This is a genomic window from Actinocatenispora comari (genome assembly GCF_017312725.1).
Taxonomy (GTDB): Bacteria; Actinomycetota; Actinomycetes; order Mycobacteriales; family Micromonosporaceae; genus Actinocatenispora; species Actinocatenispora comari.
Genome location: NZ_BOPO01000124.1, coordinates 1 through 57,128, shown reverse-complemented (window position 1 = coordinate 57,128; position 57,128 = coordinate 1). Strand labels below are relative to the sequence as shown.

The window sequence follows — 57,128 nt, the reverse complement described above, 5'->3', positions numbered from 1 at the left end:
ACCCGGTACCAGCGGGAAGTGCCTGGGTGCCCTCATTGTGTGCCGCTCGACGGCGCCGCCGGGGGCGATTCGCGCAAGCTCAGCTCCGGAAACGCCAGAACTCGAACTTGCCGTCGCCCGAACAGGCGAGGTATGCGTCGCTGAACTCGCAGGCGGACAGGTCGACGGCGAGCGGACCGAGCGTGGTGGTGCTGCCCGACTGCACGCCGTAGCCGGTCATCGTCCAGTTCGGATCGGTCTCGTCGGTCTCCACGACGCCGTTGGCGAGCAGCATGGTGGCGTCGTCGACCCGGGCCGCGTCCATCCCGGCCTGGGTGTCCTGCACCGCGCCGTCCTCGTCGTACACGGTGGTGGTGGCCTTGTCGTCGTGCGCGGTGACGACGACCCGGTCGCCCACCCCGATCACGCCGTCGAGGCCCTTGACGTCCTGGTGCCAGGCTTCCTTGCTGCCGTCGTCGAGCTTCAGCGCGACCAGCCGGACACCCTTCTCGGCGGAGCCGTCGCTGCTGTCGCCCCGGTGCTCCTTGATGCACAGCAGCGACTCGCCGCACGGCTGGATCCAGTCGGGGGTGTAGCCGCTACCCGCGTGGTACACCCACTGCTGCTCCAGCTTGTCGAGCGAGTACGCCCGGATCTGGAAGCCGGCCGTCGGGGTCATGTCCATCAGCATGCCGTTGTAGACCAGCCGGGTCGGGCCGGTGGTGACGCCGGTGGTGGTGCCGGAAAGCCGCTGGCTGCTCCCGTCGGCGAGCTCGTCGCCGGTCTTGAGGTCGACGAGCGTGGCGTTGTTGTCGGTGTCGACGAACACCGCGCGGGTGCCCTTCTCGGCGCCGTGCATCGGCCACGAGTCGTCGAACCGGGCCGGCCGGGCCAGGTCGTCGGGCGTGTTCTCGACGTACGCGATGCCGGTGCGGTGCCACTTCTGCTTCCCGTCGGACAGGCCGAGGGCGGTGGTCCGGGAGCCGTCGCTGGGCTGCCGCAGCACCACGCCGGCGGCGACCGACACGCCGAACGCGTCGTCGTTGGCGGCGTCGCTGTGCCAGTTGTGGCCGTCGTCGAGGTTGAGCAGGTAGTACCGACCGGGCGTGTCGCCGTCGGAGTCGTAGCGGATCGCGATGCCGCCACCGTCGTACACCTGCATGCCCCAGTCCGTGTCCCAGTCGGCGCCGCCGGAGTCGATCCGCTTCGTCCACTTCGCCGTGGGTGACTTGTCGCCGAGCGGGATCGCCCGCACGATCGCCGTCCCGGAGCTGCTGTAGGAGTCGCCCGAGTCGATCTCCATCGTGTATGCGGTGTCCCCGACGACCTGCACCCACGTCTTGTCGTCGGCGTGGGCGTACTTCATCGACCCGATCGAATCGAGCTTCTCGAAGCCGCGCTCCTGGTACGGGTTGCGGAGCAGGAGGTAGCCGCCGATGACGAGTAGTAGCACGACGGCCGCGGCGGCGGGCACGATGATCTTGGGCCGCCTGTACCAGGTGGGCTGCCCCGGCGGTGGGACCGGGATCGGCGAGTGCGGCTGGTTGCCGTACTGCGCCTGCGGGTAACCGCCCGGCCCGCCCGGCGGCGGGCCGCCCGGCAGGTACGGCCCGGGCGGCGGCCCACCGAGCACCGGACCCGGCGACATCGGCGCGCCCGACGGCTGTCCCGGGGCACCGGAGGCCAAGCCCGGCTGTCCCGGCGCACCCGAGACGGGGCCGGCCTGGCCGGGCATCGCGCTGACCGGCATGCCGCCCGCGGGACTCGCCGGCATCGCCGACATCGGGTACGGCATGGACTCGGTCGGCGCGTCCACCGGCACCAGCTCGGCCAGTGCGCCCTCGGCAACCGGGAGCTCCGGCTGCTCCAGCACGGTCGGCGCGATGCCGAGCTTGGCGTGCAGCAGCCGGGCCACCATCGGCACCCGGCTCGACCCGCCGACCAGGAACAGCCCGGAAAGCTGGTCGGGGCGCAGCCCCGCCTGGCCGATCGTGGCCTCGGTCGCGGCGACCGCGCGGTCCAGCAGCGGCGTGGCCAGCCGCTCCAGCTCGTCGCGGGTCAGGTGGATCGCCGCCTCCGCCCCCGGCACGGGCACCGGCGCGTTCGCCGATCGGGACAGCATCTCCTTCGCGCCGCCCACGTCCGCCCAGAACAACCGCCGGTACCGCCGGTCGGCGGTCGAGGTGGGCTGCGACAGGTGCTGCCAGATCTGCGGGTACCGCTGGCCGATCTGATCACCGACGTGCGTCACCAGCGCCTCGTCCAGATCCAGCCCGCCGAGCCGCTCGTCGCCGCCCGAGCCGATCACCGCGAACCCGTCGCCCTCGTTGCGCACCACCGCCACGTCCAGGGTGCCGCCGCCGAAGTCGAACACCGCCAGCGCCGAGCCGACCGGCACCGGCCGGCGCATCACCTGCGCGAAGTAGCGGGCCGCGGCGATCGGCTCCGGCACCAGCTTCACCGGCGGCCAGCCCGCCTGCCGTACGGCTTCCAGCAGCACCCCCCGCCGGGTCGGCCCCCACGCCGCCGGGTGCGTCAACGCCGCGGGCGGCAGGAACCCGACCGCCTCGACCGCCTTGGCCGCGATCTCCTTCAACAGCGCGGCGAGCAGCGCCACCACCGGAAGCTCGCGGTCGCCCAGCAACACCGAACGCTCGTCGATCCGCCGCTTCGGGTTCGGCTCACACCGCGCCGGGTCCAGCTGCGCCATCCGCTGCGCGTCCCGGCCCACGTGAACGTGCCCGGACTCGTCCACGAACACCGTCGACGGCAGGATCGGCTGCCCGTCGAACAGCAGCGGGCGGGTCCGGCCGTCCGGCGAACGCACCACCGCGACCGTGTTCGACGTACCGAGATCAACCCCGATCGCGAAGCCCGGCTGGAGCGGCGTGGTCACGGCGGATCCCTCCGATCATCGACGGGGTCGCCGCCTGGGCACGGCGACCGGACCCGATCGTACGAACGCTGCCCAAGCGCGGATGCCGGGTCACCGCCGACGACCGCAGCGTGCCGAACTGGTCACCCAGCGCGGTCGGACGACCGACGCGGCCGACGTCCGGGGAGGCGGCGCGATCACCCGGCTGCGGCCGAGCCCGCGCGCTCGGCGACCGCGAGCCGCAGGTTCCGGTCAGGTACTGCGGATGCGGGCGATCTCAGCGAGCGCGACCGCCATCGCGACCGATGCGTTGAGCGACTCGACCTCGGAGGCGATCGGGATCGACACCCGCAGGTCACAGGTCTCGCCCACCAGCCGGGACAGCCCGCGCCCCTCGGAGCCGGCCACCACCACGATCGGGTCGACCGACGCCTCCAGCTGGTACAGCGGGACGTCGCCGTCGGCGGCCAGCCCGGCCACCACGAACCCGGCCTGCTGGCACTGCTTGAGCGCCCGGGTCAGGTTGGTGACCTGGGCGACCGGCAGCCGGGCCGCGGCACCCGCGGAGGTGCGCCACGCGGTCGCGGTCATCCCGGCCGCCCGCCGGGCCGGCAGGAACACGCCCTGCGCGCCGAACGCCGCGGCGGACCGGATCACCGCACCCAGGTTGCGCGGGTCGGTCACCCCGTCCAGCGCCACCAGCAGCGGCGCCGGCGTCTCGCCGGACGCGGCCAGCATGTCCTCGAACGACTCGTACTCGTACGACGGGACCTGGATGCCGATGCCCTGGTGCAGCACGCCCCCGGTGAGCCGGTCGAGCTCGGCCCGGGACACCTCCATGATCGCGATGCCCCGGTCGCCGGCGGTACGCACCGCCTCGGTGGTCCGGGCGTCCAGCTCGATGCCCTGCGCCACGTACAGCGCGGTCACCGGCACGTGCGCGCGCAGCGCCTCGACCACCGGGTTGCGCCCGACGAGCAGCTCCGGCGCGTCCTTCGGCGTGGCGCTGCGCCGGCCCGGGGACACCCGTGGGCCACGCCGGGTGGCCGGCGAGGCGTCGCGCCGGCCACCGGCCTTCGGCGCGCGCCCCTCGGCGGCTGCCTTCCGGCGTTCCTTCTCCTGCTTCCACTTGGTCCGCTTCGGCAGTTCCTCGTTCTCGCCGGGCCGGTACTGCTTGTGCCACGGCCGCTCGTCCGCGGGCAGGGTCCGGCCCTTGCCGGCGAGCGAGTGCTTGTGGTGGCCGCCGGAGCCGGTCGAGCTCCCCTTCTTCGACGAGGTACGACGATTGCGGCGCTGCGAGTTGCCGGGCATCAGGGTCCGTCCGTTGCGTTGGCCGCGAGTGTCCACCGTGGACCGTGCGGGGTGTCTTCGATCAGTACGCCGGCCTGTTTGAGCTGGTCACGCACGGCGTCGGCGGCCGGCCAGTCGCGCCGCGCGCGGGCCGCCTCGCGCTGTTGCAGGGCGAGCGCGACGAGCGAGTCGACGGTGTCGGCGAGGCCGCTGCGGGCGGCCGGGGTGTCGGTCAGCGGGTCGAGACCGAGGACGCCGAGCATCGTCAGCACCTCGCCGAGCGCCTGCCGGACCGCCTCGTCGTCGCCGGCCGCGAGTGCGGTGTTGCCGGCCCGCACCGTCTCGTGCACCAGCGCGAACGCCTGCGGCGTGTTCAGGTCGTCGTCCATCACCAGCTCGAACCCGGCCGGCACCACGCCGTCGGTCTCGACCACGCCGACGCGCTCGACGGCCCGCTGCACGAACCCCTCGATCCGTCGGTACGCGGCGGCGGCCTCGTCCAGCGCGGCCTCCGAGTAGTCGATGACCGAGCGGTAGTGCGGCGCGGAGAGGTAGTAGCGCACCTCCGCCGGGCGCAGCCCGCGCGCAGCCAGCGAGGGCAGGTCGACCACGTTGCCGAGCGACTTGCTCATCTTCTCGCCGCCGAGGTTGAGCGGCCCGTTGTGCACCCAGTACCGGGCGAAGCCGAAACCGGCCGCGCGGGACTGGGCGATCTCGTTCTCGTGGTGCGGGAACCGGATGTCCAGCCCGCCGCCGTGGATGTCGAATTCCTCGCCCAGGTAGCGCCAGGTCATCGCGGAGCACTCGATGTGCCAGCCGGGCCGGCCGCGGCCCCACGGGGACGGCCAGTACGCATCCGCCGGCTCGGTCGGCTTGACGCCCTTCCACAGCGCGAAGTCGAGCGGGCTGCGCTTGCCGGGCGCCGTCTCCTCGCCGGAGCGCATCTCGTCCGGCCGCTGCCCGGACAGCGCACCGTAGTCGGCATACGACGAGACGTCGAAGTAGACCTCGCCGGTGTCGGTGGCGTACGCGTGGTCGCGGTCGATCAGCCGCTGGATCAGCGCCTGGATCTCCGGGATGTGCCCGGTGGCGCGCGGCTCGTAGGTGGGCAGCCGCACCCCGACCGCGTCGTACGCGTCGTCGAGCAGCCGCTCGTTGCGGTACGCGATCGACCAGTACGGCACCGCCTCGGCCACGGCGCGGGCCAGCACCTTGTCGTCGATGTCGGTGATGTTCCGAATGAACCGGACCTCCAGCCCGCGGTACTCCAGCCAGCGGCGCAGCACGTCGTAGTTGACCCCGGAGCGCAGGTGACCGATGTGCGGCGGGCTCTGCACGGTGACACCACACAGGTAGATCCCGACCTTGCCGGCTTCCCGCGGGACGAAGTCCCGCACCGAACGGGTCGCGGTGTCGTACAGCTGCAGGCTCACCCTGAAAGCGTAACGGCCCGCCCACGCTCTCCGAAGCCCGCGCCACCCCCACCCGGTCGATCATGGCGTGACACACGGAGAAAGCGCTTACCCGCAGAGACCACATCAAGATCAACGAAGGGTGGCAGGGGTTACGGCCGGTAGGGTCTGGCTGTGGAGAGGGCGACCGAGACCGCGCAGACGCTCGATCGTGGGTTGCGGCTGCTCACCCTCGTCGCCGAACATCCCGGCGGCGTCTCGATCAGCGCCGCCGCGCAGCACCTGTCCGTCGGCCGTACCGTCGTCTACCGGCTGGCCGCCACCCTCGCCGCGCACGGCCTGCTGCACCACGACCCCGGCGGGCCGCTGCGGCTCGGCATCGGCGTACTCGCGCTCGCCCGGCGGGCACAGCCGCTGCTCGCCGAGGCGGCGTCGCCGATCCTGCGGGCCCTCGCCGAGGACCTCGGCGCCACCGCGCACCTCACCGTCGAGGACGGCGGCGAAGCGCTCGCCCTGCTGGTCGTCGAACCGTCCTGGACCGCGCTGCACGTCGCGTACCGCACCGGGTCCCGGCACCCGCTGTCCGCCGCCGCCGGTGGCCAGGCCATCCTCGCCGGCCGCCGCGGTGAACGCGGCTGGACCAGTTCGGCCGGCGGCTTCCAGTCCGGCGCCTACGGCGTCGCCGCCCCGATCCTCGGCATCGACGGCCTCGAGGCCAGCGTCGGCGTCGTCGCCCTCGGCACCCTCGACGACACCACCACCGGCCCCCGCGTCCTCGCCGCCGCCACCGCCCTGGCCACCTCTATGCGCTGAGGTGCTGCCCGAAGCGCTCGTGTCGCGGCGGCGTTCGCTGTTGCTGGCGGTGTAAAGGCCACCTCTGTTCGCCTCTTTCACCCCCCGTGGGGGAACGTGGGGAGCGGGCTTCGCCCCTCCCCACACCCCTCCCCATCAAGGGGGCAGTCGCCCCCTTGACATCCCCTGCCCGGGAATCAGTGTTCAGGCAGGACACCGCCTGGCTCGCTTCGGAACGACGGGGCCCGGTGCGGCCTGCCCATCGACGCCCAGCCCGCCACGACACCAACCCAACCCCGCCCGCAACACGACACGACACGAAGCGAAGCGGGCGTGGCCGTGATGGGTAGGCCGAGCCGGTGCCCGTTCTTCTTCGACGCCTGCTCAGCGTCGATGGGCAGCATCACCGGGGGCTGGGCGGGGATGGCCAAGGGGGCGGCCCCCTTGGCGGGGAAGGAGCGCGAGGAGGGGGCGAAGCCCTCTCCTCGCATTCCCCCACGCGGGTCAAAGCGATGAGCAGAGGTGGTCTTTACACCGCCGCTTGGGGCGCACCTCAGCGGACAGAGGTGGCCTTTGCACCGTCGGCAACGAGCGCATCCCGCGGTGACACGAGCGCTTCGGGAGCACCTCAGCGCGCAGAGGTGCCGCGGTGCGTCAGCGGGTGAGGAGGAGTTTGCCGAGGTGGGAGTTGGACTCCATGACTCGGTGGGCTTCGGCGGCGTCCGGGAGCGGGAACGTGTCGGCGATGACGGGGCGGATCGCGCCGGCCGTGACGAGCGGCCAGACGTGGGTGCGCACCTCGCCGACGATGGCGGCCTTCTCCGGCAGCGGCCGGGCACGCAATCCGGTGACGGTGAGCGAGGCGTTGCGGGCCATCAGCAGGCCGAGGTCGAGCTCGGCGGTACGGCCGCCCTGGAAACCGATGACGACCAGCCGGCCGTTGCGGGCCAGCGCGGTGACGTTGCGGGTCAGGTACTTGGCACCGATGTGGTCCAGGATGACGTCGGCGCCGCGGCCGCCGGTGGCGTCGGCGAGCGCCGCGACGAAGTCGGTGGTGGTGTAGTCGAAGACCTCTTCGACGCCGAGGGCGCGCAACGCCTCGTGCTTGACCGTCCGGGCGGTCGCGTACGGGACGGCGCCGAGGGCGCGGGCGAGCTGGATGGCGAAGGTACCGATGCCGCTGCCGCCGCCGTGCACGAGCAGCGTCTCGTCGGCGCTCAGGCGGCCGACCTGGACCAGGTTGGACCAGACGGTACAGGCGATCTCGGGTAGCCCGGCCGCGTCCCGCAGCGAGACCCCGGCGGGGACAGGCAGCACCGTGTCGGCGGAGACCGCGACACGCTCGGCGTACCCGCCGCCGGGCAGCAGCGCGCACACCTCGTCGCCGAGCTGCCAGTCGGTCACGTCCGCGCCGACGGCGAAGATCCGGCCGGAGCACTCCAGGCCGAGATAGTCGGGCGCGCCGGGCGGCGGCGGGTAGAGCCCGCGCCGCTGCTGGACGTCGGCGCGGTTGACACCGGCCGCGACCACCTCGATGACGACCTCACCGGGCCCGGGAGCCGAGTCCGGCACCTCGGCCCACTCGAACACCTCGGGGCCACCGTCCGCGTTCCTGATCACCGCATGCACGTCGCCACCGTACCGCCGGGGGCCGGTCGTTTCGCGTCGACCGGGTCCGCGCCGCGTTGTCCACAGGGGTACCCGTCGTCCACAGATTTCCCGCGACCCGCGCCGGCCCCCACTCACCCCGATAGGCTGGTCAGCGGGGAGCCCCCGGTGAGGGTGGGGGCTGCCATAGCGCTACAGGTGATCCGGCCTTCCCGCATCCGGCCGGAGGCGGCCGGCACCGAGCGGCACGCGGCCGCCGTCGGCACCTAGGCTCGACGTCCGTGGAGACCATCGAACGTCGGGACACGCCGCGCGGCGAGCTGGTGTTGCGCCGTGACGAGCAGACCGACCGGTACGAGATCATCAGCAACGGCACGTTTCTGATGGACACGTCGGACGGTCGGTCCGAGCGGCTGCTGGTGACGGAAGCGTTGGCGGCGGTGGACGGGCCGCGCCGGCTGCTGATCGGCGGGCTGGGGGTCGGGTTCTCGTTGGCGCAGGCGGTGGCCGACGGGCGGTTGACGGAGATCACCGTGCTGGAGCGGGAGCCGGTGGTGTTGGAGTGGCAGCACGCGCACCTGTCCCGGTTCTCCGACGGCGCGTTGGCCGACCCGCGTGTCACGGTGCTGGTCGACGATCTGGTGCGGTGGCTGCACGCCGATGCGCCGGCCGGCCGGTACGACGCGATCTGCCTCGACATCGATAACGGTCCACAGTGGACGGTGGTGCCGGGCAACGCCGAGCTGTACGACGTCGCCGGCCTCACCGCGGTACGGTCGGCGCTCGCGCCCGGTGGCGCCCTTGCCGTGTGGAGCGCCGCCGCCGTGCCGGCGTTCGAGGCGACGCTCGGCGAGCTGTTCTTCGACGTACGGGTGTTGCCGGTCGAGGTGGCCCGCGGCGAACCGGACGTCGTCTACCTCGCCCGCCGCGCCACCTGACCGCGCCGTTTCGGCCCGGCCGGGTGTGACGAACCCGGCTGTCCGGTTCGCCGCGAACGGTGAACGTCGGACGGTTGATCGGCCCGGGACCGGGTAGTTCGGCCAGCGGACCGGTAGCGGTCCGCCGCCGAGCGAGCCGGGAGGGGCGCCATGGCACGGTCCGAACGCGCCGCGCGGCGGCTCGGCCCGCGCCGCCGTACCGACCGTGGCCGCCGGAAGCTCACCGTCGACGACGTGACCGTGGTCAACCCGGACACGCTGCGTCGGGCGGTCGCCGCGGCGGCCATCGGCAACACGATGGAATGGTTCGACTTCGGCGTCTACAGCTACCTCGCGGTGACGTTGGGGAAGGTGTTCTTCCCGAGCGGGAATCCGGCGGCGCAGCTGATCTCGACGTTCGCCACCTTCACCGCGGCGTTCCTGGTCCGGCCGATCGGCGGGTTGTTCTTCGGCCCGCTCGGTGACCGGATCGGCCGCAAACGGGTCCTCGCGACCACGATGATCACGATGGCCGCCGGCACGTTCAGCATCGCGTTCATCCCCTCCTACGCGACGATCGGGCTGTTCGCGCCGGCGTTGCTGCTGGTGGCGCGGCTGGTACAGGGGTTCTCGACGGGCGGCGAGTACGGCGGGGCGACCACGTTCATCGCCGAGTACTCGCCGGACCGTCGTCGCGGGTTCATGGGCAGCTGGCTGGAGTTCGGCACCCTCACCGGCTACTCGATGGGTGCCGGCCTGGTCACCGTGCTCACCGCCGTACTGTCCGAGCACACGCTGCTGACCTGGGGTTGGCGGCTGCCGTTCCTGGTGGCTGGGCCGCTCGGCCTGATCGGCCTGTACCTGCGGCTGCGGCTGGAGGAGACCCCGGCGTACGAGAAGATCACCGCGGACAAGAAGCAGAGCGACGAGCAGAAACCGAAGCGGCACGAGTACCGGGAGATCCTCGTCGGCGAGTGGCGCGCGATGCTGCTGTGCCTCGGGCTGGTGCTCGTCTTCAACGTCACCGACTACATGCTGCTGTCGTACCTGCCGAGCTACCTGCACGCGGCGCTCGGCTTCGGCGAGACGCCGGGCCTGCTGATCGTGTTGGTGTGCATGGTGATCATGATGGCGGTGATCACCTTCGCCGGCCGGATCTCCGACCACCTCGGCCGGCGGCCGGTGTTGATGGCCGGCTGCATCGGCTTCTTCGTACTGTCGGTGCCGGCATTCCTGCTCATGCAGCTCGCGACGGTCGCGACGATCTTCGCCGGCGTGCTGGTGCTGTGCCTGTTGCTGGTCTGCTTCACCTCGACGATGCCGGCGGCGCTGCCGGCACTGTTCCCGACGAAGGTGCGCTACGGCGCGATGTCGATCGGGTTCAACGTGTCGGTATCGCTGTTCGGCGGGACCACCCCGCTGGTCAACGAGGCGCTGATCAGCGCCACCGGCAGCACCATGGTGCCGGCCTTCTACCTGATGGCGGCCGCGGTGATCGGCGGTGTCGCGGTGTTCTTCATGCGCGAGACGGCCCGCCGCCCGCTCCGCGGTTCGCCGCCGGCGGTCGGTTCCCGCCGCGAGGCCCAGGAACTGGTCGCCGCTCAACGCCCCTGACGGCACCAGCGGCCCGACGACGCCCGGGGTCAGTCGGCCAGCAGGGCCTGGCCCCAGTACTCGTGGTCGGCGACACCGGGTGGGCAGGCGTACAGGCCGGAGCCGACGTGCGTGATGTACTCGTTCAGCGCGTCGTGCGCGCTCAACTTCCGTTGCAGCGCAACGAACTGCGACCGCGGGTCGCGCTGGTAGCAGAGGAAGAACAGGCCCGCGTCGAGCTCGCCGGAGGCGGCGATCATCCCGTCGGTGTAGTTGTACGCGCGGCGCAGGATCTGCACGCCACCGTTGTTCTCCCGGGCGGCCAGCCGCATGTGCGCGCCGACCGGGATCGTCGGCGAGCCGTCCGGGTTCTTCGCCGCGAAGTTCGGTTTGTCGAACTCGCTGCCCCCGGTCAGCGGCGCCCCGGTGTACTTGTGCCGGCCGAACACGTTCTGCTGGTCGGTCAGGAAGTCGCGGTCCCACGCCTCGATCCGCATCCGGATCTTGCGCGCCACCAGGTAGCTGCCGTCCCGCATCCACTTCTGGTCGGTGTCGGACCCGACGAACACCCAGCGGTCCATGGTCTTCGCGTCGTGGATGTTGCGGGTGCCGTCCTTGAACCCGAACAGGTTCCGCGGCGTCTCCTGCTTCGTGCTGGTCGAGGCGGCCCGCCCGAAACCCAGCTGCGACCAGCGCATCACCACGGTGCCGCGGCCCAGCCGGGCCAGGTTGCGGACCGCGTGGAACGCCACCATCGGGTCGTCCGAGCAGGCCTGGATCGCGAGGTCGCCGTTGCTGTTCTGCGCGTCCAGGTTCTCCCCGGCGAACTTCGGCAGGTCGGCGAGTGCCGCCGGCCGCCGGTCCGCCAGCCCGAACCGCTTGTCGAACAGCGACGGGCCGAACCCGATCGTGACGGTCAGGTTCGCCGGCTTGCTGCCGAACGCCTCGCCGGTGTCGGCCGGCGGCGCGGTGCCGAGCTTGTTCTCGCCCGGGACGGGCTTGCCGGCGCACATCGCGCGGGCCGCCGCGGTCCAGGTCTTCAGCAACTCGCGCAACGCTTCCCGGTTCTGCGCCGGGGTCCCGTCGATGGTCAGGTCGTACGCGGCGAACGCCAGCCGGTCCTGCTGGGCGGTGGCGATGCCGGCCTGCCGGTCGCCGCCGAACGCCACCATCGCCGGCGCCGCGGCCGGCTGGTCGGCGTCCGAGCCGCACCCGGTCAGCGTGCCCGCCGCGGTACCGGCCACCGCCGCGGTGCCGAGCGTCAGCAGCCCGCGGCGCGAGGTACGAAGCCGTTCCGCCATCGGCGATCCCTCCTCAGAGCGTCCACTGTGGACGGTCAGCCGGTCACCTTCGCGGCGACCTGGGACAGCGGCTCGGCGAGCGCGTCCACCTGCTGCGTCAGGGTACGGCGCTGCGCCTGCGTCACCGTCGAGTAGTCCACGTACTTCGTCCCGGCGTAGTCGCCCGCGAACGGCTTCAGCGAGTCGAAGACCTGCGCGTACGCCGAGTCGACCTTCTTCGCCAGGGCCGGGTCGATCTTGTCCAGCGCCGGCTTGAGCAGCTGGAACGCCTTCTGCCCGCCGGTCAGGTTCGCCTCGAAGTCGGTCAGGTCGGTGTGCGAGTACCGGTCCTCCTCGCCGGTGATCTTGCTGGACGCCACCTCGTTGAGCAGTTCGGTGGCGCCGTTGGCGAGCTGCGCCGGCTGGTACTTCGCGGTCGCCACCAGTTTCTTCAGCTTGGCGACGTCGGCGTCCAGCTTGTCCGCGACCGGCTTCATGCCCTTGGCCGACTTGTCCTGCCAGAGCGCCTTCTCGATCCGGTGGAACCCGGTCCACTTGCTCGGGTCGGTCACGTCGTTGGCGCGCGCGTCCACGTCCGGGTCGAGGTTGCCGAAGCTCTCCGCGACCGGCTCGACCTCCTCGTAGTAGTACCGCGCCGAGGCGTACAGCTGCTTCGCCTTCTCGACGTCGCCGGCCCGGACCGCGTCGGTGAACTTCCTCGTCGCCGGGATCAGCTTGTCCACCTCGGCGACCACGTAGTCGTGGTACCCGGTCGTCGCCGACGCGAGCGCCTTGCGTACCGCCGGGTCCTGGCTGGCGCCCGCCGCCGTCCCGGTGACCTGGAGGTTCCAGTGCTCGGTCTTCGCGTTCGGGCAGTAGAGCTGGTACTTGCCGGCCTTGAGCTTGAGCGAGAACGTGCCGGACAGGCCCGGCGTCAGGTTCTCCTTCTCGCCGACGATCACCCCGTGCTGCAGCAGCTCGGCCTCGCTGACCTTGCTCGCGTTGGCGTTCTTCACCTCGAACGTGACCGCGCCGGCCTTGATCTTCGCCGGGGACGGCTTGCAGCCGTCGTCGGTCAGCGACACCTTGACCGTCGTCGCGCCCTTCGCGGCGGCGTCGTCGCCACCCTGCTGGCAGCCGGTGGCGAGCAGGCCGACGGCGACCAGCCCGGCCGGTACGCCGACGCTCAGCGCGCGCAGCGATCGGGGTCGAGGCATGACGGGGTACTCCTTGCGATGTCGTGTTCGAGGGGTGTGGTGCTCAGGCGGCGTCGACGGGTGCCGGTGCCGGCTCGGTGGACTTCTTCGCGGCGGGCGCCTTCCGGCGTCGCGGCCAGGCGACGTAGCAGAGCATCGGTACCGCGTACACCAGCCAGCCGATCGCCTCGATCACGGCCGGCCGGGACTGCCAGCCCAGTACGCCGGTGAACAGCGACTCCAGCACGGTGCCGGGGCGTACCAGCCAGGTGAGGTCGACGGCGGTAGCCTGCCCGACGTTGAGCCAGCCGGCCTCGTGCGCGGTGCGCAGCGCGGTCATCACCAGCCCGGCGGCGACCAGTACCAGGACCAGACCGGTGATCTTGAAGAACCGCGCCATGTTGAGCTTCACGCCGCCGCGGTAGATGCCGTACCCGATGGCGACCGCGATCAGGATGCCGAGCACGGCTCCGATCGCGCCGGTCGCGACGCTGCCGGAGTTCTGCAGCACGGAGACGAGGAAGACGGAGGTCTCGAAGCCCTCCCGGAGCACGGCGAGGAACGCCATCGCCACCAGCGCACCGGCGGAGCCGCGGGCCAGCGCGTCCGACGCGGCGCCCTCCAGGTCCCGCTTCATGTACCGGGAGTGCTTGGACATCCACACGATCATGAACGTGACCATCACGACCGCGAACAGCCCGATCACGGTCTCCAGGCCCTCCTGGGCCTGTTGCGGCAGTTCCTGTGACAGGGTGACCAACCCGACACCGATCAGCAGGCAGAGCACCACCGCGGCGGCCACGCCGATCCACATCTGCCGTAGCGCGTCGCGCCGACCGTTGCGGCCGAGGAACGCGGCGATGATGCCGACGATCAGCGCCGCCTCGAGCCCTTCGCGCAGACCGATCACCAGCGTCGGAATCACCGCTGTCGCGCCTCCTTGCGCCGACCTGTGTGGTTCGCCCGTCCGGTATCGACCGGCGGCGATGGCGGGCAGCGCCCGCTCAAACGAGGTCAGGCTAGCCTAACTATCCCGACAGTACAACGTGGGGGCGCTGTGACGGCGCACTCCGTCACCTCCGGCCGCTCGCGACGCGCGCCGCGACGCTGCAAGACTCGTACCCAGGCGGGACGATCTGGGGGGTACGCATGGGCGGGCACGAGCCGGTCGCCGAGGTCTGGCGCGGCGACTTTCTGGAATCCGGGCACCACGGCTCGGTGGTGGCACTCGACGCCGACAACCGGCCGGTACTGACCGTCGGCGCGCCGGACGTCCCGGTCTACCCGCGCTCGTCGAACAAGCCGATCCAGGCCACCGCGATGCTGCGCGCCGGCCTCGACCTGGACGGCGAACTGCTCGCCCTGGCCAGCGCCAGCCACTCCGGCGAGCCGTACCACCTGGACGGGGTGCGGCGCATCCTCGCCGGCGCCGGCCTCACCCCCGACGACCTGCAGAACACCCCCGGGCTACCGCTGTCCACCGAGGCGCTCGCCGCGCACTACGCCGCCGGCCGCGGCCCGGAACGCATCACCATGAACTGCTCCGGCAAGCACGCCGCGATGCTCGCCACCTGCGTCACCGCCGGCTGGCCCATCGAGAACTACCTCGACCCCGGCCACCCGCTGCAGCGCGCCGTCCGCCGCACCCTGGAGGACCTGGCCGGCGAGCCCGTCGCCGCGGTCGGCGTCGACGGCTGCGGCGCGCCGCTGTTCGCGGTGTCGCTGACCGGGCTGGCCCGCGCGTTCGGCCGGATCGCCACCGCACACTCCGGCATCCCGGAGGGCCGGGTCGCCGCCGCCATGCGCGCGCACCCCGAGTACGTCGGCGGGACCGGGCGCGACGTCACCGACCTGATGCGCCTCGTCCCCGGGCTGATCGCCAAGGACGGCGCCGAAGGCGTCTACGCCGCCGCGCTGCCGGACGGCCGCGCCGCCGCCCTCAAGATCGCCGACGGCTCCGGCCGCGCCCGCCCGCCGGTACTGGTCGCGGCGCTGCGCGCGCTCGGCGCCGACCTCACCGCCGTGGACGCCCTGCCCGTGGACGGCTCGCTCGCGACCCCGCCGGTACTGGGGCATGGGGCACCGGTCGGCGAGATCCGCCCCACCGCCGCCCTCGCACCGCACAGCATCGCCCGGCCCTGACCGCAGAAACGGCCCGCACGGCGGCACGGGCAGCACGGGCAGCACGGCCCGCACGGCGGCGCCGCCCGCACGGCAGGACGGTCGCGGTCTCGTTTCCGCTGGCGTGCGCCCGTTTTTGACCCGGTCGGTACGACCAATGTGAGGAACTTCGCCGGCTCGTTCCGGTCCAACCCGGTGTGTCGCTCTTCGTGGTGCTTAGTGTCCCCCGCGTAGTCAATACGCCAGGGGAGAAGTGCATGCCGTACATGACCGACGGATGAGCCGCACACTGACCAGGTTCGGCCGTACCCGCGTCGCCGCGCTGGGTTGTGCCCTGCTGACGGCGGCGGTCGCTTGCGTGGCAAGCCATCCGGCCCCCGCGTCGGCCGCCCCGGCCGTCGCGTCGCCGGAGACGGCGCCGGGCTCGCCCGGTACCCCGCAGCCGCCGACCCCCGTGTTCACCGAGGACTTCGAGAACCGCCAGTCGGCGCTGCCGATCCGGCTCGACGACTACACCGGGACCGCCGGCACGACCTACACCGCGGACCCCGCCTGGCTGGTCAACTGCAACGGCTGGATCGCCGCGTTCGACGACCCGCCGGGCAGCGACCCGTCGGTGGCCCCGCAGGTACGCGACTGCACGCCCGCCACGGGTGGACCGGGGACGCCGGGAGTGACGGCGTGGAACCGGGTGCGCCAGCTGTCCCGGGCGATCGGCGACCTGAACGGGTCGGCCGTGCCGAGCGCGAACCACGCGGTCAGCGCCTACACCAACGGGTCGGTGAACAGCGGCAACCCCGGGCCGGACAAGGTCGAGTTCCAGACCGAGAACCCGGTGCCGGTCACCGCCAACGGCCGGTTCCTGACGTTCTCCGTGAACGCCGCGGAGACCAGCTGCGACGCCAACCACAACCACGCCCTGCTGAACTACTACCTCGTCGACGGGACGACGTCGATCCCGGTCACCAACCGGCCGATCGACCCGTGCACCAGCGGAACCGAGGTCGAGCCCGGGTACTTCGCGGGTACCTTCACCGGCGACGCCCCGCTGCTGTTCACCGGCACCGAGGTCGGCATCAAGATGATCAACGGCCAGGGCAGCGGGAACGGCAACGACCACTCCTTCGACGACATCCGGCTGCTGGACGTGACACCGCAGCTGGACAAGTCGTTCGACCCCGACCGCACCGGAGTGGGCGGCAGTTCGCTGCTGACGTTCACCATCACGAACACCGACGACCTGCTCGCCAAGGACGGCTGGTCGTTCACCGACACGCTGCCGCCTGGGCTGACGCTCACCACGCCGGCCGATGCCAGCACCGACTGCCCCGCCGGTACCGTCAGCGCCGACGACGGCGGTTCCACCATCTCCCTGACCGGTGGCGCGCTGAGCGCCGGCCAGGCGTCCTGCACGGTGACCGCGCGGGTGACCTCGTCGACCGCCGGCACCTACACCAACGACGGGTCGAACATCACCGACTCGACCGGCGTCAACCCGCCGGGCAGCGCGGACGTCACGTTCGTGCCGCCGGCGCAGGGTGGGATCGGCCTCACCAAGAGCGCCACACCGAGCTCGTTCTCGGCCGCCGGCCAGGTGATCCGCTACACCTACCACGTCACCAACACCGGCGATGTACCGCTGACCAGCGTCGACGTGGTGGACGAACTGGCCGGCGTGTCCGACGTGAGCTGCCCCCGGTCGACGCTGGAGCCCGGGGAGAGCCAGGACTGCACGGCCACGTACACGATCACCCAGGACGACGTGGACCGCGGTTCGGTCACCAACGTGGCCACCGCGCAGGGCGTTCCGCCGGGCGCGACCGAACCGCTGGTGTCGGCGCCCGCCGAGGTCACCGTCCGGGCGGTGGCGAAGCCGGCGATCACCATCCGCAAGTCGGTCGACCCGACCACGTACGGCGAGGTCGGCCAGCTGCTGCACTACCGGTACCAGGTGACGAACACCGGCAACGTCCGGCTCGACCGGATCACCGTGCCGGACCACCGTCCCGGCATGTCGACGGTCCGCTGCCCGCAGACCACGCTGGCCCCGGGGAAGGCGATGACCTGCACCGCCACCTACCGGATCACCGCCGCCGACCTGCGCGCGCAGTACGTCCGAAACAGCGCGCGGGCGCAGGGGTACCCGCCGGGATCGCGGACACCGGTGCGCTCCGCACCCTCGGCCGCCACGGCCTACGCCCAGGTACCGGTGACCGGGTAGCCACCCGGCATGGATCCGCGGCGCGGCGCCGTGCCGCGGATCCATGCCGGCGCACCGGAGTCCTCGAAGCGCGGCCCGCCGGCTCCGGAGCGGGCGCCCGGACGGACCCACGCAAAGGATGGGAATCGTGCAGTTGCTCTCCTCGTTCCATCGCGGGCGTCGCCGCGGGCTCGCGATCGCCGTCGGCGTCGCGGTCCTGGCGGTTGCCGTCGCCCTGGTATTGGTCTCCCGGGGTGTGCCGGACCCGCGGGCCGGCGCCACCGTACGGCGCCCGACCGGCTCGCCGGCGCCGTCGTCCGCAGGCAGCACGGTGGTCGCCACGTTGCACCACGACGTACCCCGGTACCCGCGTCCCGGCGCCGGGTCGGACGGCGTGGCGCCGGGACGCTGGTACGGGCGGCCGTCGATGCTGCCGGTCATCGCCAGAAAGCCCGGCTGGGTCCGGGTGCGGCTGGCGCAGCGGCCGAACGGTTCGACGACCTGGCTGCGGGCCAGGGACGTGTCGCTCGGCAGCACGCCGTACCGGCTGGTCGTCGACCTCGGCGACACCCACCTCCGGCTGTACGAGCGGGGCCGGTTGGCGCTGTCCGTGCCCGCCGGCGTCGGCGCGCCCGACGACCCCACCCCCGCCGGCCACTTCTTCGTCGCGTTCGACCAGGCGCCGCCGCCCGGCGAGCCCGGGTACGGCCCGTTCATCGTGGTCACGTCCGCGCATTCGGAGGTGATCTCGGACTGGGCCGGCTCCGGTGACGCCGTGGTCGGCATCCACGGGCCGCTCGGCGAGGACGGTCGGATCGGTACCGGCGGGGCCAGGATCTCGCACGGCTGCATCCGGCTGCACGACCGGTCGCTGCGCCGGTTGCGGCAGGTACCGCCGGGCACCCCGATCGACGTGGTGCGCTGACCGGCGCGACCCTCGCATCACCCGGCGTCGCCCGGCCATGACAAACTGGGCCTCGGCGCCGCCGGGCGGCGCTCCGGAGGGCTCGCCTAGTGGCCGATGGCGGCGGTCTTGAAAACCGCTAGGGCGGTATCCCCGTCCTCGTGGGTTCGAATCCCACGCCCTCCGCCGCACCGGTCGCGAGTCCCGTCGAGGGAGCGATCCGGGGCCGCCGAGTTGGTGCATACCCGGCCGTTCGGGACGGTCGGGTAAGGGGACGACAGATCGTGGTGGGGTTCGTATCATCCGCCGGCATGGAGACCGTCACACACGTGGTTCCGGGCGCCGACGGTGAGCTGATCAGCGTCGAGGAGTTCGGCGCGCCGGACGGGAAGCCGGTCCTGGTGCACCCGGGAAGTCCCGGCTCCCGGCGGTTGTTCCGGCCGGATGCGGAGCTCGCCGCACGCCGGTACGGGCTGCGGCTGCTCAGCTACGACCGGCCCGGCTACCGGGGCCGGCCGCGTCGGGAGGGCCGGCGGATCGCCGATGCGGCCGCCGACGTCCGCAGTCTCGCCGCGGCACTGGGGATCGAGCGGCTCGGCATGTGGGGGTTCTCCGGCGGCGGCTCGTACGCGCTGGCCTGCGCCGCGGTGTTGCCCGAGCTGGTCACCGGCGCGGCGGTCTTCGCCGGCTTCGCGCCCTACGGGGCGCCGGGGTTGGACTTCTGCGCGGGGACGACCCCGGAGTTCGCGCACGAGGTCGAGCTGTTCTTCACCGACCGCGAGACCGCCCGCGAGCACTGGAAGCAGGACGCGGACCGGCTGCTCGCCACCCTCGGTACGCCGGAGGGGTGGGTGGCGCGGTGGGGCGACGCCGCCGGTACCGACGACGCGCGGAGCTGGCCGGTGGCCCGGCACCTGGCCGCGATCATGCGGGACTCGCTGTCCGACGGCGACGACGCCTGGTGGGACGACTGGGCGGCGACCCTGACCCCGTGGGGCTGCGACCCGACGAGCATCCGCGTCCCGGTACGGCTCTGGCACGGGGTCCACGACCGGGCCGTCCCCATCGTCAACGGCCGGTGGCTCGCCGCCCACGTACCGGGCATCGTGGCGCACCTGATCGACTCGGCGGACCACACCAACGTCGAGCACGACAACAGAGAAGCGGCCTACGCCTGGCTCAGCGAACTGTCGTGACCCACCGGGTTTGCGTGCCCGCCGGAGTGCGGTTGCCGTGCTGCCGGGTGGTGAGGTGGCGGGTCAGGACCCGGGTACCGTGGCCGGCTGCGGCGAGGTGACGATCCGGTGGGTCGGGCGGCGGGTGTGCCAGGTGAGGGCGGCGAGGGCGGCGATCGCCAGCCACAGCAGGGTTTCCAGGGCGGCGCCGCCGGTACCGACGGGTGGCATGATCGCGTCGCTGAAGTTCCAGGCGGCGTGCAGCACGATCGCGGCCCAGACGCCGCCGCGCAGGTGCTCGGAGACGAACAGCGCCAGGTACGTGACCGGATAGATCATCACGAAGAACAGCGCGCCCTGCACCGAGAACAGGCCGGTGTCGTGCTGCCCCGTGCCGACCAGGAAGTACAGCGGCAGGTGCCACAGCCCCCAGGCGGTGCCGAGCAGCGCGACGGTGCCGCCGCGGCCGAAGCGGTCGCGCAGCCGCGGCTGGGCGTACCCGCGCCAGCCGAACTCCTCGGACAGCGGCCCGGACACGAGGGTGTACGCCAGCGCACCGAGCGGTCCGCCGACCCCGGCGACGACGACTCCGGCGTGCCGGACGAGCTGCGGCACGTCACCGCCGTGCAGCAGGAGGGCGGCGAGCACCGGCGCCGCAGCGCCCAGCAGCAGCGCCGCGATCGGCCACAGTCCGAGTCGCACGCCGGAGGGCCGGCGGCGCCGACCACCGGCCAGCCACAACACCAGTGCGGCCAGCGAAGGACCGCTCGCCGCGAGGCCGAACACCAGCTGCGCGGGGCCGTGGTCGACGTCCACCCGCAGCATCGCGAGCACCAGCCACGGCACCCAGGACAGCCCCAGGCACACCAGCGCGAACGGCAACAGCCGCCGCAGACCCGTTGCTTGCACGGTGACCCTCCTCGCCTCGGCGTACGAGGATCACTCTGCTGGCTGCCGCCACGCGGAGCCATGGCGGTAACCGGACGAACGATGCGGGGGTAGCCGGCCGAACGAGACGGGGCTGTCCCCCGAGACCGGTGGATCGGTTACTGGGCCGAGTCTTCGGTACCGATGTCGACGAGCCAGGCGATGCCGAAGCGGTCGACGCAGGCGCCCATCTCGTCGCCCCAGGGCTGCTTCTCCAGCGGCACGTTGATGGTGCCGCCGGCGGACAGCGCCTCCCAGTAGCGGTGCAGGTTGGCGGCGTCCGCGGCCGGGCCGGTGATGCTGATCGAGATGTTCTGCCCCGGCCGGTACTCCATGCCGGGTGGGGTGTCCGCGGCCATCAGCTGGAAGCCGGCCGGGGTCTCCAGGCGGCTGTGCATCACCTTGTCCGCGGCCGGGCCGGTGTCGCCCATGTCGCCGAACGTGCTCACGGTCAGGTCGCCGCCGAGCGCGTCGCGGTAGAACTCCATCGCTTCGCGGGCGTTCCCGTCGAAGCTGATGTACGGGTTGAGGTTCGAGGTCATCGCGAGATCTCCCTCGCTGTCGAGTGACGTCTGCGTGCCCGTGTCGAGGTCGGCACGCCGGCCCCGCTGGCGGGCCGCGAGGGCAGGTGGGCCCCGGCGCCGATCCTGCCAGTACGGTCCGGCACCGGGGGCCGGATCGGGCGATCGTCCGCACTATCGTCGACCCATGTGGTTGACGGTGGTGGGTTGTTCCGGCTCGGCCCCGTCGGCCGATTCGGGCTGTTCGTGCTATCTGGTCGAGGCGGACGGCTACCGGCTGGTGCTGGACACCGGTTCCGGCTCGGCCGGCCCGCTGCAGCGCTACGTGACGCCCGCGGACGTCGACCTGGTGTTGCTGTCGCACGCCCACTCGGACCACTGGGTCGACCTGACCCAGCTCTGGTACCTGCGGGAACGGTCCAGTGACCGACCGCTGGAGGTGGTCGGGCCGAGCGACCTGCCGGAGTTCGTGTACGCCGAGGCCGAGACGATGCACGCGCGCCGCGCCACCGCCGAGCCGTTCCGCGCCGGCCCGCTGACGATCCGGCAGGCGGCGGTACCGCACGGCGAGTGCTGGGCGACCCGGGTCGGCGATGCGTTGTGCTACACCGCGGACAGCGAGCCGGCTGCGGCGCTGGACGAGCTGGCGCGGGGCTGCCGGGTGCTGCTGGCCGAGGCGAGCGGGTTCGACGCGGAGGGGCCGCTGCGCGGGCACCTGACCGCCGGCGACGCCGGCCGGCTCGCCCGCCGATCCGGCGCGGAACTGCTGGTCCTCACCCACCTGCGGGCCTGGCAGGACGCCCCGGCGCTGCTCGCCGAGGCGGCCGCGATCGCCGACTGCCCGGTCGTTCTCGCCACCCCGGGCCTGCGCGTCGCCCTCTGACGGCCGCCCGCCCGGGCGGGGAGGAGTGTCCGGGGTGCCGGCTAGGCTGCCGGCCTCGGCGCGGAGCGGAGGTCGTGGCGTGGTGGTGCATCCGAGCGGGATCAGGCAGGATCTCGTCGACAAGGTGGTGGCGCGGCGCGGCCGGCTGCACGCGTTCGAGCGGCTCGATCCGGGTCGCACCGCGCTGGTGGTGATCGACCTCGACACCGGTACGGTGCGGCGCTGCCTGCCGGACACCGTGATGGCGACGGTCATCGCGCCGGTGAACGCGGTGGCGGCGGTGCGGGCACACGGCGGTGTGGTCGCCTGGGTGCGTACCCCGATCCAGCGGGCCAGCGAGCGGTTCGTGGCGATCTTCGGCCCGTCGACCGCCCGGATGTACGAGGAGGAGGGCGCCGGCGTGGCCCGCACGCTGTGGCACGAGCTCGACGTGCGCGACGAGGACCTGCAGGCGGTCAAGACCGGCAGCAGCGCGTTCTTTCCCGGCAAGTGCGACGTGCCCGAGCGGCTGGCCGAGCGCGGCGTCGACACGGTGCTGATCGCCGGCGCGGTGACGAACGTGTGTTGCGGTTCGTCCGCACGGGACGCGTCCGAGCTGGGCTACCGCATCGTGATGGTGTCCGATGCGCTGGTGGGCCAGTCGTTCGGCGTGGGCGAGGCCGAGCTCGCCACCATCTTCCGGTGCTTCGGCGACGTACGGCCGAGCTCCGAGGTCACCGCGCTGCTCGCGGCCGGGGCTGGCTGAGCCGGCGTGGTGCGGCGGCTGCGGGCGGTGGTGTCCACCCGCAGCCGCCGGGTCGGGAACCGGCGGGGCCGGTGCGGTTCAGTGGTTGGCCTTGAACCAGGGCTGGGTCCAGCCGAGGTAGGGCTTGCCCCACTTCTGCTTGATCTCCTTGATGGTGGTCGTGGTGTAGGTGCCGTTGCCGTGGATGTCGTTGGAGACGAACTTGCCGCCGCCGATCGAGATCATCACGTGCCCGGAGCCGCCGCCGAAGAACGCCAGCCCGCCGGCCGGTACGGTCGTCGACCCGGCGTGCTTGTACTTCTTGGGCACCTGGGTCCAGTGCACGTACGCGGTGGTCGAGCCGGAGTGCGAGAAGCCGTACGCGAGGCCGACGAGGTGGTCGCACATCCGGTAGTAGCCGCTGTGGTAGGTGGTGGTGCGGTGGTTCTTGGCCCAGGTGACCGCCTTCGCGCAGCTGCGCGGGTCGCCGGTACCGCTGGTGGAGCACTTCGTCGTCGGGGTCGACGAGCCGCACAGCTTCGCGACCCGGCCGTCCGAGCCGGTGTAGACGTAGGTGTCGCTGACGTAGCCGCCGGAGACCTTGTCCCACAGATCGCTCGTGCCGTACTTGCCGGTGACCTTGTCGCCGTGGGCCTGGCAGCTGATGCTCACCGTGGCGCCGTCGCGCACCGAGCCGACGATCTTCGAGCTGGTGTGCGGCCCGGACCGGACGTTGAGCGACTTGCCGCTGCTGGTGTGCACGGTCGCGGCCGACGCCTGCCCGGCGACGAGTACCGCGGCCAGCGCTGCCGCGCCGATCAGGCCGGCCCGCGAGACGAGTCGGCGCATCGACCGGGGGTGACTGGATCTGCTCATGGGTTCCTCCACATCGCAGCCGAAGCACGACGACCCGCCCGTACCGCCACATGTCGGAAGGGCGGGCCGTGTCGGCAGCGTAGAAGAAGGATCTACATGATTTCTCCAGAGTCGGTGCCCGGCACACCACCGCGAGGTCAGCGCGGCGTCACCGTCAGTCGAGCATCAGGTTGTAGAGGGCGGTGACGACGCAGAAGGCGACGGCGGCGACGGTGACCACGGTGTAGCCGATCCGTCCCGGCAGCCGCCACCAGCGACGTACCCAGGCCAGTACCGAGCCGGCGAGCAGCAGGGCGGTGAACCCGAACGTGACGCGCAGCAGGACCGGCGCGGCGTGCAGGGCGGTGGAGTCGTTCAGCGTGATGTGCTCGTTCAGGGCCGCCGAGTCGCTCATCACCATGGCGAACAGTGCCAGGAAGGCGAACGCCGACACGGCGGCGCCCCAGCCGCCCCAGCGGGCCAGGTTCGGCAGCAGTCCGGCGCGGCGCTGCGCGATCGCCGCGATCGGCCAGGCGACCAGCGCGTACAGCAGGACCAGGGTCGCGGCGACGAGCAGCTCCAGGTGCCGCATCGGCGCCTGGTACCAGGGCAGCCGCTGGTAGGCGGCACTCGGGCTCGCGGAGTCGAACAGCACGTCGCCGTCGAACGCGAGCCGCGCGTCCCCGCCGCGTTCGGCGAACAGCCCGTGCCCCAACGGAATCCAGTGCTGCTCGGACACGGCCGGGTTCTCCGACAGGCCGGTGGTGGTGAGCTCGTCGTCGGACGCGGTGACGGTCACCGGCGACACCAGCTGGGTCACCTTGGTCAGATCCTGGTGGTTGTAGCGGGTGGTGCGGTAGCTGCCGGCGTAGCGGGACAGGTCGCCGTCGTCGTGCCGGGTCGGTGTCGCGGGGTGCCGGTCGGGGTGCAGCGCCTCGACGATCCGGTCGACCAGTTCGCGCCGCGCGTAGCTGCCGCTGCCGTCCACCCCGTCGCCGTTGTACGCCACGTAGACGCCGAGGTCGTCGTCCGGCAGCAGCGCGACGTAGTCGTGGTAGCCGGGCACGTCGCCGTCCTTGGCGAACACCCGGGTGCCGTCGTGCGGGTGCTCCTCGAAGATCAGCCCCATCCCGGGCAGCCGCTTGTCCGGCGTGAACTGCCGGTGCAGCAACGGGTTCCCGGGCCGCAGCTGCGCGATCAGGTACCGGCCGAGGTCGGTGGGCACCGCGGTCACGTTGGGGCCGGCCGGGGTCAACGGGCCGCGCTGCCCACCGGTGGCGACGGTGCCGTCGCTGCGGTACCCGGTGGCGAGGTGCTCGGTGTCGTTGTCCAGGCTGGTGTGCCGCATCCCGAGCGGCGCCAGCACGTGCTGCCGCACGTACCGTTCGTACGGCTCGCCGGACACCCGCTGCACGATGTAGCCGGCGAGCGCGACGCCGTAGTTGTCGTACGAGGCAAGGGTTCCCGGCGGTCGCACCCGCGCGGGCTGGTGCGCGGCGAGCCACGGCCCGAGTTTCGGCACGGGCGTACCGGTCGGGGTCGCGACGCCGAGCACCCGGTCCTCGAAGCCGGAGGTGTGCGTCAGCAGGTCGCGCAGCCGGATCGGCCGCCCCGGGTAGCTGTCCCGGATCCGGAAGTCGAGGTACGAGTTGACGTCCGCGTCCAGGTCGAGCTTCCCGGCGTCGACCAGCTGCTGCACCGCCGACGCGGTGAGCAGCTTCGTCACCGAGCCCAGGTAGAAGCGGGTACGGGCCGGGTCGACCGGGGTACGCCGGCCCGTGTCGGCGACGCCGTAACCCTTCGCGTACACCTGCTTGCCGCCGGCGACGACGACCACGGCGGCGCCGGGGATGTGGTCCTTGGCCAGCTGCGCCGTGATCACCCGGTCGGCGGTGTGCGCGACGGTCGCGGTGGTGTCGTCGGCGCGCGCGGGGGTCGCGAGGCACAGGCAGGCCGCCACCGCCGCGACGGTACCGCCGAGCGCGGTCAGGATCGCCTTCATGCCCACCGAACCTAGGGGCGCGACCATTCCGGACACAGCCAGCGATCCCGCCACTGTCGGGTGGGGCCACCCCCACCCGACAAGGTACGGCGAGGCGGACGGGGAGGCTCGACCGACCGTGACCGAACCCCGACGACGAGACCTCTTGTGCGGCGACCGCATATCTCCATAAGGTGCGAATCACCGGATACGCGGGTGGTCGGGAGACGGAGGCCGCGATGCTGGTGTTGATCGGTGTGCTGCTGGTCGTGGTCGGGTTCGCGTTACGGCTCAACCCGCTCGTGGTGGTGACCGTCGCCGGCATCGTGACCGGCCTGCTCGGCGGGCTGTCGCCGATGAAGATCCTGGACGCGTTCGGCAACGGGTTCGCCGGCAGCCGCTCGGTGACGCTGTTCATCATCGTGCTGCCGGTGATCGGCCTGATCGAACGGTTCGGCCTGCAGGAACAGGCACGCCGGCTGATCGCCAAGCTCGGCGTGCTGACCACCGGCCGGCTGCTCACCCTGTACCAGCTGATCCGGCAGGTCACGGCGGCGCTGGGGCTCAACTCGATCGGCGGCCCGGCGCAGGCGGTGCGGCCGCTCATCTACCCGATGGCCGAGGGCGCGGCGGCCCGCCGGTACGGCTCGGTGCCGCCGACGATGGCCGAGAAGATCAAGGGGTACGCGGCGAGCGCCGACACCGTGGGCGTCTTCTTCGGCGAGGACATCTTCGTCGCGATCGGTTCGATCCTGCTCATCACCGGCTTCGTCGACTCCACGTACGGGCTGAAGCTCGACGCGCTGCACGTGGCGCTGTGGGCGATCCCGACGGCGATCTGCGCGTTCGTCATCCACGGCGCGCGGCTGCTGTGGCTGGACCGCCAGCTCGACCGGATGGCGCGCGAGCTCGCGCCGAAGCAGGCCGACGCGGAGGTGCCGCAGCCGTGATCAAGGTCGAGTGGTTCTACTGGCTGTGCGGGCTCATCTTCCTCGGCGTCGCTGCGCTGACCGTCGGCGACCGCAGCAACCCGAAGCGGTACGGCAGCGCCGCGTTCTGGGGCCTGCTCGGGGTGTCCTTCGGGTACGGCACGTTCGTGGTGCACAAGACCGCACCCGCCTGGCCGCTGGGCATCGGCGTACTGGTGATGGCCGCGCTGGTGGGCACCCGGCAGCTGTCCCGCGGTACCGCCGGCGGGCCGGACGACGCGCAGCGCAGGGCCGGCGCGGACCGGTTCGGCAGCCTGCTGTTCGTCCCCGCGCTGGTGATCCCGGCGGTCGCCGTGCTGTTCGCCGCGGTACTGGTGAAGGTACGGATCGGCGCGACCCCGCTGCTGGAGGCCGGTTCGGAGACGCTGATCGGGCTCGGCGTGGCGGCGATCGTCGCGGTCGCGGTCGGCCTGGTGATGCTGCGCCCGACCGCCGCCGCCGGTGGCGTGCTCGCCCCGATGCGGGAGGGCCGCCGGCTGCTGGAGGCGATCGGCTGGGCCGCGGTGCTGCCGCAGATGCTCGCCACGCTCGGCCAGCTGTTCACCGCCGCCGGCGTCGGCACCGCGGTCGGCACGGTGACCAACCACGTGCTGCCACACGGTTCGCTGATCGGCGGCGTCGTCGTGTACTGCCTGGGCATGGCGCTGTTCACCATCATCATGGGCAACGCGTTCGCGGCGTTCCCGATCATGACCGCGGCGATCGGCTGGCCGATCCTGATCCAGCAGTTCCACGGCAACCCGGCCGCGGTGTTCGCGATCGGGATGCTCGCCGGCTTCTGCGGCACGCTGTGCACCCCGATGGCCGCGAACTTCAACCTGGTCCCGGCCGCCCTGCTGGAGATGCGCAGCAAGTACGGTCCGATCAAGGCGCAGATCCCGACCGCGATCCCGCTGCTGCTCTGCAACATGGCCCTGATGTACGTGTTCGCCTTCGGGGTCGTCGGGTGAACGACCGTTCCTCGTGGTCCGGCGAGCGCGGCGGAGGCGTGGCATGAGCGAGCGTGAACGAGCGAGTCACGGGTGGTGCGCGTGCGCGCGCCGGGTCGTGGCGGAGTGCCGTGGAGGTGCGGTGTGAGCGTGTTGGTGACCGGGTTCGAGCCGTTCGGTGGGGCGAGCATCAACCCGTCCTGGGCCGCGGTGTCCACGATGGACGGTGTGCACGCGGTGGAGCTGCCGTGCACGTTCGCCGGCTCGATTCCCGCGCTGCGCGCCGCGATCGACCGGTACGAGCCGGAGCTGGTGGTGTGCGCCGGGCTCGCCGGCGGCCGCGCCGGGCTGTCGGTCGAGCGGGTGGCGATCAACGTCGACGACGCGCGCATCCCGGACAACGCGGGCGCCCAACCGATCGACGAGCCGGTCGTGCCGGACGGGCCCGCGGCGTACTTCTCGTCGCTGCCGATCAAGGCGTGCGTCGCGGCACTGCGCGCGGCGGGCATCCCGGCGGCGGTGTCGCAGACCGCCGGTACGTTCGTCTGCAACCACGTGTTCTACGGCCTGGCGCACCTGATCGACACCGAGTTCCCGGCGGTGCGCGGCGGGTTCGTGCACGTCCCGTACGCGCCGGAGCAGGTCACCGACGGCTCGGCGCCGAGCATGTCGGTCCCCGACATCGCCCGCGGCCTGCGCATCGTGGTCGACACCGCGCTGTCGTCCACTGTGGACATCACGGTCTCCGGCGGGGCCGAGCAGTGAGTGAGCGGTTGGCGGAGCTCGCCGGAACCCTCGCGGAGACCGCGATCCGCAACATCCGCACCGAGTTCCCGTACGCGAGCCAGCACGTCACGGCCGGCCCGGACGACACCTGGCGACCCCGCCGGCTGCATCCGGCGTTCGGTGGCGCGTACGACTGGCATTCCTGCGTGCACATGCACTGGCTGCTGATCCGGCTGCGCACCGACTATCCACAGTGGATCGACGTGGCTGCGGTGGAGGCGGCGCTCGGGGAGACGCTCACCCCGGCGGCGATCCGGGTCGAGGCCGACTACCTGCGCTCGCACCCGGAGTTCGAGCGACCGTACGGGTGGGCCTGGGCGTACGTGCTGGCCGGCGTCGCCGACCGCTGCCCCGCCGGGGCCCGCTGGTCGGCCGCGCTCGGCCCGCTCGCCGACGCGGTGTCGTCGCTCGCCCTCCGCTGGCTCGACCGCACCCCGGCGCCGGTCCGGCACGGTACCCACGCCAACACCGCGTTCGCGCTGTCGCTGCTGCTCGACGGCGCGCAGGCGCGCGGCGACGAGACGCTGGCCGCCCGCCTCCGGGATCGCGCGAACGACTGGTACCGCGGCGATCGCGACTACCCGATCGGCTGGGAACCGAGCGGCCAGGACTTCCTGTCCGCCGGCCTGTCCGAAGCCGACCTGATGCGCCGGGTCCTCCCCGCCGGCGAGTTCCCGGCCTGGCTCACGAACTTCCTCCCGCCGGCGGCCGGTCCTCACCCGCCGGAAGCCGGTGCGGCCGAGCTGAGTGCCGCCGGTCGGAACGCGCCGGAAGCCGGTGGTGCCGAGGCGAGTGCAGCCGGTCCGGGTGCGGGCCTCGATGCCGGCCAGTCGCTGGGACTGCGACCGGTCGCGCCGCTCGACCCCGGCGACAGCCAGCAGTCCCACCTGTACGGGCTGGGCCTGTCCCGCGCCTGGCAGCTGCGCGCACTCGCCGCCGCGCTGCCGGCGGACGACCCGCGGGTGGCGCCGTTTCGTACCCTCGCCGAGACCGAGACGCAGCGCTGCCTCGGCGCGCTCACCAGCGGCAGCTTCCTCACCGCGCACTGGCTCGCCACCTTCGCCTGTCTCGCCCTGGCAGACGACCCGGGTACCGTGGGGGCGAACCAGGAGGGGACGCGATGAAGCTCAAGCTCGACCTGCACGACATCTTCAACCGCGGTCAGGACATCGATCGCGCCCTCAACGACATCATCCAGGAGGCCCTGGCCAAGAAGGCCACCCTGGTCGAAATCATCCCCGGCAAGGGCTCCGGCCAGCTCAAGAAGCGGGTGCTGCGCTTTCTCGACCGCCGCGACATCAAGCCGCTCTACCACCGGGTCGAAAAGGACTCCCGCAACTTCGGCCGCCTCTTCGTCCACTTCCGCCACAAGTAGCCGCGGGCCCGTTCACCCGGGCGACTGCAGGTGCAGCAGCACGACGGACGGGACGCTCAGCGCCACCGCCGCGGCCTCGGGTACCTGGTCGAGCAGTGCCCAGCCGACCTCGGTCGGCATCGGCGGCGCTACCGTGGGCCGTTCCGGCCGCTCCGCCTGGGGCTCGGCACAGTGCCGGAGCTGGAAACCGTACCGGAGTGCCGCGGTGAGGTAGGCGCTCAGCGGCCGGTGGTACTCGACGAGGATCGATCGCCGCCCGTCCGGCCCCGGCGCGCGCGGCAGCGTGGGGCGCAGGTACGACAACACCTGGTGCGGGTCCGAGACGACCAGGTGCCCGCCGGGTCGGAGCACCCGCGCGAACTCGGCGAACACCGGGGCGAGGTCCGGCGTGTGGCACAGGGCCAGGCCGCACACCACCAGATCGACCGAGTCGTCGCCCAGCGGGAGTGCGTCGAGCATGCCCCGGCGCAGGTCCAGCTCGGGCAGTTTCGCTGCGGCGACCGCGAGCATCCGCGGGTTGGCGTCGACCCCGATAACGCGGTGACCGAGCCCGGCGAGGTACTCGGCGTGCCGGCCGGTGCCGCAGGCGGCGTCGAGAGCGGTACCGACCGGCAACCCGGCGAGGATCTCGCGCACCAGCGGCTGTTCGAGGTCGATCATCGAGTTCGGGCCGTCGTAGTGCGCGGCCCACTCGTCGTACACCTGGTCGGTACCGATCCCGCCCGGCACCGCGTCCAGGCCACCGGCGGCCCGCAACGTCGGATCGGCGAGCAGCTCGCGGATCTCGGCCAGCCGGGCCTCGACGAACGTCCGGTCGCCGGTACCTTCCCGCATCCCGCGCAGCAGCGCGACACCTTCCACACCCAGCAGGTACCCCAGCGGGCTCAGATACGTCACCCGGGCAAGCTAACGACCCGGCTCCTCCCCAACAACCACAATTCAGGGCGCCGCCCGCGTGACCCGGTCGAGCGCCCGAGACCACGGGAACTCGTGCAGACGATCCGAGCCGGCGCCGGGCGGATGTGGCTGCCATTCGCCGGGGCCGAGCATGATGCGGACCCCCTCGGTGCGCAACGCCGCCACGCTACGCCGGAAAGTCGCGCGTTCGGCGAGGTTGGTGTTCACGAACGGGAGGACCACGATCGGGATCCGGTAGCCGATCGCCTCGGCCAGCAGGTCCAGCGCGTAGTTGCGCGGCGCCGTCGTTCTCACGACCGCGCGGCAGCTTTCCAGGCGGCGGTGATGCACCCTTCTTCCCAGTGCCACCACTCCTCCGTCGCGCCGTGCTCCAACAGCTGCCGGATTTTCGGCAGGTCTGCCTGCGGGGGAACCTCCAGGGCGACCATCCGGAACTGCTCGATGCCTTCGCCCGTCGTGCCGAGGCGATGGAAAAGCTCCAGCACGCTCTGTAGCGCGGCAGCAGATCCACCGTCCTTCAGCACGATGAGCCGGATGGTGCAGTTCTGCGAGGGCTGGACTGTCTCCCCGGCCCAGAGAACACCGTCCTCGTCCGGGTGCACCCGGACGATGTCCTGGCTGGCGACTCCGCGGGCAAACCAGGGCGTGTTGTCCAACCGCACCGTGCGGTCGCCGAGGTCCACCGCCCATAGACTCTCGACGCTGGCCGGTGGCCAACCGTCCTCATCCACGTCCATGCGGAAGTGGACCTTCACGTGGTCGTCATCGATCTTCGTCACTGAGCCATCATCCACTTCGCACCACCACACCGGGCTCCGCGATGCGGGTACTTCGAACCCGGATCGCAGCCTGTCACGAACCGATCGGCCTTATGGGTGCCGCGGTCGCTGGGGGCCTAGCCGTCGGCGCGGGCGAGTTCGTCGTATGAGCGGCGGGCGGCGATCAGTTTGGGGATCGCGTCCTGCAGTTCCCAGATCATTGAGATCGTCACGCTGTCCCACGCCGGCGGCTGCGGCATCGACGGCGGCCAACCGAGCGGTACGCCGTACTCGTGGAGCAGCGCGAGCGCCCAATGCTCGCGGCCTTGCGCAATTGACCGAAGGTCAGCCGAGTCAGCGGCATGGCGACCCGGGACGTTTGAGCCCGAGCCGGCGATCGTCTTCGAACTCCGGCGGGACGTCGTCCTCCCATGGGTCGATGCCGTGGCGCTCGAGCTCGTCGAACCAGCGGTCCCGTTGTGACTCGGGTAGCCGATGCCCACACCAGGGGCAGAAGGCGATGATGCTGCTCGAGCTGCCGCCGTCGTGGATGATGAGCCCGTACTCCTGGAATCTCGGGTCGAACCTGATCACTGCGTCCGGGCAGTCGAACGGATCCTCGTGCTCGTCGCAGGTCGCGTTGGCGTGCCGGCTCATCGCATCGCAGCAGTGCATGCCCCACCTTTCCGTACGGCGACCGCTCCGCACCTCGTGGTACCCGCCCAATGCCGGCTCGTTTTTCGCTGGCCGCAGTTCATGCAGCGGGAGCTTGCCCGCTTCGCGTGCCCTGGCCGGTCGTCAGGGGTTGGTGGTCAGGCGGGACAGGATGGTGGTGAGGTGGCGCTGGCGGGTGGTGGGGGTGCGGGCCTTGAGGAGCGGGAGGACCAGCAGGTAGCGGGCGGTGCGATCGAGGGCGTCGAAGCGGGCCGACGCGGCCGGGTCGGCGGCGAGCGCCGCGGCGAGTTCGGGCGGTACCGGTGCCTCGCGCTGCGGGGCGTACGCGGCGTCCCAGCGGCCGTCGGCGCGGGCCGCCTGGATCGCGGCGAACCCCGGCTCGCGCATCCGGCCGGCCTCGATCAGCGCCTCCGCCCGCTCGACGTTCACCCGCGACCAGGGGCTGCCGCGCCGCCGGCGGGAGTACCGCTGCCGGAACGAGTCGGCGTCGTGGGCGCGGCGGTGGCCGTCGATCCAGCCGTAGCAGAGCGCCACCTCGGCGGCCTCGTCGATGGTGAGCAGCGGTACGGCCGCGTTCTTGCGCCGGATCAGCAGCCAGGCACCGCCGTCCTCGGCGTGGTGTTCGGCCAGCCAGGACTCCCACGCCGCGGCGTCGGCGAACCGCATCGCCTCCGCCGCTCCGGCCGTACCGTGCCCGCCCTGCATGGCGCCCCTCCCGCGAGTCCTGTCGAAGACCGGTGCACCAAGGTACGGGGCCGGGGCGTGCACCGCGCGGAGTACGGCCGACGGGACAGGGTGGATGGGCCGTTCGGGGGAGGGGCGGATGATGGGGTTTCGATAGGTTCGGCCGCCGTGACGACCGAGATGTCCGCTGCCTGCCCGAACTGCGCCGCCCCGCTGGTGGCCGACGAGCGGTACCCGTCGTGGTGCCCCGGGTGCGAGTGGGGCGTCGACCCCAGCCCGCCGAAGCCGCCGCGCGGCCGGGTGAACCGGTGGATCCGGAAGGTCGGCGACCGGACCATGGCCTCGGTGCACGAACGCCTCTGCCGCGCCGAGGTGTCCCGTCCGAGCCGCGACGTGGCCTGGGTGCTCACCTACGTACTGGCCGCGGGCGTGCACGCGGTGACCGTCGCCGTCGCGGTACTGGGAATCTGGCTCTGCCTCACCGGCCGGCTGGTGCTCGTCCCGCTCGGGCTGCTCGCGCTGGCGATCGTGGTGTTGTTGCGGCCCCGGCTGGGGAAGCTGGACCCGGAGGTCGAGCTGCTCGACCGTGACGAGGCGCCGCAGCTGTACGCGCTGTGCGACGCCGTGGCCGACGCGATCGGTGCCCGGCACATCGACCAGATCGGCCTGGATCCGGACTTCAACGCGTACTACACCGTCGTCGGCATCCGGCAGCGCCGGACCATGGTGCTGGGCGCTCCACTGTGGACAGTGTTGGACCGGCAGGGCCGGGTCGCGCTGCTCGGCCACGAGCTCGGCCACGGTGCGAACGGCGACAACCGGCAGGGCGTGTTCGTCGGCGGTGCGCTGCGCGCGCTGGTCCGCTGGTACGAGCTGGTGCGGCCCGGCCGGGACAGCGCCTTCGCGGCCCGCGGAAACCCGTTCGCGATGGTCGCGGGTCTGCTGTTGCTGATCCCGCAGGCGGTCATCGGTGGCGCACTGTACTGCGTGATCGTGGCGTTCGGCTTGGCGTTGCTGAGGGTCGGCCAGCGGGCCGAGTACCTGGCCGACGCGATGGCCGTCCGCGCCGGCGGACGGTCGGCGGCCCGGTCGCTACTGGAGACGTTCCTGGTGACCGACACCCTGCTGCGGGCCGGCCGGCTGGTGCCCCGGAACGCGCCGGCGGGTGAGTCGTACGCGGCGATCGTCGCGCATGCCGCGGAACTGCCGGCCACCGAGAAGGACCGGCTGTTCCGGCGGGGTCGGATGCGTCGGCACCGGGTCGACTCGTCGCACCCGCCGACCGCGATGCGGCTGGACCACGCCGCCAGCCGGCCGGACGAGCCGGCCCGGGTGGTACTCGACGCCGGACGGGCCGCTGCCATCGACGCCGAGCTGGCGGTACCGCTGGCCCGGCTGGAACGGCGGTTCCGCGACCTGGTCCGCGAGTACGAGGTCTGAGGGACGACGGTCGAGCGGTGGTCAGGTCGTCGAGGGGTAGACGTAGATCTCCGTTCGGGCTTCGTCGACGTCGTCGGGCGGGCCGTACTTGACCCGGAGGGACTGGTCGGACCAGCCCGGCGGGAGCGAGACGTCGAGGCCGAGATCGGTCATCGACGAGCCGCCGACGATGTGTCCCTTGGCGTTGCGGAACACGGCCGTCACGCCCGCCCGGGACAGCACCGTCCGGTACGACGAGTCGACCCGGAACGTGACGTAGAGAGTGCCGCGGTCGTTCCGGAACGCGCCGATCTTGCCGGCTCCCCAGTACGGCACGGGCTCGCCCTTGCCTCGCCAGTCGGTCCGGATCCGGCCGATGGACAGGGTCGGCGGCTTGCCGGGGTCGACCCACCAGCGCGTCGTGCCGACCCGGATCCGGACGGCGGCGACGGCGGGGTCGTCGAGGTAGGTGACGCCGCCGACGCCGGTGCGCCGGCCGGGCAGCACGGCGGGGACCGTGGCCTGCTCGTAGAACCCCTCGACCTTGATCTTCTTGCCGGCCCGGTCCAGGTAGGTGATGCGCAGCTCCACCGCGGCGGTCGCCGCACCGCTGGTGTTCTCGATGACGGCGCCCCAGGTGACCTGCGGCTCGCCGGCCACGTCCTTGATGTTCTCGAAGCCGGTCTCGTCGATCTTCACCGTGCCGTGGTCCGGCGGGGTCTCCAGCGGCGCGTACCGGCTGCCGGCGTTCGACGGTGACGCGGACGGCGACGGTGACGACGGCGCCGCGGTGGGCAGCCTGTGGTCGGTGCCGCCCTTGACGGCGAGCAGGACGATCAGCACCAGGATGGCCGCGACCAGCAGCAGCGACACCAGGTGCCGGCGCAGCGGCGAGCGTCGCACGCCAGCCGGGTCGGGCGGTGCGGCTCCGGCGTCGGTCATCCCCACTCCTCGACTCGCGGTATCCGGGCAGGTTAACGAGGCCGCGCAACCCGCCCCGGCGTTGACGCGACCTCGTACGATCTCCGGCACGTCGAGCCCCACCCGGAGGTAGCGAGCCATGGACAGCGCAGCGGACCCGCAGCGTCCGGCGGATCCGCCGCGCACCGATCCGGCGCCCCCAGCCGATCCGCCGCGCACCGATCCGGCGCGTCCGGCGGATCCGGCGGGTACCGATCCGGCGCGTCCGGCGGATCCGGCAGGTACCGATCCGGGGCGTTCGGCGGGTGTGGACGCCGAGCGTCCGGGGGCCCCGTCGCCCGTGGATGCGAAGGGCCCGGCGGAGCCACCCGGCGTGGATGCGGAGGGGCAGCGGGGCCCGTCCGGCGCGGCTCCGGAGTCCGCGGCGGGTGACGAGGCGGCGTCCGTCGAGGTCGCCCCGCACGTCCGAGGTGGCGAGGCGGCGCCCGCCGACGGCGCCCCGGACGTCGCAGGGGACGAGGCGGGGCCCGTCGAGGGTGCGCTGGACGTTCGATCGGCCGTGCGCGTCGTCGAACAGGCGAACGCGGGGCCGGTCCCGGCCGGGGCGGTGCGTCGGCGTTCCCGGTGGGGACGGATCGCGTGGTACGCGGTGGCGGGGGCGGTGATCGTGCTGCTGACGACGCTGCTGGTGTGGCCGCGGCAGCCGACCGACGCCGAGCGGCAGGTACGCGCGTTCCTGACGGCGGTCCAGCGCGGTGACGTGGCGGCAGCGCAGCGGCTGGTGGACGACCGGCCGGACACGCGCATGTCGAGTCCGTCGTTCCTGCGGTCCGACGTGCTGCGGCAACGCTGGCGCGTCACCTCGGTACGGTCGGACGACGACGCCGACGAGCGCTCGTACTCCGCGGAGGTGGACGCGACGATCGCGGTGCCGGGCGGTCCTTCGGTCACCCACCGGTTCGACTTGGTCCGGGAGAGCGGCGACGGCGCCTGGCGGTTGCGGGATCCGTACGTGTACCTGACGTTCGGCACGTTCCCGGTGAGCTACGTCGCGATCAACGGCCACCGCGAGAAGCTGCCGCGCCCGGGCGAGAACACCACCTACGGCGCACGGTACGTGCTGTTCCCCGGCGTGTACCGGTTCTTCTCGTCGGCGCCGGCGGTCACCCACTCGACGAGGGCGTACCCGTTGATGCCCGGGCAGTACGCCGTGCGGCAGGACGACGACGCGTCGGCCGCCGGGCCGAACGCCCTGACCCTCCCCCGGATGCGCCTGACCGGCTCGGCGCAGCGGAAGGCGCAGCAGGCGGTGTACGACTACCTGGACGACTGCGTGCGGCGGGCCAAGCTGGTGACGCCCGGCTGCCCGTTCGGCGCCGAGTCGGTACCGGAGCCGGGCCGGCCCGATCGGATCTTCTACGGGCGCGAGATCAAGTCCACCCGATGGAAGCTGCAGCGCCACCCGGAGGTCACGATCGAGCCGGTCGGCAACGAGTTCCAGGTGGTCGACCGGCGGCCCGGGACGCTGAAGCTGACCGTCACCGGTACCGACGAGGACACCGGTTTCCATGCCACCACGTCGATGTCCTGCCCGACCCCGGACGGCGTGCTGCGGGTCGACGTCACCGACTCCGGCGGGTTCCGCGTCTACCCGGAGGGCGGCCGGTACGGCGCGGACCGCGTCGACCGTTCCCCGATCCGCTGGCAGACCTGCTGATCGCCGTGCCCCGGCAGCGTCGCCGGGACACGGCGGTCTCCGTCAGGCCGGCGCCGGTACGGTGCGCGGCAGCGTGCTGTCCGGGATCCCGACCGCGATGTTCGCCTGCTCCGGCGCGCGGGTGCAGAGGCTGACGGCGACCAGGACCACCGTGTTGACCGCCACGGCGAACAGCCCTACCTCGATCGACGAGATGCCCGACCACCAGGTCGACACCTGCGGGATGCCGACCAGCGCGATGCCGACGAGCGAGCCAGCGGCGACGCCGTACGCGGTGGTGCGGCGCCAGATCAGCGACAGGACGACGGCCGGCCCGATCTGCGCGATCCCGCTGTACGCGACGAGCAGCAGGCTCACGATGGTCGAGCTGGAACCGAGCGTCAGGTACGCGGCGATCGCGACGCCGACCACGGTGGCGAGCCGGCCGACGAGCAGCCGGTGCCGGTCGGACAGGTCGGCGGTCGGCCGGTAGATGTTGCGCGCCACCGTGGTGCCGAGGGTCAGCAGCATCACCGTGGACGGCACGAGCGCGACGAGAATGCCGGTCCCGGCGGCGATCCCGATGAACCACTGCGGGAAGTACCGGTAGATCACCGACACCAGCGCGGTGTTGGAGTCGGTCAGGTGCGGCAGGGTCAGCAGCGCGGCGAACCCGATCACGAAGATGAAGAAGTACGACAGGGTGTAGATCGGTTGCAGCACGGCGTTGCGCCGGATCGCCCGGTCGCTCTTCGCGGACAGGTTGGCCTGGAACGAGTGCGGCCACATCCAGTAGCCGATGTTCGTCATCAGGATCGACGAGCAGAACCACCAGGGGCTGTAGTGCGTACCGGACTGCATCCCCGGCAGGTTGGTGTAGTTCGGGTGCTGCTCGGCCATGTGCCGGAAGATGCCGCCGATGCCGCCGAGTCCGGTGAGCGTGCCGATGGTGACGAACACGGCGACCACGACGCCGACCACGAACACGTCCTTGACCATCGAGGCGAACGCCGAGGAGCGCAGCCCGGCGGTGAACGTGAAGGTCAGCAGCAGCAACGCACCCACCAGTACGGCGAGCGGCTTGCCGACCGAACCGTGGAACATCACGGTCAGGATGGTCGACAGCCCGGTCAGCTGCACCTGCACGTACGGGATGAGCGCGAGGACGCCGATCAACGCGATGAGCCCGGCGAGCCAGCGCCGGCCGAACCGGGCCCGGATGTAGTCCGCCTGCGACATCACGTTGTGGTCGTGCCCGGCCCGCCAGATCTTCGGCAGCAGCCAGTACCCGAGCACGTAGCCGAGCGGCGCGTTGGCGAGGATGTAGAACCCGGGCGCGCCGTACGCGTAGGCCCAGCCGGCGGCGCCGAGGAACGCGAACGTCGTGTAGATCTCGCCGGCGGACAGGAACCACAGCAGGATGCCGCCGAAGCTGCGGCCGCCGACCGCCCACTCGCTCATGGTGACCTTGCGGCGCCGGCGGGCCAGGTAGGTGGTGCCGCCGGTGGTGACGGCGACGATGAACAGCGCGATACCGAGGGCGACGGTCATCGTTGCACCGCCGTCGGTTCGTCGGCTGCCGGGGCGTCGAGGGCGTTGTCGAGCCGCCACACCACGGCGATGCTGCCGGCCGTCACGAGCACGCCGATCAGCGCCCACCACAGCAGCAGCGGCACGTCGAGCGGGCTCGCGTGGACCAGGTTGACGGCCGGTACCGCCGCCACCGTCCACAGGTAGGGGATCACGAGGAGCAGTCGATGGCGTCGTCTGGTCGGTCCGGACATGCTGGTCTCCACCTCCATCCGGGGGCGTCGGCCGCCGGAACCGTTGCCCGGCGGGCACGGTGCGCGGGTGGCTCAGCCGACGCGGGAGCTGCCGGGCGGTGCGCCCGGCGGGTCGCCGTGCCTCACTCGGGCACGGTCTGGTTGCGTACCAGGGACTCCAGCAGGTCGACGGCGAGCGGCAGCGCTGCCTCGTCGAGGTCGAAGGTGCCGGAGTGGTGCGGTGCCGGGCTGCTCGCGCCGATGCCGAAGTAGCCGGCGACGCCGCCGCGATCCTGTACCCGGCGCATGAACGCGGTGGCGTCGTCGCTGCCGATGCCGGCGCCGGGTGCGCCGACGGTGACGCCGATCCGGTCCGCCGCGGCGCCCAGCGCGGCGGTGACGGCGGGATCGTTGCCGGCGGTGGTCACCGCGCCGATCAGCTCGACGTCCACGTCCAGCCCGTACGTGCCGGCCGCGCCGGCGAGCATCCGGCGCACGCGGCGTTCCAGTTCGGCGTTGACGTCGCCGTCGTCGGCCCGGGTCTCCAGCCGCAGCTCGGCCCGGTCCGGCACGATGTTGCTGACCGTACCGCCGTGCAGCGCGCCGACGTTGACCCGCGTCTGGTGTCCGGAGAACGACGGCATCGTGTGCACCGCAAGGGTTGCCGCGGCGGCACCGAGCAGCGCGTGCCGGCCGTGTTCGGGCGCCATCGAGGCGTGCGCGGCGGCGCCGCGGAACACCGCGCGCAGCTTGGAGTTGGCCAGCAGTCCCGCCACGTCGGTACAGATGGTGCCGGTCGGCAGGCCCATGCCCAGGTGCGGTGCCACGAACACATCCACGTCGTCGACGACGCCGGCGGCGACCATCGCGGCGCCACCACGCCCGCCCTCCTCGGCCGGCTGCAGGATCAGCCGTACCTCGCCGGGGAAGTCGCGGTCGATGAGCCGGTCGGCGAGCGCCAGGGCCACGGCGACGTGCCCGTCGTGCCCGCAGGCGTGCATCCGTCCGGCCCACCCGGACCGGAACCCGAGCCGGCTCGGCGCATGCTCGTCGGCATCGGACTCGTCGAGCGGCAACGCGTCCAGGTCGGCCCGGAACGCGAGCACCGGCCCCGGCCGGGAGCCGCGCAGCCGGGCCACCACGCCGGTCAGCCCGCCGCGCAGCGCCGGCAGGTACCGGGGATCGGCGCCGCTGTCGGCCGCCCGCTGGTACGCCTCGGCCAGCTCCGCGTCGTCGGGCACGCCGAGCCGCGCGTCGGCGTCCAGTACGGGCGCGCCGGCCGCCACCTGCCAGCCGAGATCGGCCAGCCGGCCGGCGGCCCGGCTCGCGGTACGGAACTCGGTGAAGCCGACCTCCGGGTGCCGGTGCAGGTCCCGGCGCAGCGCGACTACGTCCGCGGGCGGGCCGGTGGGTGCCGGTTCGGTCATGCTGGTGTCCTTTCCCAGGGCGGAACGCAACGGGCCGCGTGCGGGGACGCCGGTCGGACCCGGCCTGGTGCGGCCGTACCGAGCGGTCGGGCTGTGGCCGTTCGCGTGGTGACGCGGGCCGCATTGCCGGGATTCTGCTGGGCACCGGAGGGGCCGTCAACGGATCCGCCGCTGGCATGCACGATCCGCATGGGCCCTCGAAATCCGGCATTGGACCGCCCGGTACCGGTTCTGCTGTACTCGCCCGGGGGCCCGCTACCGGCCCCGGTTCGCCGATGGGAGGCCACGGATGCAGCTCGCTCGATTCCCCCGGTACCGGCTGGGGCACCTGCCCACGCCGCTGGAGCCGATGCCCCGGTTGACGGAGGTGTTGCGCGCCAAGGGTTCGACGGTGCCGCACCTGTGGATCAAGCGGGACGACTGCACCGGGCTCGCAACCGGCGGCAACAAGACCCGCAAGCTGGAGTACCTGCTCGCGGACGCGCTGGCGCAGGGCGCCGACACGCTGATCACGCAGGGCGCGACGCAGTCCAACCACGCCCGGCAGACCGCTGCCGCGGCGGCCCGCGCCGGCCTCGGCTGCGCGCTGCTGCTGGAACGCCGGCAGGTCCGCGACGACGACTACGAGGCGTCCGGCAACGTGCTGCTGGACACGATCCTCGGCGCCCGGATCGCCGACCGGCTGCCGGCCGGTACGGACATGGCGAAGGCGATGGAGTCGCTCGCCGACGACCTGCGCGCCCAGGGGAAGCGGCCGTACGTGATTCCCGGCGGCGGGTCGAACCCGGTCGGCGCGCTCGGGTACGTGGGCTGCGCGCAGGAGCTCGCGACCTCCGACGTACCGATCGACTGGGTGGTGCACGCGACCGGCAGTGCGGGCACCCAGGCCGGGCTGCTCGCCGGGCTGCTCGCGATGCGCAGCGGCATCCAGGTGCTCGGGGTCAGCGTCCGGCAGCCGGAGGCGGTGCAGCGGCCGCTGGTGCACGACCTCGCCGTACGCACCGCCGAGCTGATCGGCGCGCCCGGCGCGGTGGGCCTGGACGACGTGCAGGTGGACGACCGCTGGACCGGACCCGGCTACGGGGTACCGACCGACGAGATGGTCGCCGCGGTCCGGCTGCTCGCCGAGACCGAGGGCATCCTGCTCGACCCGGTCTACTCGGGCAAGGGGTTCGCCGGGCTGCTGGGGGCGATCGAGGCCGGGCGGTTCGCCGCCGACGAGCACGTGGTGTTCGTGCACACCGGCGGCAGCGTCGGCCTGTTCGGCTACCGCAGCACGTTCGCCCCGGAGTAGCCGACGTCGGCCCGGGTCAGCCGGTCGGGTCCCGGTCCACGGTGGCCCGCTCCCAGACCTCGGCGGCGTGACTGCTGGCCCGCTGCCGCCGGTTGCGGCTGAGCCGGATCTCCAGCCCGGCGGTCCACTGCCCGTCGCCGACCGGCGTCATCCGTCCGGCCGCCACCTGCTCGGCGGTGAGCAGGCCGGGCAGCCAGCCGACCCCGAGGCCGGCGGCGACCAGCGCCGCCAGTACCGAGGTGAGGTCGCTCTGCGCGACCGGGCGCAGCCGGGGCCGCCGACCGGCCAGCGTCCGGTCGGTGACCCGGCCGAGGAACGAGCCGGCGCCGTGGCTGACGTACGGCACCTCCGGGCCGTCGTCCGGCGACCGCCGCGGGTCGGGCAGCCGGTACGTGTCGGGCCGGGCGTACGGCGCGAGCCGGTCCCGCGCGACCAGTACCGACTCCAGGTCGCTGTCGCCCAGTTCCAGCGGGTGCAGCGGGTCGACGTAGGCGAGCAGCAGGTCGCAGCCGCCGTGCACCAGCGTGTCGTACGCCTCCAGCGTGTTCGCCGCGAGCAGCAGGCAGGTCAGCTGCGGCGCGTCCGCGGTGATCGACCGCCACCACCCGGCGAAGTAGTGCGTGGCGAGGCTGTGGCTGACCGCCAGCCGGACCGGGTGCGCCGGCATCGTCTGCCGGCCGCGCATCTCGTCGTGCAGCGCGGACAGCCCCGCCACCACGTCGGCGGCGCGGGCCCGCAGCACCCGGCCGCTCGGGGTCAGCGTGATCGGCAGGCTGGTCCGGTCGACCAGGTCGGTGCCGGCCCACTGCTCCAGCGCGCGGATCCGCCGGCTGAACGCCGGCTGGCTGATGTGCAGCGACTCGGCCGCTCGGGTGAAGCTGCCGTGCTCACCCAGCGCCACCAGGCTCTCCAGCCAGACCACGTCCATGCCGCGAGGGTACGCAGCCGACCGGCACCGATCGGCCGGACCGCGCGTACCGCCTGATCGGCCGGCCGCGGCCGGTCAGCTGGACCGGTCGCCGGACGACGGCCAGTCAGTCCCGCCGGGAGTACAGGTAGACCTCGGTCTTCGCGTCGACGGCGCCCGCCGGCGGCGGGTACCACACCCGGACGGTCTGCTCGGACCAGCCGGCCGGGACCAGGACGTCGGTTCCGAACGAGTCGAGCGGGGCGCCGCCGACGATCCGACCGTGCTCGTCCCGGTAGACCGCGGTGTAGGCGGGGTAGGACAGCAGGCTCGGAAAGGTGGACTCCACCCGGAACGTCAGGTACAGGTTGCCGCGCCGGTTGGCCTCGGCGGTCGGATGCTTCCAGTGTCGGGCCTGCTGGCCCTGGTCCCGCCAGTCGGTGGTGAGGTTGCTCGCCCGCAACGACTGCCGCTTCGACGTCACCGTCCACAGCACGCTGTCCACGCTGACCTGGACGGTCGCCGGCGCCTTGCTCGGCAGGTACCCGACGCCGCCGACACCGGCCCGGCTGCCGGGCAGGATCTCCGCCGCCTTCGCCCTGCGGGAGAAGTCCCGCACGGCGATGGTCGCCCCGTCGTGGTCGCGGTAGGTGATCTTCAGCAGGACGGCGGCGACCGCGCTGTGGCTGCTGTTGGACAGGACGACGCCCCAGCTCACCGCGGGGTCGCCGGCCGGCGTGGTGATGTTCCGGAAGCCCGACTCGGCGATGCTCAGCGTGCCGTGATCCGGCGCCGCCCGCCCGGTCGACACCGTCCCCTTGGTACGCGAGGACGCCGAGGGCGATGCCGCGGCGACCGGTTCGGTGCCGGTGCCGGTGTGCCGCACGACCAGGATCCCCGCCAGTATCAGGATCACGACCAGCAACGATGCCGACGCGACGTGCCAGCCCGGCGCCAGCCGCGCACCGTCGGCCGCCGGCTCGTCGGCCGCGGGCACGTCGTCGTCGGGTTCGGCGGCATCGGCCGGGATGTCGTCCTCCGGCTCCGCGGCACCGGCCGGCACCTGGCCGTCCGGCTCGGCGGACCTGGCCTCCGGCCCGGCGGCGGCCGCCGGCTCGGCGGCGCCGGCGTCCCGATCGCCGGCGCCGGGTGGGCCGTCGTCCTTCGGCTCGGACGCGGCGTCGCTCATCGGCTGCTCCCCAGGTTCGTGATATCCGAGCACGCTAGCGTTGTCGCGCGACGGAGTCACGATCGACCGTTCCCGTACGATCTCCGCTACGCCGGTTCGCCCCGAGTCGGCGTCCAGCCCAGCCCCAGGGGTGGCCGCATGGAACGCGCAACGGACGACCCCCGGCGCCCGGACGGCTCGGCCGAGCCGGCGCCCGGCGTGTCCCAGCTCGGCACCACGGCCGACGTGCCGTGCGTCGAGCCCGAGGACGACGTGCCGTACGTCGAGCCGGAGGACGACGTGCCCCCGCACGCGGAGCCGGGCGACGACGAGCCGGAAGACGACGTGCCCGAGCACGACGAGCCGGAAGACGACGTTCCCGGTGCGGTGCCGGGCGACGCCCGGCTGCGGAGCGCGCGGCAGCGGTCGATCACCTGGTACGCGGTGGCCGGCGTGATCATCGTGCTGCTGCTCGGGATCCTGGTGTGGCCGGGCGCCACGAGCCCGGCCGAGCGGCAGGTACGCGCGTTCCTCAGCGCGATCCAGCGGGGTGACGTGGCCGCGGCCACCGCGGTGGTGGACGACGAGCCCGACTCGTCCGCGGACGACTCGTTCCTGCGGGTGGCCGTGTCCCGGCAGCGGTGGCACCTCGACTCGGTGCGGGCGGTACCGAGCGCGCTCGGGCCGGGCGAGAGCCTGGTCGACGCGACGATCTCGACGGCCGGCGGCCGGACCGCCTCGTACCGGTTCACCGTGTTCCGGTCCGGCGACGACTGGCGGCTGCGCGACCCGTACGTCTACCTGACGTTCGGGACCTTCCCGCTGCCGTACGTCGACGTCGACGGGCACCGGAAGGCGCTGCCCGAGACGGCCGCGCGGGTCGCGCGGGTCGGCAAGCTCGCCCTGCTTCCCGGGGTGCACCGGTTCTTCGCCTCGGCCCCGGACACCGTCACGGTGGCCCGCTCCGGGTACCCGCTGATGCCGGGGACGTACGTGCTGCGGCAACCCGATGCGATCGTGCTCGACGGCACGCCGGTCACGCTGCCCCCGACGACCCTCACCGCCGAGGCGCAGCGGCAGGCGCAGCACCAGGTCGACGCGTACCTGGACGCCTGCGCGACGCACCGGAGGCTGGTCACCCCGGGCTGCCCGTTCGGCGCGGGGTCGGTGCCGGTACCGGGCCATCCCGGCCAGGTGTTCAGCGGCGCCGAGGTGACGTCGGTGTCGTGGGCGGTGGTACGGCATCCGGTGATCACGGTCCAGCCGGACGGCAACGAGTTCTCGGTCGCGGACCGCCGGCCCGGCCTGGTGAAGCTGACCGTGACCGGCACCGACCGGCAGACCGGCGTGCACGCGACGACGACGCTGACCTGTCCCACCCGCGACGGCGTGCTGCGCGTCGACCTCACCGACTCCGGCGGCCTGCGCCTCTACCCGGAAGGCGGCCGGCACGCCGGCGACGACCTCGGCAGGCAGGATTTCCGCTGGCCCACCTGCTGACCCTCGCGAAGCCGGCCGCGGACCGGCCAGAGTTCAGGATGATGGTCCGAATGGGGGCCGTTCCGATCACGGAGGCCAGGGCGCACGTCGCCGAGCTGGCCGACCGCGTCGCGCGCGAGTCCGATCACCCGCAACGGTCGGGCCGACGTCGTGCTCATCCCGGTCGAGTACGAGCAGAGCTCGACAGGCGTCGCGGCGGCGAACGGTGGCCGCCGCACCGAGCGGACCGTACCCGGTGCGCCATCGGCGCGACGCCTGCCGATGCTGAAGCGTCCACAATGGATGGTCGAGGCGGCGCGGCGCGCGACCGTCGGGGGTCGCGCGCCGCACCGGGTCAGCGGCCCAGGCGATGGATCCGGTACATCGCGACGCCGTGCGCCGGTACCGCCGCGGACAGCTCGGCCGGGACGTGGGTACGCGCGGTGTCCGCCCACAGATCCCGGACCAGGTAGCGGTTGTCGGCGGTGACGCCGAGCTGCGCCGGGGTCGCGGTGACCTGCCGGGTCGTCGTACCGCGGTTGCGCAGGACGACGGCGCGGTCGCCGTTGTGCAGCACGCGGACCCAGACCTCGGTGTCGCCGCTGCTGGCGACGAGCGTACCGGCCTGGCCCAGCCGGTCCTGGTCGACGGCGATGACCGCGGAGTTGCCGAGCACCTCGGCGGTGTCCGCGCTCATCGTCCGCACGTCCGCGCCGGCGATCAGCGGTGCGGCCATCATCGCCCACATGCTGAAGTGGGTGCGCTCCTCGTCCGGTGTCAGGCCGGGGAATCCGTCGAGCCGGACGCCGACCTCGAGCATGTCCGGGTCGTTCCAGTGCCCGGGCCCGGTCGCGCTGCCCAGCCTGCCGTTCTGCTCGATGATGTCGTCTACACCCCGGTACCAGGATGTGCTGTGCCACAACGGTTTGATGTCCTGCGTCGTGCGCCAGAGGTTGGCGATGTCGGCGAACGACGTGCCGTCCTGGGTGTTCGCGTTGATCGAGTAGACGATGGGTCGGCCGGTCGCCGCGAGCGCGTCGCGCATCCGGGCGAAGTTGTCCTGCTTGACCTTCAGATCGGTCAGCGGGTTGTCCAGCCGGATGGTGTTGCCGCCGGCGGCCAGCGTCACGTCCATCCGGTACGAGGCGGTCTGCTGTGCGGACGGCGACGGGTCGAAGCGGATCCGGTCGCCCGCCCGCTGGCCGTTCACCGTCACGTACCCGGTGGGGTAGTAGGAGGTGCGCGGGTCGGCGCCGTACAGGTAGTCGATCCCGAGCCGGTAGGTGCCCGCGGTCGGTACGTCGACGGAGAAGTCGAGCGCGCCCTTCGCGGCGCCGAGCCCGGTGACCCGCGCGCCGCCGGAGCAGGTCGGGCAGGACACGGTCTTCGCGGTGCCCGACGGCTGCGCCGCTTCCCCTTCGTACGAGCTGGTCTGGTCGCCGCCGGTCAGGGTGATGCGGTCGACGTCCGGCAGCGCCGACTTCTCGGTGAAGCAGTGGTCGTACTTGAGGTAGTCGACGCCCCAGGACGCGAAGGTGCGCGCGTCGAGGTCCTCGTGGCCGAGGCTGCCGGGCAGCCGCTGGCAGGTGCCGGTACCGGCGGTCGAGTAGATCCCGAGCTTCAGCCCCTGCGCGTGGACGTGGTCGGCGAGTGCCTTGATGCCGCTGGGGAAGCGGGTCGGGTCGGCCTGCAGCCGTCCCGCCTGGTCCCGTTGCGGCGCCTGCCAGCAGTCGTCGATGTTGACGTACCGGTAGCCCTTCGCGGCGAGCCCGGACGAGACGAGGTGGTCGGCGGTGCTCTCGATCAGGTCCTCGTCGATGGCGCAGCCGAAGGTGTTCCAGCTGTTCCAGCCCATCGGCGGGGTCGCCGCGAGGTCGTTGTCGAGGGCGGCGGCGGGTGTTGTCGCCGCGGCGGTGAGTGCAGTGGCGACGGCGACCGCCGCGCTCGCGGCGGCGAGGAGGCGCCGGAGCCGGGCGCGCGGTCTGTCGGGCAGGGCCGGTACGGGCGTGGAGGTATCCACGGTGCCCCCTCTGTCCTGTTTGAGTGGGGATCAATGGTCGATCTGTGTGGAATCCTGATCGACGATGTTTGATCGTGAAACCTAGGCGTCGACGCTGCTCGCGTCAAGAGTCAACAGCGCTGCCGCCCGGTCACCCTTCGCGGCCAGCGCAGCAGCGCGCCGGCCGACCGGCCGGGTGCGCGTGCGGGAGCACGGACACGGCGCGATCGACCGGCGCACGGCGCGCGGCACGAAGGTCGGACAGCGGGTTACGGGCTGGCGCTCAATGCATCCACAGTGGACTCATAGGTCCACTGTGGATGGTGCGGTCAGCGGCGGCGGTGGTGCGGGAGCAGGCGGAGCAGTTCCAGCACCCGGTCGAGGTTGGACGCCTCGTACTGTTCCCCGTCCACCAGGACCGACCAGCCCCGGCCGTTGCGGATCGCGGAGGCGAGGATCCGTCCGTGCGCGTGCACCTGGACGGTCTGGCCGCTCGCCACGGCCAGTGTCGGCAACTCTGTCTGGGTCATGCGTTCCCCCTGATCATGACCGGTTTCGGTAGCGCAACCCCCTGCGCACCCGGTGCCACGACGATGGTCCCGGCCCCCACCGGCATCCCCCCGGTTGCCCGACGGGGACCGGGACCCGCACGTGACCTCGGCGGCCCGCCCGCGAGTCGGTTCGCCACCTCCGACGACTGTGGAGGTGGCGAACCGAGCTCGTGAGGACACGTGGTCGGTGACGTCGTGTACCGGAGCAAGCGTGCCAGTCGGTTCCCGCGGGGCGACAACGGTACGTCAACACAACGGTTGACACCGCTGATCGCGGCATGTGAAGACCCGATCAATCAGGTGTGCAGCGCGAAACCGTTGCTTACAACTCAGCAGCGCCGATACGACGTCGATCGATGTCGGGTCACCGGGACCGGCCCGGTTGCCCGTAGCATCCCCCGGATGAGCGGAAAACCCGAATGGCCGCGGATCGGTACCTGCGTCGCGCACCGGGGTGCGTGCGGCACCGCGCCGGAGAACACGATCGCCGCCTGCAGCACGGCGATCGAGCAGGGTGCCCGGACGATCGAGGTGGACGTGCAGCGCTGCGGTGACGGCGAGCTGGTCGTGATGCACGACAGCAAGCTGCGCCGTACCACCGACATCGCGCAGGTGCTGCCGGACCGGGCGGACGCGACGATCAACGAGCTGACCATGGCGGAGTTGCGCAAGCTCGACGCCGGCGCCTGGTTCGACGAGCGGTACCGCGGCGAGCCGGTACCGACGCTGACCGAGCTGCTGGCCGCGATCGACGGGCGCAGCACGCTGTTCATCGAGCTGAAGTGGCCGGAGCGCAGCCCGGGGATCGAGGAGCAGCTGGCCGAGGAGCTGCACCGCTGCCTCGGCGACCGGCTGAACGACCCCGGTCATCCGCCGGTGGCGATCCAGGTCAGCGACCCGGACCGGCTGTGGCAGCTGCACGACCTGCTGCCGACCGTACCGATGTGCCTGATGAGCGGGCTGACCTACATGCTGGAGCTGGACCGGTTCGCGGCGCTGGGTGACTGGGTCTCCGGGTACACGCCGCTGGGCCGGCTGCTGACCGCCGAGCACGTGACAGCCGCGCACGAGCACGGGATCCGGGTGCTGCCGTGGACGATCGACGCACCGGAGACGGTCGCGGCGATGCGCGATCTCGGCGTCGACGCGGTGATCACCAACAACGTGCCGTTCGCGCAGCCGATCCTGGCCGGGCAGCCGAGCCGGTTGCCGCGCACGCCGGTACGGATCGAGTCGGCCTCGGCGGTCGACGAACGCACCGTGCTGCGGGCGGAGTCCACTGTGGACCTGAGCGGCTGGTCGCTGCGCAACCACCTGCTGCGCCGGCAGCCGTTGCCGGCGCGCCAGCTCGCCGCCGGCGAGACGCTGGAGGTCGACTCGGCGAGCAAGAAGTTCCTGGACAACTACGGCGACACGGTCGCCCTGTACGACGCCGACGACATCGTCGTGGATCTGCACTGCTACCGCGAGCTGGCGGCACCCGCCGCGGAGTGACCCGCCCCGGAGGTCCGGTGGTACGCGTGGGGCCGGCGGGGAAAGCGACCCGCCCCGGGCGTCCGGTGGTACGCCGTGGGTCCGGGTTCCGGTGCGCCGTCAGGGGCGTGGTGTCCGGCGGCGAAGGGTGCCGGCCACGGTGGCCGCGAGCGCCAGGACGACGAGCGCGGCGGCGGCGAGGAAGCCCCGGTCGACGCCGACCGCCAGTGCCTGCGCGTCCGGCAGTCGCCGGTACGCCGCGACCGTCGTCCAGGTGATGCTGCCGAGCAGCGCCAACCCGACCGCGCCGCCGAGCTGCCGGGCGCAGTTGAACACGCCGGAGGCGATGCCGGTGTCCCGCTCGCCGATGCTCGCCATCGCCTCGACGGTCATCGGCGGTGCGGCGACGCCCAGGCCGGCGTAGGTCAGCGAGCTGGGCACCAGCAGGTCGGTCAGGTAGCCACCCGAACCGTCCATCATGGACAGCCAGCCGACTCCGACCGCGGCGACCGCCAGCCCGCCGAGCACGACGGTACGGGTACCGAGGCGGCGCAGCAGCGGGCCGCTGGCGCGGGAGCAGACCACCAGCAGCGCGGTCATCGGTAGGAAGACCAGCGCGGTACGCATGGGGCTGTAGTGCCAGATGCGCTGCAGGAACAGGGTGAGGAAGAACGCGATCCCGGTCATCGCCATGCTGTACGCGACGATCGCCAGGTAGTTGCCGACCCGGGCCCGGCCGGCGAACAGCCGCAGCGGGAGCAGCGGCCGCCGGCTGCGCCACTCCACCAGCACGAACACGCCGAGCAGCAGCGCGGCGCCGGCGACCGATCCGAGTACCGCCGGGTCGGCCCAGTGCACGGTGCCGGACGGGTCGGCGGCGGCCCGGGTCAGCCCGTACACCAGCAGCGTCATGCCGAGCGTGCCGGTCAGCGCTCCCGGTACGTCGAAGCGTCCGGGCCGGCGGCCCGACTCGGGGAGCACCCGCGGCGCGAGGGCGACGACGAGGATCCCGAACGGCACGTTGACCAGCATGATCCAGCGCCACGACGTCAGGCTCGCGATCAGCCCGCCGGCCAGCAGGCCGATGCCACCGCCGGCGGTACCCAGCGCGGTGTAGATGCTGATCGCCCGGGCCCGTGCCGGGCCGTCCGGGAACGTGGTGGCGAGCAGCGACAGCGTCGCCGGGCTGGCCGCTGCGGCGCCGGCGGCCTGCGCCGCGCGGGAGGCGATCAGTTGCCACGGCGCCTGCGCCAGGCCGGCGGTCAGCGACGCGACGGTGAACAGCACCAGCCCGAACACGAACATCCGGCGCCGGCCGAACACGTCGCCGCACCGGCTGCCGAGCAGCAGCAACCCGCCGAAGGCCAGCGCGTACGCGGTGATCACCCACTCCAGGTCGGGGCCGGAGAAGTGCAGCCCGGTCTGGATGTGTGGCAGTGCCACCGTCACGATCATCGTGTCCAGCAGGAACATCGTCTGCGCGGCGCAGATCACGGCCAGCGCCGCGGTACGGGCCCGGGAGCCGTCGGTGCGGCCGGCCGCGTCCTCGTCCGGGCTGCCGACCCCCGCGGTACGCGTCATCGCGGCGCCGCGGCCAGCTCCAGCCGTTGGTGCAGCGGGGCGCGCTGGATCTTGCCCAGCGAGTTCCTCGGCAGCTGCCAGACGAACTGCACCCGGTCGGGCCAGAACACCCGCGCCATCCCGGTCCCGCCGAGGTACTCGTGCAGTTCCGCGAGCGTCGGTGGCTGCCCGTCCGGTACCACGACGGCACAGCACAGCTCGGAGCCCGGCACGGTCGGATCGGGGTAGCCGACGAGCGCCAGCTCCTTGATCCCGGGGTGTCGGGCGAGCAGCCCCTCGACCTCCAGTACCGGCACCTTCATGCCGTTGGAGCGGATGATCAGGTCGCTGCGGCGGCCGACGATGCGGATGCCACCGCGCCCGTCGGGGCGCGCGATGTCACCGGTGTCGAACCAGCCGTCGTCGTCGAGGCACTCGTCGTAGGTGTCGCGCTGGTGCAGGTAGCCGAGGCACTGCGAGGCGCCCCGGACCAGCAGGCGGCCCGCCTCCTCGCCCTCCGCCGCGTCGATGCGGACGTCCATCCACGGCACCGCGCTGCCGTCGCTGCGGGTCGCCCAGTCGTCCGGGTCCGCCGGTCTGGTCATGGTGACCGCGGCGTTCTCGGTCATGCCCCACAGCGCGTGCACCGGTACCCGGAAGGTGTCGCGTACCGACTCGACCAGGTCGGGCAGCAGCGGCGCGGAACCGGAGACGATCCGGTGCAGCGAGCCGGTGTCGCGGGCCCGCTCGCGCTGCCGGGCGATCAGGTCGACCAGGTAGCCGGGCGACATGTACGCCCAGCTGACGCCGTGCCGCTCGATCGAGTCGAGCAGCAGCCCCATGTCGTTCGGCCGGTCGTACAGCAGCCAGGTCGCGCCCAGCTGCAACGGCATCAGCGCGCCGTAGGTCATGCCCGCCATGTGCGTGTGCGGGTGCGGCACCACGATCACGTCGTCGGCACCCAGTCCGTACGGCTCGGCGCCGGCGCGGGCCGCCGCGTACAGCGTGTTGCCGGTGTGCGCCACCGCCTTCATCTGGCCGGACGTGCCGGACGTGCAGACCAGTACGGCGGGCTCGTCCGGGCGCAGCGCGAGCGCCGGGTCGGGCGCCGGATGCTCGGTGGCGAGGAAGAACTCGGTGAAGTCGATGGCGTCGGCAGCCGAGCCGTCCCCGATCACCACCCGGTGCCGTACCGTGTCCGGTGCCGCGGCGGCCATCCGGGCACCGAGATCGAGGTCGCCGATCCGGTCCAGCCCGATGCACACCGGCGCCCGGCTGACGGTCATCGTGTACCGCAGTTCGCGCTCGGCGAGCGCCGGGAACATCGCCGCGCTGACCGCGCCGATCCGGGCGCAGGCCAGCCACAGCGGGGTCAGCTGCCAGACGTTCGGCAGGTACGTGGCGACCACGTCACCGCGCTCGACGCCGAGCGCCAGCAGCGCCCCGGCGAACCGTTCGACCAGGTCGGCGAGCTCGCGGTAGCAGATCGTCCGCGGCGTGTCGCCCTGGTACGCGATGATCGCGGGGTGCTCCGGGCGGGTCTCGGCGGCCCGTGCCAGATCGTCCAGGAACGTCTCGTCCCGCCACCAGCCGGCGGCGCGGTACCGGGCCGCCAGCTCGGCGCTCGGCAGCCGCAGCGACTCCGCTCCGTACATCATGATCCGTTGTCCCCCAACGCTCGTCGGTGCGCCGATCGTGCCGGTGGCGGGCCGTCAGGACCGCTTCTCGATCCAGTCGAAGATGCCGGCGTGGCCCTCGGCGGCGGGCCCGTCGCCGAAGATGGCGAGGAAACCGGGCACCATGTTGACCTCGAGAATCCGGTACCCGTCCGGGGTCGGCAGGATGTCCAGCCCGGCCCAGGTGAGGCCCTGGTGCCGGGCGGCCCGGACGGACAGGTCGATCAGCTCGTCCGGTGCGTCGAACCGCTCCCAGCTCGCGCCCTCCAGCGTCTTGCACCGCCAGGTACCGGCCGCGGGCAGCTTGAGCATGTTGATCGGCGTCGCCTCGCCGCACACGGTGATCCGCAGCTCGCCGTACTGGGTGGGGTAGAACGGCTGGCAGAACACCGTGCCGTAGCGGGCCAGCTGACTGTCCACGATGGACCGGTCGGCGTCCAGGTCGGTGACCCGCTCGACGTCGATGCCGCGCAGCCCGTACGACGGCTTGAGGATGATGTCGCCCCAGTCGGCGAGCGCCGCCGCCGCGTCCTCGACCGAGCTCACCGACCGGAACGGCGGCACCGGGAACCCGCCCTCGGCGAGCCGTTGCGCCATCAGGAACTTGCTCATCCCGCACAGCCAGGCGTCCACCGGATCGAACAGCCGCGGACCGAGCGCGTTGCTGAGCATCGTCAACCGCTCGACCCGGTCGCGCCACGGCCCGGCGGTGGCGGCCAGATCCTGCTGCCACACGTCCCCGATCAGGTTCGCCCGGGAGATCACCGCGTCGTAGCCGTCGACGTCGACACCCTTCGCGAGCACGGTCGCCCGCCCGTCGGCCCGGCGGTACTCGATCTCCTCCAGGGTGAAGCCGGACATCTCGTGGCCCCGTTGCCTGCCGAACTCCAGCAACGCGAGGGCGTCCGCGTCGATGCCGCTGTAGTCCCACAGCAGGATGCCGATCTTCATGCCGCCCCCTCCGCCGCCGGCAGGACCTCGATGGCCGGCGGCACCGTCTCCGGCGCCAGTACCAGCAGGGCGAAGTGCTGCGGCAGGTGCACCGCGAGGCCGACCCGGCCGCCGGCCTCGATCTCGGCCAGTTCGCCGTGGTGGCGCAGCGTCAGGGTGCCGCCGTCGCTGCCGTCCAGCAGCGTGACGCCGGCGCGGAAGTCGCCCAGCAGTACCTGGTCGGGGGCGATCATGCGGGTCCGGGTGATGCGCAGCCCGGCCGCGTCCAGGGTCGGCAGCGCGCCGAGCGCGATCAGTCGCCAGTAGGTGCGGGGGTGCAGGACCAGCGCGTCGCAGGAGCCGCCCTGGTCCTCGACGTCGGCGGCGGCGGCCATGATGCTGTCGAGCAGGTCGGTGCCGCCGCGGAGCCGGCGCAGGTCGGGGAGTCGGAGCAGTCCGGTGATCGCGCCGTCGGTGCTGCCGTGCAGCAGGACGTCGTTCTCCACCGTGCACAGTCGCACGATGACCCGGTGGTCGACGAACCGGGCCAGCAGTGCCGGGTCACGGCAGATCTGGGCCGGTACCGGTACCCGGACCCGGATCTCGGTGAGTGCCGCCTTGATCGCGCGGGGCTGCTGGTGCGCCTCGGGGGTCGCCGCGTACTCGGTGTCCAGGGTGACCTGGTGCGAGCCGCGGCGCTCCTCGACGAACGACACCGTCTCGTCCGCGATGGTGGCCGACTTGAGCAGGTCCCGTACCGGCGGGCGGGGCCGGGTCGCGGCCAGGGGGAAGTGCCGCGCGATCGCTCCTCGTACCACGGCGGTCGCGGTCTCGCCCGGCGAACGGCAGGCCGCCACGGCCAGCTCCTCGCCGGGTGTGCGGCTGGTCAGGTCGGGATCGTCGACGAGGTAGCGCAACGTACCCCCATCCGGGTGAGGACCGAACGCCTTGGGCGCCAAGGTAAGCAGGGTCGGCGAACGCGCCGGCCGGGGCGGGGCCCGGCGTGCTCGGCGACTCGAACCGAGACCCTAGGGCACAAATCCGGGGGCCAGGAAACTTCTGGGGAAAACCCTGGTTTCGCCCGTAGCTGGGTATACCGCGCCGGCACCGATCCGATTTCGTAAGCGCGAGCCCGGCATGACGCATCCGGGCCCGACGGCGGCCCCACGTCGTCGGTGCCCCGCCCCGGGCTCCTGGAGTGGTGCGGCAACGACGCCTGCCACCGGTCGGAAGGGAGCCGCCGATGGCCGCGAGTACCACCGACGTCACGCTGGCGATCGACGGCGGCACCCCGGTCCGTACGACCCGCTGGCCGGCCTACGACAACGGCGACGCCTACGTCGCCGACGAGGACATCGACGCCGCCGTCCGGGCGCTGCGCAGCCGCCGGTACTTCCGGTACGACACCCGCCCGCACGAAGCGACCGAGACCGGCGCGTTCGAGGCGGAGCTGTGCCGGTACTTCGGCACCGGACACGCGCTGGGTTGCGCCAGCGGCACCACCGCCCTCGCGCTGGGGCTGCTCGCGCTGGACCTGCCCGCCGGCTCCGACGTGATCTGCCCGACGTTCACGTTCGCCGCCACCCCCAGCGCGATCCTGCTCGCCGGACACCGCCCGGTCCTGGTCGAGTGCGACGACGAACTGCAACTCGATCCGGCCGACCTGCACCGCACACTCGCCGCCGGCGCCCGCGCGATCGTGGTGGTACACATGCGCGGGTTCGCCGCCGACATGCCCGCCCTCACCGCGATCGCCGACCAGTACGGGGTGCCTGTCGTCGAGGACGCGGTGCCGGCGCTGGGGGTCCGGCTGGCAGGCCGGCCGCTCGGCACCTGGGGCCGGGCCGGCGCGTTCTCCACCCAGTCGGACAAGGCGCTGAACACCGGGGAAGGCGGCTTCCTGCTCACGGACGACGCCACCCTGCACGCCCGGGCGCTGGTCTACTCCGGCGCCTACGAATCGCGCATGGCCCGGCACTTCACCGACCCTCCCGAGCTGGACGACCTGTCCCTGCCGCTGTACAGCTGGCGGATGGACGAGATCCGTGCCGCCCTCGCCCACGCCCAGCTCGCTCGGCTACCCGGCCGACTCGAAGCGCATCGCCGCAACTACGACCGGGTCGCCGCTGCCCTCGCCGACCGGTCGGACATCGCGGTCCGGCAGCCGGTCGCGCCCGGCGCCTACCTCGGCGAGGCGCTGCTGCTGCGGCTACCGGACGCACCGACGGCCTGCTGGTTCGCCCGCGCCCTGCGCGCCGAGGGGATCGGCGTCCGCGCCTTCGGCGACCCGAACGACGTCAACGTCCGCGCGTTCTGGAACTGGCGGTTCCTGCATCCGGACCCGGCCGCCGCCCGCGCCGCCTTCCCGGCCAGTACCTCCGCGGTGGCCCGCACCGTCGACATCCCGCTGTCGGCGAACCTGACGGAGGAGGACTGCGCCCAGCTGGTCGACGCGGTCGACAAGGTCGCCGCGGCTCTGCCGGGCCGGCGATGAACGAGCGGCCCGTCGTCGTCTACCTGACCGGCTGGTGCCGCAGCGGTACCACCCTGATCGGGAACCTGATCGGCGAGCTGCCCGGTGCGGTGCACGTCGGCGAGCTGCGGTACCTGTGGCGGCACGGGGTGCTGGGCGACGGCACCAACGACACGTGCGGCTGCGGCGCCCGGATCGCCGACTGTCCACTGTGGTCGGCCGTGCTGCGCCGGTTGGACGCCCCGGAGGTGGTGCCGGCCGTGCTGGACCGGCAGCGTCGGCTGCTGCGCACCCGGCACGCCGTCGCCCGGCTGGCCGAGAGCACCGCCACGACCCTGGCCCGGCGCGATCTGGAACGGCTCTACGAAGCCATCGCAGCGGAGACCGGTGCCCGGATCATCGTCGACAGCGGCAAGTTCCCGGCCGAGGCGGCGACGCTGTGCGGCAGCGGCCGGGTCCGGCCGTACGTGCTGCACGTGCTGCGGGATCCGCGCGCGATCGCGGAGTCGTGGCGCCGCCCGAAGGCGTACATCCCGGCCATGCCGGCCTGGCGCAGCACCGCCTACTGGGTCGCGTTCCAGCGCGCCTCGGCGCGGGTCGGCCGCGCCTTCCCGGACCGGTACCGGCGGCTGCGGTACGAGGACTTCGCCGCCGCACCGGCCGACACCCTCGGCGCGGTGCTCGCGGACTGGGGCCTCGCCGCCGTCGCACCGGTCGGCGCCGACGGCACCGCCGTACTGTCGCCCAACCACACCGTCACCGGCAACCCGGACCGGCTGCGGACCGGACCGGTCACCATCCGGCCGGACGATCGCTGGCGTTCCACCGCCCCGCGTACCACCCGGTACGTCGCCGCCTCGATCGCCGCACCGTGGCTGCACCGGTACGGCTACCGGCTGCGCGACACCGCCTGACGAACGGTCGGGTGGCCGGCGGCCTCCCGGCAGCCGGTGCGGAGCACCGAACGAGAGGAGCACCCTGGTGGATCTCGGTATCGCCGGCCGGGTCGCGCTGGTCTCCGGCGCGACCAGCGGGCTCGGCCTGGCCGTCGCGACCGCACTGGCCGCCGAGGGCGCCCGGGTCGCGATCTGCGGCCGGAACGAGCAGCGCCTCGCCGCCGCCGCCGACCAGGTGGCCGCGGCCCACCCGGTCGGTGGCGACGGGTCGGTCCGGGCCGACCGGGTCGACCTGCGCGACCAGGACGCGGTACGCGGCTGGATCGACGCGGTGGCAACCGATCTCGGCGAACCGGGCATCGTGGTGAGCAACGCCGGCGGCCCACCCGCCGGCCCGGTGACCGCGTTCGGCCTGGACGCCTACCGGGACGCCGTCGAGCTGTGCCTGCTCGCCCACATCGGCTTCGTGCAGGCGACGCTGCCCCGGTTGCGAGCGGCCGGCTGGGGCCGGATCCTGCTCGTCGCCTCCGAGACGATCCGGGCGCCCCGCCCGCAATACGGCCTGTCCAACACGGTGCGGCCCGGCCTCGCCGGCTACGCGAAGTCGCTGGTACCGGAGATCGGCCCGGACGGCGTCACCATCAACGTGCTCGCCCCCGGCTACCACCGCACCCCGGCGCTGACCAGCCAGTTCGCCGACCCCGACGCGGGCCTTGCCGACATCGCCGCCACCATCCCGGTCGGCCGGCTCGGCGCCCCGGCCGACTTCGCGGCCACCGCCGCCTTCCTCGCCAGCACCCACGCAGGCTTCATCACCGGCAGCACCATCCTGGTAGACGGCGGCGCCACCCCTTCCCTCTGACCCGCCACCCGCCAACGACCCTCAACCGACCACCCGAACCGGCCCGGCGTCCACCCGAACCGGCCCCGACGCTCCGAAGCGGCCAGGCGGTGTCCGGCCCGATCACCGTTCCCCGACGTTCCGAGGCGGCCAGGGGGTGTCCGGCCCGATCACCGTTCCCCGACGTTCCGAGGCGTGCCAGGCGGTGTCAGGATCTCGTCTCTGGTCTCCCGGCGGGGGATGGTCAAGGGGGCGAAGGCCCCCTTGACGGGGAGGGGTGTGGGGAGGGGCGAAGCCCCCTCCCCACG

At 72.6% G+C, this 57,128-nt stretch carries 50 protein-coding genes and 1 tRNA gene; 23 read left to right on the top strand and 28 right to left on the bottom strand.

The features are described 5' to 3' along the window. Positions 1–79 precede the first annotated feature (79 nt). The 3 genes from NUM_RS29530 to cysS all read right to left on the bottom strand — a co-directional run bounded on the left by NUM_RS29530 (position 80) and on the right by cysS (position 5,577). On the bottom strand, positions 80–2,875 hold the full coding sequence (locus NUM_RS29530) for an Hsp70 family protein (protein WP_207128195.1): 2,796 nt from the start codon (positions 2,873–2,875) through the stop codon (positions 80–82). A gap of 231 nt (positions 2,876–3,106) precedes the next feature. Next, positions 3,107–4,165, bottom strand: coding sequence for a 23S rRNA (guanosine(2251)-2'-O)-methyltransferase RlmB (gene rlmB / locus NUM_RS29525; RefSeq protein ID WP_207128194.1), 1,059 nt, complete (start codon positions 4,163–4,165; stop codon positions 3,107–3,109). After that, a complete protein-coding gene (gene cysS / locus NUM_RS29520; RefSeq protein WP_207128193.1) occupies positions 4,165–5,577 on the bottom strand; it encodes a cysteine--tRNA ligase in 1,413 nt (470 codons plus the stop codon). The genes rlmB and cysS overlap by 1 nt, the downstream gene beginning before the upstream one ends. Before the next feature lie 153 nt (positions 5,578–5,730). Between cysS and NUM_RS29515 the strand changes: the two genes are divergently transcribed. Continuing rightward, complete coding sequence (locus NUM_RS29515) at positions 5,731–6,369, top strand: IclR family transcriptional regulator (RefSeq protein ID WP_225918931.1); 639 nt, start codon at positions 5,731–5,733, stop codon at positions 6,367–6,369. Between the two features lie 633 nt (positions 6,370–7,002). Here the strand turns inward: NUM_RS29515 and NUM_RS29510 are convergent. Next, a complete protein-coding gene (locus tag NUM_RS29510; protein ID WP_207122418.1) occupies positions 7,003–7,977 on the bottom strand; it encodes an NAD(P)H-quinone oxidoreductase in 975 nt (324 codons plus the stop codon). Between the two features lie 260 nt (positions 7,978–8,237). Between NUM_RS29510 and NUM_RS29505 the strand changes: the two genes are divergently transcribed. Both NUM_RS29505 and proP read left to right on the top strand, forming a co-directional pair. After that, on the top strand, positions 8,238–8,894 hold the full coding sequence (locus NUM_RS29505; protein WP_207122417.1) for a spermidine synthase family protein: 657 nt from the start codon (positions 8,238–8,240) through the stop codon (positions 8,892–8,894). A gap of 150 nt (positions 8,895–9,044) precedes the next feature. Continuing rightward, a complete protein-coding gene (gene proP, locus NUM_RS29500; protein WP_207122416.1) occupies positions 9,045–10,487 on the top strand; it encodes a glycine betaine/L-proline transporter ProP in 1,443 nt (480 codons plus the stop codon). Between the two features lie 29 nt (positions 10,488–10,516). Here proP and efeB read toward each other — a convergent pair whose 3' ends face one another. The 3 genes from efeB to efeU are packed head-to-tail and all read right to left on the bottom strand — an operon-like array spanning position 10,517 to position 13,867. Next, a complete protein-coding gene (gene efeB / locus NUM_RS29495; protein WP_207122415.1) occupies positions 10,517–11,767 on the bottom strand; it encodes an iron uptake transporter deferrochelatase/peroxidase subunit in 1,251 nt (416 codons plus the stop codon). A gap of 35 nt (positions 11,768–11,802) precedes the next feature. Next, positions 11,803–12,963 (bottom strand): iron uptake system protein EfeO, encoded by a 1,161-nt coding sequence (efeO, locus tag NUM_RS29490; protein ID WP_207122414.1) that lies wholly within the window; start codon positions 12,961–12,963, stop codon positions 11,803–11,805. Between the two features lie 43 nt (positions 12,964–13,006). After that, positions 13,007–13,867 carry an iron uptake transporter permease EfeU gene (gene efeU, locus NUM_RS29485; protein WP_207122413.1) on the bottom strand — a complete coding sequence of 287 codons (861 nt, stop codon included), beginning with the start codon at positions 13,865–13,867 and terminating at the stop codon, positions 13,007–13,009. Positions 13,868–14,091: 224 nt separating this feature from the next. Here efeU and NUM_RS29480 point away from each other — a divergent pair, with 224 nt between their 5' ends. From NUM_RS29480 to NUM_RS29460, 5 genes are all read left to right on the top strand, one after another. Beyond that, a complete protein-coding gene (locus NUM_RS29480) occupies positions 14,092–15,084 on the top strand; it encodes an asparaginase (RefSeq protein ID WP_207122412.1) in 993 nt (330 codons plus the stop codon). Positions 15,085–15,340: 256 nt separating this feature from the next. Then, positions 15,341–17,284, top strand: a complete 1,944-nt coding sequence (locus NUM_RS29475) for a DUF7507 domain-containing protein (RefSeq protein WP_207122411.1) — start codon at positions 15,341–15,343, stop codon at positions 17,282–17,284. Between the two features lie 127 nt (positions 17,285–17,411). Continuing rightward, the gene (locus NUM_RS29470) at positions 17,412–18,188 is read left to right on the top strand and encodes a L,D-transpeptidase (protein WP_207122410.1); all 777 of its coding nucleotides are present in this window, start codon (positions 17,412–17,414) and stop codon (positions 18,186–18,188) included. A 75-nt stretch (positions 18,189–18,263) separates the two neighbouring features. Further along, positions 18,264–18,353, top strand: a tRNA-Ser gene (locus NUM_RS29465). 125 nt (positions 18,354–18,478) lie between these two features. Continuing rightward, positions 18,479–19,363: an alpha/beta fold hydrolase gene (locus NUM_RS29460; RefSeq protein ID WP_207122409.1), complete on the top strand. Its 885-nt coding sequence runs from the start codon at positions 18,479–18,481 to the stop codon at positions 19,361–19,363. Between the two features lie 63 nt (positions 19,364–19,426). Here NUM_RS29460 and NUM_RS29455 read toward each other — a convergent pair whose 3' ends face one another. Together NUM_RS29455 and NUM_RS29450 are read right to left on the bottom strand one after the other, a co-directional pair. Next, entirely contained in the window at positions 19,427–20,251 is an 825-nt protein-coding gene (locus NUM_RS29455; RefSeq protein ID WP_207122408.1) for a CPBP family intramembrane glutamic endopeptidase, read from the bottom strand. A gap of 137 nt (positions 20,252–20,388) precedes the next feature. Then, complete coding sequence (locus NUM_RS29450) at positions 20,389–20,811, bottom strand: VOC family protein (protein ID WP_207122407.1); 423 nt, start codon at positions 20,809–20,811, stop codon at positions 20,389–20,391. Positions 20,812–20,977: 166 nt separating this feature from the next. On the opposite strand from NUM_RS29450, the gene NUM_RS29445 reads away from it, so the two are divergent. Together NUM_RS29445 and NUM_RS29440 are read left to right on the top strand one after the other, a co-directional pair. After that, on the top strand, positions 20,978–21,673 hold the full coding sequence (locus NUM_RS29445; protein ID WP_207122406.1) for an MBL fold metallo-hydrolase: 696 nt from the start codon (positions 20,978–20,980) through the stop codon (positions 21,671–21,673). A 79-nt stretch (positions 21,674–21,752) separates the two neighbouring features. Further along, positions 21,753–22,418, top strand: coding sequence for a cysteine hydrolase family protein (locus NUM_RS29440; RefSeq protein ID WP_207122405.1), 666 nt, complete (start codon positions 21,753–21,755; stop codon positions 22,416–22,418). Positions 22,419–22,496: 78 nt separating this feature from the next. On the opposite strand, the gene NUM_RS29435 is transcribed toward NUM_RS29440, so the two are convergent. Then, complete coding sequence (locus NUM_RS29435) at positions 22,497–23,273, bottom strand: SH3 domain-containing protein (RefSeq protein WP_207122404.1); 777 nt, start codon at positions 23,271–23,273, stop codon at positions 22,497–22,499. A gap of 154 nt (positions 23,274–23,427) precedes the next feature. Then, positions 23,428–25,254, bottom strand: a complete 1,827-nt coding sequence (locus tag NUM_RS29430) for a serine hydrolase domain-containing protein (RefSeq protein ID WP_207122403.1) — start codon at positions 25,252–25,254, stop codon at positions 23,428–23,430. A gap of 218 nt (positions 25,255–25,472) precedes the next feature. Between NUM_RS29430 and NUM_RS29425 the strand changes: the two genes are divergently transcribed. From NUM_RS29425 to NUM_RS29405, 5 genes are all read left to right on the top strand, one after another. Beyond that, the gene (locus NUM_RS29425; protein ID WP_207122402.1) at positions 25,473–26,183 is read left to right on the top strand and encodes a DUF969 domain-containing protein; all 711 of its coding nucleotides are present in this window, start codon (positions 25,473–25,475) and stop codon (positions 26,181–26,183) included. Further along, positions 26,180–27,172 (top strand): DUF979 domain-containing protein, encoded by a 993-nt coding sequence (locus NUM_RS29420; protein ID WP_207122401.1) that lies wholly within the window; start codon positions 26,180–26,182, stop codon positions 27,170–27,172. Before NUM_RS29425 ends, NUM_RS29420 begins: the two co-directional genes overlap by 4 nt. 123 nt (positions 27,173–27,295) lie before the next feature. Further along, positions 27,296–27,916, top strand: coding sequence for a pyroglutamyl-peptidase I (pcp, locus tag NUM_RS29415; protein ID WP_207122400.1), 621 nt, complete (start codon positions 27,296–27,298; stop codon positions 27,914–27,916). Continuing rightward, entirely contained in the window at positions 27,913–29,061 is a 1,149-nt protein-coding gene (locus NUM_RS29410; protein ID WP_207122399.1) for a DUF2891 family protein, read from the top strand. The genes pcp and NUM_RS29410 overlap by 4 nt, the downstream gene beginning before the upstream one ends. Beyond that, positions 29,058–29,312: a Smr/MutS family protein gene (locus NUM_RS29405; protein ID WP_207122398.1), complete on the top strand. Its 255-nt coding sequence runs from the start codon at positions 29,058–29,060 to the stop codon at positions 29,310–29,312. Before NUM_RS29410 ends, NUM_RS29405 begins: the two co-directional genes overlap by 4 nt. A 12-nt stretch (positions 29,313–29,324) precedes the next feature. Here NUM_RS29405 and NUM_RS29400 read toward each other — a convergent pair whose 3' ends face one another. The 5 genes from NUM_RS29400 to NUM_RS29380 form a co-directional block, all read right to left on the bottom strand. Then, positions 29,325–30,209 (bottom strand): class I SAM-dependent methyltransferase, encoded by an 885-nt coding sequence (locus NUM_RS29400; protein ID WP_207122397.1) that lies wholly within the window; start codon positions 30,207–30,209, stop codon positions 29,325–29,327. Between the two features lie 42 nt (positions 30,210–30,251). Continuing rightward, the gene (locus NUM_RS29395) at positions 30,252–30,524 is read right to left on the bottom strand and encodes a hypothetical protein (protein ID WP_207122396.1); all 273 of its coding nucleotides are present in this window, start codon (positions 30,522–30,524) and stop codon (positions 30,252–30,254) included. Then, positions 30,521–31,009, bottom strand: a complete 489-nt coding sequence (locus NUM_RS29390) for a DUF4265 domain-containing protein (protein WP_207122395.1) — start codon at positions 31,007–31,009, stop codon at positions 30,521–30,523. The genes NUM_RS29395 and NUM_RS29390 overlap by 4 nt, the downstream gene beginning before the upstream one ends. 333 nt (positions 31,010–31,342) lie before the next feature. After that, positions 31,343–31,663, bottom strand: a complete 321-nt coding sequence (locus NUM_RS29385; RefSeq protein ID WP_207122394.1) for a DUF6980 family protein — start codon at positions 31,661–31,663, stop codon at positions 31,343–31,345. A gap of 123 nt (positions 31,664–31,786) precedes the next feature. After that, a complete protein-coding gene (locus NUM_RS29380; RefSeq protein WP_207122393.1) occupies positions 31,787–32,368 on the bottom strand; it encodes a YdeI/OmpD-associated family protein in 582 nt (193 codons plus the stop codon). 147 nt (positions 32,369–32,515) lie between these two features. On the opposite strand from NUM_RS29380, the gene NUM_RS29375 reads away from it, so the two are divergent. Then, the gene (locus NUM_RS29375) at positions 32,516–33,787 is read left to right on the top strand and encodes a M48 family metalloprotease (RefSeq protein WP_207122392.1); all 1,272 of its coding nucleotides are present in this window, start codon (positions 32,516–32,518) and stop codon (positions 33,785–33,787) included. A gap of 21 nt (positions 33,788–33,808) precedes the next feature. Here NUM_RS29375 and NUM_RS29370 read toward each other — a convergent pair whose 3' ends face one another. Next, positions 33,809–34,708, bottom strand: a complete 900-nt coding sequence (locus tag NUM_RS29370; RefSeq protein WP_207122391.1) for a hypothetical protein — start codon at positions 34,706–34,708, stop codon at positions 33,809–33,811. A 352-nt stretch (positions 34,709–35,060) separates the two neighbouring features. Between NUM_RS29370 and NUM_RS29365 the strand changes: the two genes are divergently transcribed. Then, positions 35,061–36,404, top strand: a complete 1,344-nt coding sequence (locus NUM_RS29365; RefSeq protein WP_207122390.1) for a hypothetical protein — start codon at positions 35,061–35,063, stop codon at positions 36,402–36,404. Positions 36,405–36,446: 42 nt separating this feature from the next. On the opposite strand, the gene NUM_RS29360 is transcribed toward NUM_RS29365, so the two are convergent. From NUM_RS29360 to NUM_RS29350, 3 genes are all read right to left on the bottom strand, one after another. Next, the gene (locus tag NUM_RS29360) at positions 36,447–37,934 is read right to left on the bottom strand and encodes a sodium:solute symporter family protein (RefSeq protein ID WP_207122389.1); all 1,488 of its coding nucleotides are present in this window, start codon (positions 37,932–37,934) and stop codon (positions 36,447–36,449) included. Next, positions 37,931–38,167, bottom strand: a complete 237-nt coding sequence (locus NUM_RS29355; protein ID WP_207122388.1) for a DUF3311 domain-containing protein — start codon at positions 38,165–38,167, stop codon at positions 37,931–37,933. Before NUM_RS29355 ends, NUM_RS29360 begins: the two co-directional genes overlap by 4 nt. A gap of 122 nt (positions 38,168–38,289) precedes the next feature. Beyond that, on the bottom strand, positions 38,290–39,573 hold the full coding sequence (locus tag NUM_RS29350) for an amidohydrolase (protein WP_207122387.1): 1,284 nt from the start codon (positions 39,571–39,573) through the stop codon (positions 38,290–38,292). A 289-nt stretch (positions 39,574–39,862) separates the two neighbouring features. On the opposite strand from NUM_RS29350, the gene cuyA reads away from it, so the two are divergent. Further along, positions 39,863–40,867 (top strand): D-cysteate sulfo-lyase, encoded by a 1,005-nt coding sequence (cuyA, locus tag NUM_RS29345; RefSeq protein ID WP_207122386.1) that lies wholly within the window; start codon positions 39,863–39,865, stop codon positions 40,865–40,867. A gap of 16 nt (positions 40,868–40,883) precedes the next feature. Here cuyA and NUM_RS29340 read toward each other — a convergent pair whose 3' ends face one another. After that, positions 40,884–41,795, bottom strand: a complete 912-nt coding sequence (locus tag NUM_RS29340) for a LysR family transcriptional regulator (protein WP_207122385.1) — start codon at positions 41,793–41,795, stop codon at positions 40,884–40,886. 106 nt (positions 41,796–41,901) lie between these two features. After that, positions 41,902–42,963 (bottom strand): hypothetical protein, encoded by a 1,062-nt coding sequence (locus NUM_RS29335; RefSeq protein ID WP_207122384.1) that lies wholly within the window; start codon positions 42,961–42,963, stop codon positions 41,902–41,904. Between the two features lie 138 nt (positions 42,964–43,101). Between NUM_RS29335 and NUM_RS29330 the strand changes: the two genes are divergently transcribed. Continuing rightward, a complete protein-coding gene (locus tag NUM_RS29330) occupies positions 43,102–44,442 on the top strand; it encodes a hypothetical protein (protein ID WP_207122383.1) in 1,341 nt (446 codons plus the stop codon). Positions 44,443–44,776: 334 nt separating this feature from the next. Here NUM_RS29330 and NUM_RS29325 read toward each other — a convergent pair whose 3' ends face one another. Then, positions 44,777–46,441: an alpha-galactosidase gene (locus NUM_RS29325; protein ID WP_207122382.1), complete on the bottom strand. Its 1,665-nt coding sequence runs from the start codon at positions 46,439–46,441 to the stop codon at positions 44,777–44,779. Positions 46,442–46,749: 308 nt separating this feature from the next. Further along, positions 46,750–46,950 (bottom strand): hypothetical protein, encoded by a 201-nt coding sequence (locus tag NUM_RS29320; RefSeq protein WP_203964697.1) that lies wholly within the window; start codon positions 46,948–46,950, stop codon positions 46,750–46,752. 423 nt (positions 46,951–47,373) lie between these two features. Between NUM_RS29320 and NUM_RS29315 the strand changes: the two genes are divergently transcribed. After that, on the top strand, positions 47,374–48,465 hold the full coding sequence (locus NUM_RS29315; RefSeq protein ID WP_207122381.1) for a glycerophosphodiester phosphodiesterase family protein: 1,092 nt from the start codon (positions 47,374–47,376) through the stop codon (positions 48,463–48,465). Between the two features lie 99 nt (positions 48,466–48,564). Here the strand turns inward: NUM_RS29315 and NUM_RS29310 are convergent, their stop codons facing one another. From NUM_RS29310 to NUM_RS29295, 4 genes are read right to left on the bottom strand one after another with little or no spacing between them, the layout of a single operon-like run. Beyond that, positions 48,565–50,025 carry an MFS transporter gene (locus NUM_RS29310; protein ID WP_207122380.1) on the bottom strand — a complete coding sequence of 487 codons (1,461 nt, stop codon included), beginning with the start codon at positions 50,023–50,025 and terminating at the stop codon, positions 48,565–48,567. After that, positions 50,022–51,662, bottom strand: coding sequence for an AMP-binding protein (locus NUM_RS29305; RefSeq protein ID WP_207122379.1), 1,641 nt, complete (start codon positions 51,660–51,662; stop codon positions 50,022–50,024). The genes NUM_RS29310 and NUM_RS29305 overlap by 4 nt, the downstream gene beginning before the upstream one ends. A 54-nt stretch (positions 51,663–51,716) precedes the next feature. After that, positions 51,717–52,631 carry an ATP-grasp domain-containing protein gene (locus tag NUM_RS29300; protein WP_207122378.1) on the bottom strand — a complete coding sequence of 305 codons (915 nt, stop codon included), beginning with the start codon at positions 52,629–52,631 and terminating at the stop codon, positions 51,717–51,719. Next, a complete protein-coding gene (locus tag NUM_RS29295) occupies positions 52,628–53,527 on the bottom strand; it encodes a family 3 encapsulin nanocompartment shell protein (protein WP_207122377.1) in 900 nt (299 codons plus the stop codon). The genes NUM_RS29300 and NUM_RS29295 overlap by 4 nt, the downstream gene beginning before the upstream one ends. A gap of 326 nt (positions 53,528–53,853) precedes the next feature. Between NUM_RS29295 and NUM_RS29290 the strand changes: the two genes are divergently transcribed. From NUM_RS29290 to NUM_RS29280, 3 genes are all read left to right on the top strand, one after another. Further along, the gene (locus tag NUM_RS29290; protein ID WP_207122376.1) at positions 53,854–55,104 is read left to right on the top strand and encodes a DegT/DnrJ/EryC1/StrS family aminotransferase; all 1,251 of its coding nucleotides are present in this window, start codon (positions 53,854–53,856) and stop codon (positions 55,102–55,104) included. Then, the gene (locus NUM_RS29285; RefSeq protein WP_207122375.1) at positions 55,101–55,997 is read left to right on the top strand and encodes a sulfotransferase; all 897 of its coding nucleotides are present in this window, start codon (positions 55,101–55,103) and stop codon (positions 55,995–55,997) included. Before NUM_RS29290 ends, NUM_RS29285 begins: the two co-directional genes overlap by 4 nt. Before the next feature lie 67 nt (positions 55,998–56,064). Further along, positions 56,065–56,841 (top strand): SDR family oxidoreductase, encoded by a 777-nt coding sequence (locus NUM_RS29280; RefSeq protein WP_207122374.1) that lies wholly within the window; start codon positions 56,065–56,067, stop codon positions 56,839–56,841. Positions 56,842–57,128: the final 287 nt, after the last annotated feature.

Excerpts from the sequence above, each read along its gene's own strand:
- rlmB (WP_207128194.1), bottom strand. The coding sequence starts at position 4,165 with ATGCCCGGCAACTCGCAGCGCCGCAATCGTCGTACCTCGTCGAAGAAG.
- proP (WP_207122416.1), top strand. The coding sequence starts at position 9,045 with ATGGCACGGTCCGAACGCGCCGCGCGGCGGCTCGGCCCGCGCCGCCGT.
- efeB (WP_207122415.1), bottom strand. The coding sequence starts at position 11,767 with ATGGCGGAACGGCTTCGTACCTCGCGCCGCGGGCTGCTGACGCTCGGC.
- efeO (WP_207122414.1), bottom strand. The coding sequence starts at position 12,963 with ATGCCTCGACCCCGATCGCTGCGCGCGCTGAGCGTCGGCGTACCGGCC.
- NUM_RS29480 (WP_207122412.1), top strand. The coding sequence starts at position 14,092 with ATGGGCGGGCACGAGCCGGTCGCCGAGGTCTGGCGCGGCGACTTTCTG.
- NUM_RS29475 (WP_207122411.1), top strand. The coding sequence starts at position 15,341 with ATGAGCCGCACACTGACCAGGTTCGGCCGTACCCGCGTCGCCGCGCTG.
- NUM_RS29460 (WP_207122409.1), top strand. The coding sequence starts at position 18,479 with ATGGAGACCGTCACACACGTGGTTCCGGGCGCCGACGGTGAGCTGATC.
- NUM_RS29450 (WP_207122407.1), bottom strand. The coding sequence starts at position 20,811 with ATGACCTCGAACCTCAACCCGTACATCAGCTTCGACGGGAACGCCCGC.
- NUM_RS29445 (WP_207122406.1), top strand. The coding sequence starts at position 20,978 with ATGTGGTTGACGGTGGTGGGTTGTTCCGGCTCGGCCCCGTCGGCCGAT.
- NUM_RS29435 (WP_207122404.1), bottom strand. The coding sequence starts at position 23,273 with ATGAGCAGATCCAGTCACCCCCGGTCGATGCGCCGACTCGTCTCGCGG.
- NUM_RS29430 (WP_207122403.1), bottom strand. The coding sequence starts at position 25,254 with ATGAAGGCGATCCTGACCGCGCTCGGCGGTACCGTCGCGGCGGTGGCG.
- NUM_RS29425 (WP_207122402.1), top strand. The coding sequence starts at position 25,473 with ATGCTGGTGTTGATCGGTGTGCTGCTGGTCGTGGTCGGGTTCGCGTTA.
- NUM_RS29405 (WP_207122398.1), top strand. The coding sequence starts at position 29,058 with ATGAAGCTCAAGCTCGACCTGCACGACATCTTCAACCGCGGTCAGGAC.
- NUM_RS29385 (WP_207122394.1), bottom strand. The coding sequence starts at position 31,663 with ATGCACTGCTGCGATGCGATGAGCCGGCACGCCAACGCGACCTGCGAC.
- NUM_RS29380 (WP_207122393.1), bottom strand. The coding sequence starts at position 32,368 with ATGCAGGGCGGGCACGGTACGGCCGGAGCGGCGGAGGCGATGCGGTTC.
- NUM_RS29370 (WP_207122391.1), bottom strand. The coding sequence starts at position 34,708 with ATGACCGACGCCGGAGCCGCACCGCCCGACCCGGCTGGCGTGCGACGC.
- NUM_RS29360 (WP_207122389.1), bottom strand. The coding sequence starts at position 37,934 with ATGACCGTCGCCCTCGGTATCGCGCTGTTCATCGTCGCCGTCACCACC.
- NUM_RS29355 (WP_207122388.1), bottom strand. The coding sequence starts at position 38,167 with ATGTCCGGACCGACCAGACGACGCCATCGACTGCTCCTCGTGATCCCC.
- NUM_RS29350 (WP_207122387.1), bottom strand. The coding sequence starts at position 39,573 with ATGACCGAACCGGCACCCACCGGCCCGCCCGCGGACGTAGTCGCGCTG.
- cuyA (WP_207122386.1), top strand. The coding sequence starts at position 39,863 with ATGCAGCTCGCTCGATTCCCCCGGTACCGGCTGGGGCACCTGCCCACG.
- NUM_RS29340 (WP_207122385.1), bottom strand. The coding sequence starts at position 41,795 with ATGGACGTGGTCTGGCTGGAGAGCCTGGTGGCGCTGGGTGAGCACGGC.
- NUM_RS29335 (WP_207122384.1), bottom strand. The coding sequence starts at position 42,963 with ATGAGCGACGCCGCGTCCGAGCCGAAGGACGACGGCCCACCCGGCGCC.
- NUM_RS29330 (WP_207122383.1), top strand. The coding sequence starts at position 43,102 with ATGGAACGCGCAACGGACGACCCCCGGCGCCCGGACGGCTCGGCCGAG.
- NUM_RS29320 (WP_203964697.1), bottom strand. The coding sequence starts at position 46,950 with ATGACCCAGACAGAGTTGCCGACACTGGCCGTGGCGAGCGGCCAGACC.
- NUM_RS29315 (WP_207122381.1), top strand. The coding sequence starts at position 47,374 with ATGAGCGGAAAACCCGAATGGCCGCGGATCGGTACCTGCGTCGCGCAC.
- NUM_RS29310 (WP_207122380.1), bottom strand. The coding sequence starts at position 50,025 with ATGACGCGTACCGCGGGGGTCGGCAGCCCGGACGAGGACGCGGCCGGC.
- NUM_RS29305 (WP_207122379.1), bottom strand. The coding sequence starts at position 51,662 with ATGATGTACGGAGCGGAGTCGCTGCGGCTGCCGAGCGCCGAGCTGGCG.
- NUM_RS29300 (WP_207122378.1), bottom strand. The coding sequence starts at position 52,631 with ATGAAGATCGGCATCCTGCTGTGGGACTACAGCGGCATCGACGCGGAC.
- NUM_RS29290 (WP_207122376.1), top strand. The coding sequence starts at position 53,854 with ATGGCCGCGAGTACCACCGACGTCACGCTGGCGATCGACGGCGGCACC.
- NUM_RS29285 (WP_207122375.1), top strand. The coding sequence starts at position 55,101 with ATGAACGAGCGGCCCGTCGTCGTCTACCTGACCGGCTGGTGCCGCAGC.